We start from the raw sequence: 57,671 nt of genomic DNA, 5'->3' as shown, positions 1-57,671 counted from the left end.
GCATACAGGTCGGGATGCCGGCATTGTGGAAGGGCGCGGGCGAACGGCTGGCTGACGAGGACTTTGATCCGTTCGCGAAGCTGTCGTGGTATTGCGTGGCCATCAGCACCTGTTGCAAGTCGGTATTGTTGGCCTCGATGTCTAAAAAGGCTTTGTCCAGAGCCACATCGACGATCTGTGTGCGGGCGATCAGGCTGGGCCAGCGGGCACTAAGCGAGGACATGCGCAACTACACTTCTGCTTCCTTAGCGCCGAGCTTCTGCTCCTGTTCCAACTGCCGCAAACGCTCCTAGAACACATCGCTGACGCGCTTAAGGACTCGCGGGCCGGACATAGTTCTTGAGGTTTGACAAGTCGATGAGACCGCGCATCGTATTGGCGAATTTCCAGCGCCAGGATTCGAGGGTGAAGCTCACAAGAAGCGGGGCCGAAGTCTCAGAGCTGCAAACTGGTGAGGTGACCCAGGGTGCGGTGCCCGTCCCTGAGCAGCACAGGTTGTTGGCGACACGCGGCATAACGCAACGCCTTTCTTAGCGCGCGGAAGTTTCGCACGGTGGCAAGGTTGATTTCTGCCGGTGGCAAAACTAGGCGGTAGGCCTGCAAAGTAGCCGGCTGCAGCAGGTTCAGACATCGCAGGTGTAACTCGCACCTGGTGTGCTGATTCGCCAGGTCGGGCGACAGCCAGGCCAGCAGTTCGACCACGCGGCCGTACAACAGGCGAAGTCGCGCAAGTGCCTCGTCGGAGTTAGTGGGTGCGGGGGCATCTACCGCGAGGGGCTTGCCTGGGCGAGCACGCCTTTCGGTCATCAGCTCGCCCAGCTTCCAGATGGGTTCGTGGTGAGCGATGCGATTGCGCAAGCTGTTGCACAAATGCAAGCGAGCGAAGAGGCCGTCCTGGTGTTTTTGCTTGGCCCAGTGAGAGGTTTGACGCTGCCGATGGCCGGGAATCACGTCTAGCAGGATTTGACCCCAATCGATATCTTGATTCAGCGCGTCCTTTTTTAGATCAAGCAGGTGCGGCCAAAAGCCGAAAGTCAGGCGCGACACCACGTCGTCCGGTGACGGAGCAGGCAAGCGCGGCAATTTGTGAAAACCGTGCGTGGAATGAGTGATGCACTCAATTTTGTTCCTGGCATAGGGCGGTAGCGCGACATATTCGTACCAGTCTTTGGACCCATATCCGCCCACGACGCCGTAGCGCAGGCTAAAAGCCTTGTGGAACTGATTGCGTAGCACCACCTCGACCAGCGAAATGGTGCGGAAGAGGCAGGCGCTAAGCTCCTCGTTCCACTGATAGAGCCCCAAGGCTTGCGCATCATCCTTCGCACCGAAGAAACTGCGGTAGTTGCTCAAGCGTGCATGTGAGAGAGCTTGGATGCGTCCCAGATTACCCGCTGTATGGTTTTTGATCTGTTTAAGCATGCGTGTTATAATTTTCTTGTAAGCGCTTGGGCTAAATGGTTTGATAGATCCCTCTTCGGACGGACGTCAAGCTCCAAGACGCAAATGAGGGGGCGGCCGCGAAAGCGGCCGTTTTCCTTTTAGTCATGCATGGCTGACCTCTTGGAAGAGGTCGGCAAACCGGCTCTCCAGACATGCCAGCTCGGCGTGCAACTGCGCGCGCTCCGAGCGGAGTGCCTCTAAGTCCACCGGGCGGACCTGCTCCAAGGCATCCACATAGCGGGCCACATTGAGGTTGCAGTCGTTCTGCAAGATGTCTTCCAACGACACCATGCGCGCATAGCCCTCCACATCGGCCCTGCCTGCATACGTTGCTTCGATTTCCGCGAGATCCTCATCGCGGAGCTGATTCTGGGTTTTACCGTGCTCGAACTGGCGGCTGGCGTCGATGAAGAGCACATGCCCATCGCCCTTATCCTTACGCAAAACCAGCAGTGCAATCGGCAGTGACGTGTTTGGAAGCAGCTTAGCAGGCAGCGCGATCACGGCGTCCACGAGGTTTTCCTCCAGCAAATGCCTGCGTATTTGGAGCTCCGCACCGCCGCGGAAGAGGACACCATGGGTAACTACCACCGCCATTCGGCCATGACCAGGCTTCAGCGTCTCCACCATGTGACTGATGAACGCGTAGTCAGCCGTGGCCCGCGGCGGAATGCCGCGTCGGTAGCGACCGAAGTGATCGTTTTCGGCGGCCTGATGTCCCCAATCCTTTACGTTGAGCGGCAGGCTTGAAACCGCCACGTCGTATCTCTGCAGTTGGCCTCCCGATAACAGGCGCGGGTCTGTAAGAGTGTCTCCCCATGCCAGTTGAGCGGCGAGCTCCTCGTGCACAAACATGTTGATTTTTGCGAGGGCCCAGGTGCTGCCATTTTTCTCCTGACCGAACAGCTGACAGCCCTCACCGCCAGAGCGGGCACGCGCGAACTCACTGCAGGCTAACAATAACGAGCCAGAACCGCAGCACGGATCACCGACGCTCTCTCCAGCTGTGGGCAGGACGAGCGCGGCGATTAGCCGAGAAACCTCGGGCGGGGTAAAAAACTCGGCACCACGCTTCCCAGCGGCGACGGCGGCCTCGCTGATAAGCGTTTCGCAGGCAAAGCCCGCCGTCTCGGCGCTTGCTCCGCTTCGAAAGTCGAACTCGGGCAAATCGAAGCAGCTCAGCAGATCGGCGATGATGTATTGCCGTCGCTTGGGGTCGCCCAGCAGAGAGGAGTCGAAACGGACGTTGTGAAAGGCATCTTGCAGCAGCGGATGCTGCCTCTCCAACTCGGCCAATGCCCGGTCAATACGGCGTCCGACATCGGGCATGTGCTTATCGCTGAGCAGCCGCCCAAACGGCGGCAATGAGTCGGGATCCGCATCGAGGGCAACTGCATAGCTAGCGTTTCCAGGAGTGCGGTCAGAAGCGTACTTCAGTACCAGCAATGCCATGAGGTGGTCACGAACCTCGGTGACATCAGCCACGGCACGGACTGAAGCGAAGACGCGCAAGATTGCGTGACGGATGGCACGCTTTGCTTCAGGGTCAAGCATAGTCGCCTCCACGGTGTGAAAAGAGGTCGGCCATCTGAGCTACCTCTATAGCATCCAGTTCTGTCAACCGATGTCGAATAACAGCGATCCGCGTCGCCAGTTGGACAACTTCGGCGATGAGGCGTTGGCGCCCCATATCGGGGAGGTCCACCCCTAGCGTCTGGAGAGTCGTCTTGGTCAACGCTTTTATGCTGGTGCCGGTCAGCATTTGCCTCAGCTTGGCATTAGTGGTCGGCAGGTTGAGAAACCACACCAAGTATCCGGCATCCAATCCAGCAGTCGGACGGATTACGTTTAACTGACCCACCGGCAAAACCGGTATGTCCGCACCCGTGAAAAGCCATGCCCTGTAATAGTCTCCCCGCGAGGGGATGACCACATCACCCTCCTGCAGGCAATTTCCAAGGTACCTGTCTGCTACAACTACGCGCGGCAGTTTGTCCCAGCTCACGGGAGTCGAAGACACAACATCTCGGATGGCCAACGCACGGACGTTGCCTTCAGGATGCACTTGCGGTGCTTGATCACGAAAGACCACTGCCGTGTGGACTTCGGCCAAGTCTTTGAGGGGGAGAACGGTTTTCATCAAATAACTCTACTGTTGCGGCAGTGTAGTGCGTACCCCACCAAAACGCAAGCAGTAGAATTATTTGTACAAAAGGGCGCGGCGTTGTCGTTGCCCGTTGGGAGAGCCCAAGTTACAGCCCTTTAACCGGTACCAATGTAAAGCGAAGGGCACACAACTTTCGCGGCCACTAGGCTCCATTTCCAATGCTACGGGCATTTCTACGTCAATCAAGCGTCGATGTTGCCCGCCGACAGCGCGTGCGTTTCGATGAAGTTGCGGCGCGGTTCGACGTCGTCACCCATCAGCGTCGTGAAGACCTCGTCGGCCGCGATAGCGTCCTCGATCTGCACGCGCAACAGGCGGCGCACCTTCGGGTCCATCGTGGTTTCCCACAGCTGTTCGGGGTTCATTTCGCCCAGACCCTTGTAGCGCTGCTTGGAGATGCTGCGATCGGCTTCGCTGCGCAGCCACTGCATGGCTTCGCGGAAGTCGGACACGGGTTGCTCCTTGCGCTTGTCGCCTTCACCGCGCGCGGCCATCGAACGCGCGCCGACCTTGCCCAGGAAGCTCTTGGCAGCCTTGGACAGAATGGCGTAATCCGAGCCATTGATGAAGTCGGCGTCGATGATGCTGACGCGCACGTTGCCGTGGTGCATGCGCTGCACGGACAGGCGATGGCGTTCGGTGGCTTCGTCGAATTGCGGAACGACCTCAACGCCATTGCCATTGATGGGATCGCGCATGGCATCGGCCAGCCGCTTGGCGGAGTCGGCGGTGGATTCGGCCGTGTCCAGGTTGATCTCCACGCCTTCGGCCATGGCCGACAGCGCGCCAACGTCGAAGACGCGCGACAGGCGGGCGATGACGCCGTCGGCTGCCACGTACTGGCGGGCCAGGTCGTTCAGCTCTTCGCCGCGGATGATGTTGCCGCCCGAGATGATCTCGGCGTCCTTCAGGGCGAGCGTCAGCATGAACTGCGCTTCTTCCTGGTCATCCTTCAGATAGCGCTCTTCGCGGCCAACCTTGACCTTGTAGAGCGGCGGCTGCGCGATGTACACGTAACCGCGCTGCACCAGCTCGGGCATCTGACGGTACAGCAGCGTGAGCAGCAGGGTGCGGATGTGTGCGCCGTCGACGTCCGCGTCAGTCATGATGATGAGGCGGTGGTAGCGCAGCTTGTCCACGTTGAAATCGGGACCGATGCTGGTGCCCAGCGCCGTGATCAACGTGGCGATCTGTTCGCTGGCGATCAGGCGGTCAAAGCGCGCCTTCTCGACGTTCAGCACCTTGCCGCGCAGCGGCAGGATGGCCTGGAACTTGCGGTCGCGGCCTTGCTTGGCCGAGCCGCCTGCGGAGTCACCCTCGACGATGTACAGCTCGCACAGCGCGGGGTCTTTTTCCTGGCAGTCAGCCAGCTTGCCGGGCAGGCCGGCGCCTTCCAGCACGCTCTTGCGGCGCGTCATTTCGCGCGCCTTGCGCGCGGCTTCGCGTGCACGGGCGGCTTCGACGATCTTGTTGCACAGGGCCTTGGCGTCGTTCGGGTGCTCGAGCAGCCAGGTTTCCAGCGTACGGGCCACGGCTTCTTCGACGGCCGGACGCACTTCGCTGGACACCAGCTTGTCCTTGGTCTGGCTGCTGAACTTGGGCTCGGGCACCTTCACGGACAGCACGCAGGCCAGGCCTTCGCGCATGTCGTCACCGGACGTCTCGACCTTGGCCTTCTTGGCCAGCTCGTTGTCCGTGATGTACTTGTTGATGATGCGCGTCATCGCGGCGCGCAGGCCGGTCAGGTGCGAACCGCCGTCGCGCTGCGGAATGTTGTTGGTGAAGCACAGCACGCTTTCGCTGTAGCTGTCGTTCCACTGCATCGCCACTTCGACGCCCACGGACACGCCGCCGGCGGAGGATTCGGTGCTGACCGAAAACACGTTCGGGTGCAGCACGGTCTTGGCGCGGTTGATGTATTCAACAAAGCCCTTCACGCCGCCCGAGAACGCGAAGTTCTCTTCCTTGCCCTGACGCTGGTCGATCAGGCGGATCTTGACGCCGTTGTTCAGGAACGAGAGCTCGCGCAGACGCTTGGAGAGGATCTCGTAGTGGTATTCGATGTTGTTGAAGATGATCGGGTCGGCCAGGAAGCGCACTTCGGTGCCGCGCTTGTCGGTCGTGCCGGTCACGGCCAGGGGCGCAACGCGCTCGCCCTGGCGGAATTCCATCTGGTGCACCTGGCCGTTGCGGCGGATGGTGAGACGCAGCCATTCGGACAGCGCGTTCACGCAAGACACGCCCACGCCGTGCAGGCCGCCGGACACCTTGTACGAGTTCTGGTCGAACTTGCCGCCGGCGTGCAGTTCGGTCATGACGATTTCGGCCGCGCTGCGGTGGAATTCGTCGTCCTTGTGGATGTCGGTCGGGATGCCGCGGCCGTTGTCCGTGACGGAGATGGAGTTGTCGGTGTGGATCGTGACGACGATGTCGTCGCAATAGCCGGCCAGGGCTTCGTCGATGGCGTTATCGACGACCTCAAACACCATGTGGTGCAGGCCGGTGCCGTCGGACGTGTCGCCGATGTACATGCCGGGGCGCTTGCGCACGGCCTCCAGCCCCTTGAGCATCTTGATCGAGTCAGCGCCGTAGCCGCTGGTCTCGGGAGTGGTGTTCTGCTGATCTGACATGTCTGTATCGATAACGCTTTAAAGAACGGCCTGGCGGCCGGACCGCCCGCGGACCATCGGTCCGCAAGCGGCACAAACCCACGGGGGAATGCGGATCAGATCCGCATGGGCATGACGACGTATTTGAACTGGTCGTCTTCGGGCAGGGTGATGAGCGCCGACGCATTGGCATCGGGCATGACCGACCACTGGATGTTGTCGACCTTCACGTTGGACAGCACGTCGAGCAGATAGCCCACGTTAAAGCCCACGTCCAGCGCTTCATGGCTGTAGTCGATGTCGATTTCTTCCTGGGCCTCTTCCTGCTCGGCGTTCGAGGACGAGATCTTCATCTGGTTCTGCGCCAGTTGCAGGCGCACGCCCTTGAACTTGTCCGTGGTCAGGATGGCGGCGCGCTGCAGGCTGCCCTGAAGCGCTTCGCGGCCGACCAGGAAGTGGCGCGAGTAGTTCGTGGGAATCACGCGCGTGAAATCGGGGAACTTGCCTTCGACCAGCTTGGAGACCAGCTCGACGTCGCCAAAGCGGAAACGGATCTGGCCCGGCGCGACGTCGATGGAGACGGTCTCGTCGGAGTCTTCCAGCAGGCGCTGCATTTCCAGCACGGTCTTGCGCGGCACGATGACTTCGTGGCGCTCGGCGATGCCATCGGCTTCGGTGGAGCAATGCGCCAGACGGTGGCCGTCGGTGGCAACCGCGCGCACACGGCCCGGTTCAAACACCAGCAGCATGCCGTTCAGGTAGTAGCGGATGTCCTGCTGGGCCATGGCGAAGTGCACCATGTTGAACAGGTGGCGCAGGGTGCGCTGCGGCATGGTCAGCGATACGTCCCACTGCTCGGGCTGGGCCACGGTGGGGAATTCGCTGGCGGCCAGCGTCTGCAGCGCAAAGCGGCTCTTGGCGGATTGCACCGACAGCTTGTTGCTGGCCAGGGCCAGACGCACGTCGCCGGTATCGGGCAGGGCTTTCAGGATGTCCAGCAGCTTGCGCGCGGCCACCGTGGTGGACTCGTTGTCCTGGCCGACACCAAAGTCGGCGTGCGTCGTGATCTGCACTTCCAGGTCGGTCGCAATGAAGGCAACCTTGTTGCCTTCCTTGCGCATCAGGATGTTCGCAAGAATGGGCAGGGTATGGCGTCTTTCGACGATGCCCGCCACAGTCGACAGCGGTTTCAGCAATGCATCGCGTGTGGTTTGTACGAGTTGCATGTTCATCCTTTTAGAGTTTGTTCCAACACGTGCAGGGTATGGTTGAGCTCCGCTTGCTTGGCGCGGGCATCGGAAATCTTGCGAACGGCGTGCAGCACCGTGGTGTGATCACGGCCGCCGAATAAATCGCCGATTTCCGGCAGGCTTTTCTGGGTCAGCTCCTTGGCCAGGTACATCGCAACCTGGCGCGGCAACGCGATATTGGCCGGCCGGCGTTTCGAGTACATGTCGGCGACCTTGATCTTGTAGAAGTCCGCCACCGTTTTCTGGATGTTTTCCACGGTGATCTGGCCGTTGGACACCGACAGCAGGTCCTTCAGGGCTTCTTTGCAGACATCCACCGTCAGCACGTCGCGGCCGTGGAAGCGCGCATAGGCCAGGACCTTGCGCAGCGCGCCTTCCAGTTCGCGCACGTTGCTGCGCAGGTGCTTGGCGATGAAGAAGGCCACTTCCTCGGGCATGGGCACGCCTTCGGACTCGGCCTTGCGCAGCAGAATCGCCACGCGCATTTCAAGTTCGGGCGGCTCGATGGCGACCGTGAGGCCCGAGTCAAAACGCGAGATCAGGCGGCTGTCGATGCCCGACAGTTCCTTGGGGTACGTATCGCTGGTGATGATGATCTGCTTGCGCTGCGCGACCATCGCCTCGAACGCGTAGAAGAATTCTTCCTGCGTACGGTTCTTGCCGGAGAAGAACTGGATGTCGTCGATCAGCAGAAGATCGAGCGAATGGTAGTACCGCTTGAAATCGTCGAATGCCTTGCGCTGGTACGCCTTGACCACGTCGGACACGTATTGGTCGGCATGCACATAGCGCACGCGCACCCCGGTGCCCGCCGCAACCATGGCGTTGCCGATGGCGTGGATCAGGTGGGTCTTGCCCAGGCCGACGCCGCCATACAGGAACAACGGGTTGTACGAGGTGCCGGGATTTTCCGCGACCTGCAACGCCGCCGCGCGCGCGAGCTGGTTGGCCTTACCGGTCACGAAGTTCTCGAACGTGAGGTCGGTGTTCAGGCGCGATCGCTCGTACACGATATTGGCCGCGTCCGCGTTCACGGCCTGCGCAGCGGCGGTCGTGGCGGGCGGGGGCGGGGCGGTGGTCACGGTGACCGTCACGGGCGGCGCGGCGCCGGAAGGGGGCGCAGCGGACGGGTGCGGTTGCTGCGCTGGCTGCTGCGCACGCACGGGCGCGACCGGCATACGCGGCGCGGTCCCTTGCGAAGGCAGCTCGAACAGCACCTGCACCGGTCGCTTGAACCACTCCGCGGCCAACGCTTCGATCTGGTGGGAAAAGTTTTTGCGCACCCAATCCAGCTTGAAGCGGTTGGGCGCGGCAACGCGCAGCACCGCCTGCGTTTCGTCGTACGCAAGCGGAACCAGCGGTCGTATCCACGCGCTGATTTGTTGGGGGGGGAGTTCCTGCTCAAGACGACTGACGCAGGTCTGCCAGAATTCTTTCATGTCGCTCTTATTCAAACCTCGATTCTACCTTGCCCGGGCGGGGGTTATCCACAGGGAGGGGCATAAGCGTCTATATGGCACCCCCTTAACTGTTTGACAAGACAGGGAAAACTTGCTGAAATGGTGGGCTTTTCCGAATTCTGTCTGTCAGAAGGTTTCGCAGAAAGCTTGGCCGGACACGCTCTTACCAGAGCAATTTGTCCGGTTTTTAGCTTTGCTGAATAGGTCGCCCGAGATGAAATTCTCGGTACAGAGCCCCGTCTAAGAGTTGTTTTTTGCACTGGATGCAAAACCCATGCAAAAACGCTCTCTGGATACCCGCTTCTGCTTAGCGCGACGTGGAACCCTCCGGGCAGGTCCCTTCTGACTTTGTTCTTTTTGTGGATCGTCCATGAAACGCACCTACCAACCTTCCGTTACCCGTCGCAAGCGCACCCATGGCTTTCGCGTGCGCATGAAAACCCGCGCTGGCCGCGCCATCCTGAGCGCCCGCCGCGCCAAGGGCCGCAAGCGTCTGGCCGTCTAAGTCCAGTTTTCCGGTTTTCCGGAAACTGACTTTCGCACGGACCGACCATATTGCAAGATCTCTCGCAATCCTGTTCCGGTTCCGCGCAACCGCCTGATCCGCAGTCCATGCCGCGCTCCACGCTTCCCCCGGAGGCGCGGCTGCATCGCCCCTCCGAGTTTGCCGCCGCCCTTAAAGGCCGGCGTCTTGCCCGAGGGGCATTCTTCATTGTGAGCGCCGCTCCCAATGATCTGCCTCCCGGCCAGGACGCCTGTGCTCGTTTGGGGCTCATCATCGCCAAGCGGTTTGCCGCCCACGCCTCCACGCGCAACGCCTTGAAGCGGGTCATCCGCGAAGCGTTCCGCCATCGGCGCCTGGCGCTGCCGGCAAAAGATTATGTCGTGCGCCTGCATAGCAAGGTTGCGCCCGCCACGCTCACTGCGTTGAAACGCGCAGCACGAGCCGAAGTGGACGCTCACTTTGAGCGGATCGCGCGATGATCAAGGCACTACTCATTGCCCCGATCCGGTTCTACAGGTTCTTCCTGAGTCCCTGGATCGGCCGGCAGTGCCGTTTTACTCCGACCTGCTCGGCGTACGCGATCGAAGCGATCGAGCGCCACGGTGCATGGCGCGGCTTCTGGCTGGGCGTCCGGCGCATCGGCCGTTGCCATCCCTGGTCGCCCGGGGGCCTGGATCCGGTTCCGCCGGCCAAGGGAACCAACGACGCCCGTTGCTGCTCCCACAGCCACCGCATCGAGCACGATTGACGCTAAACTGGCGGGCTTTGCTGGCCCGTATTCACTTCAGTAGGCACCATGGATATCCGACGAACCGTCCTCTGGATGATTTTTTCCTTTTCGCTGTTGCTCCTTTGGAACAACTGGCAAATCCATAACGGCAAGCCGTCGCTGTTCGGGGCCCCGCCCGCGGCCAGCACGAGCGAAACGCCGGCTGCAGCCAACAACGCCACGCCGTCGGTGCCCAGCGCGCCGGCAGCCACCGCTGCCCCGGCTTCCACGGTGCCTGGCGCCGCCACGCCCGTTCCCACGCGCTCCGAAGAAGTCGTCATCACCACCGACGTGCTGCGCCTGACCTTCGACACGATGGGCGCCCAACTGGTGCGCGCCGAACTGCTGAAGTACCCGGCCACCGGCCAGGCCGACAAGCCCACGGTTCTGCTGGACCGCTCGGCGGGCCTGAACTACGTGGTGCAGACCGGCGTGGTCGGCGCCCCCAGCGGCCAGAGCTTTCCCACGCATCAGACGCCTTTCCGCCTGGTCTCCCAGGAACGCGAACTGACCGGCGACAACCTTGTCGTCACGTTCGAAGGCGAATCCGGCGGCGTGAAGGTCACCAAGACGTTCACCCTGCACCGTGGCCGCTACGACATCGACGTGCGCCATGACCTGGCCAACGTCGGCACCGCCCCCGTCACGCCCTCGCTGTACCTGCAGATCGAGCGCGACGGCAACGACCCGGCCGACACGTCCAGCTTCTATCACACGTTCACGGGCTTTGCCGTCTACTCGGATCAGGACAAGTTCCAGAAGAGCACGTTCAGCGACATCCAGAAGAAGAAGGCCAGCTACATCAAGCAGGCGGACAACGGCTGGATCGCCGTCGTCCAGCACTACTTCGCCACGGCCTGGGTGCCCCCGCAAGGCAAGCCGCGCACCAACGAACTGCTTGAAGTCCAGCCGAACCTGTACGCCGGCCGCAGCATCGAAGCCGTCGGCGACATCGCGCCGGGCGCCGCCGCCCGCGTCGATTCCCACCTGTGGGTCGGTCCGCAAGACCAGAAGGCCATGGCCGCGCTGGCGCCTGGCCTGGAACTGGTGGTCGACTACGGCTGGCTGACCATCATCGCCAAGCCGCTGTTCACCCTGATGACCTGGCTGCACTCCATCCTGGGCAACTGGGGCTGGACGATCGTCGCGCTGACCGTGCTGATCAAGGCCGTGTTCTACCCCCTGGCCGCCGCCAGCTACCGCTCCATGGCCCGCATGAAGCAGGTCGCTCCGCGCCTGCAGGCCCTGAAGGAAAAGTACGGCGACGACAAGCAGAAGCTCAATGCGGCCATGATGGAGATGTACCGCACCGAGAAGATCAACCCGCTGGGCGGCTGCCTGCCGATGCTGGTTCAGATTCCGGTGTTCATCTCGCTGTACTGGGTGCTGCTGGCCAGCGTGGAAATGCGCGGCGCGCCGTGGATCCTGTGGGTGCACGACCTGTCGGTCCGCGATCCGTTCTTCATTCTGCCTGCCATCATGATGGCCACCATGTTCCTGCAGATCAAACTGAACCCGACGCCTCCGGATCCCATCCAGGCCAAGGTCATGATGATCATGCCGCTGGTGTTCGGCGGGATGATGTTCTTCTTCCCGGCCGGCCTGGTGCTGTACTGGTGCGTCAACAACATCCTGTCGATTGCGCAGCAGTGGTCCATCACCCGCGCCATCCAGAAGAAGTCGGAAGTGGCGGCTAATCGCTGATCGCCCTCCCGGAACAGAGAACCGGCCTTTCGAGGCCGGTTTTTTTTCGCCCGTTGCCAATGAAACGCGAAAGGCACGCTCAGCATTTTCTATGCCCATGAGGCATATACATAGGTATTACTTATCGGCAAAGCAGGATCAATCAACTTCACACAGTCAACCATGCCCCCTATGATGGCTCTGAATTTGCCCTCCGGCGTCCCGCCCGCCGGAGTTTTTGCTGCAACGCGCGCGGCCCGCCAGACGGATCCGCGTCATCCAGAAATGATCTAGGGAGTGTGCCATGACCGACAAGAAGCCTCTGACTACCGCCTCGGGCGCCCCAGTACCGGACAACAACAACACCCTGACCGCCGGCCCCCGCGGCCCGGCCCTGCTGGAAGATTTCTGGCTGATTGAAAAACTTGCCCACTTCGACCGCGAACGCATTCCCGAGCGCGTCGTCCACGCCAAAGGCTCCGGCGCCTACGGCACGTTCACCGTCACCCACGACATCACCCGCTACACCCGCGCCAACATCTTTTCCAAAGTCGGCAAAGAGACGCCGCTGTTCCTGCGCTTTTCGACCGTCGCCGGCGAACGCGGCGCGGCCGATGCCGAACGCGACGTGCGCGGCTTTGCCATCAAGTTCTACACCGACGAAGGCAACTGGGATCTGGTCGGCAACAACACGCCCGTCTTCTTCATCCGCGACCCCCTGAAGTTCCCCGACTTTATCCACACCCAGAAGCGCGATCCCAAGACCAACTTGCGCAACGCCACTGCGGCGTGGGATTTCTGGTCGCTCAACCCCGAATCGCTGCATCAGGTCACCACGCTGATGAGCGATCGCGGCATCCCCGCCAACCTGCGCCAGCAGCACGGCTTTGGCTCGCACACGTTCAGCTTCATCAACGCCAACAACGAACGCTTCTATGTGAAATTCCACTTCAAGTCGCAGCAGGGCATCGCCTGTCTGACCGACGAAGAGGCCGCGCAGGTCGTCGCCCACGACCGCGAAAGCTCGCAGCGCGACCTGTTTCAGAACATCGAAGAGCGCAATTTCCCGAAGTGGACGCTGAAGGTGCAGATCATGCCCGAGGCCGAAGCGGCGACTTATCACATCAACCCGTTCGACCTGACCAAGGTCTGGCCGCATGGCGACTACCCGCTGATTGAGGTCGGCGTGCTGGAGCTGAACCGCAACCCTGAGAACTACTTCGCCGAGGTCGAGCAGGCCGCCTTCACGCCGGCAAACGTGGTGCCGGGCATCGGGTTCTCGCCGGACAAGATGCTGCAGGGCCGCCTGTTCTCGTACGGCGACACGCACCGCTATCGCCTGGGCATCAACCATCACCAGATCCCGGTGAATGCGCCCAAGTGCCCGTTCCACAGCTTCCATCGCGACGGGGCCGGCCGGGTGGACGGCAATGCCGGCGCCACGATCAACTACGAGCCCAACAGCGCGGGCGAGTGGAAGGAAACGCCCTCTGCGGCCGAACCGCCGCTGGCGCTGGACGGCCAGGCCGCGGCCCGCTGGAACCATCGCGTCGACGACGACTACTACTCGCAGCCGGGTGCCTTGTTCCGCCTGATGACGCCGGCGCAGCAGGAACTGCTGTTCGGCAACATCGGCCGTCACATGGCGAGCGTGCCGGAAGTCATCCAGCGCCGCCAGCTGGATCACTTCCGCAAGGCCGATCCGGCCTATGCCGAAGGGGTGGCCAAGGCGCTGGGGCTGAAGCTGTAAACGTTACGCATCGTCCATGAAAAGGGGGCGGCCTTGATGCCGCCCCCTTTTTCATTCCGATCGCACGATCGCCGCAACAATCGCCGGCATCATCCCGCAGCATCCGTCTCAAACCCAAACCGCACGCCAATCACCGCTGCATCCCCCAACGCCGCACCGTCAGCCGCTCCAGCGTATCGAACGCCAGGTTTTCCACAAGCAGACCGATGATGACCACCGCGGCCAGGCCCGCGAACACCCGGTCTGTGTATAACTCGTTGCGGTTCTGAAAGATGTACCAGCCCAGCCCGCCTTTGCCGCTGGACGCTCCGAACACGAGTTCGGCGGCAATCAACGTGCGCCACGCAAACGCCCACCCGATCTTCAATCCCGCCAGAATGGCGGGCAGGGCGGCCGGCACCAGGATCTGCAGGACGTAGCGCAACCCGGTCAGACCGTAATTGCGCCCCGCCATCCGCAGGGTGTCAGACACCCCCAGAAAGCCCGCATACATGTTCAGCGCCAGCGCCCACAGCACGGAGTGGATCAGCACGAACACCAGGCTGCCTTCGCCCAGCCCGAACCACAGCAGGGCCAGGGGCAGCAGGGCAATCGCCGGCAGCGGGTTGAACATCGCCGTCAAAGTGGACAGCAGATCACGGCCGAACCGCGTGGACACCGCCAGCGTCGTCAGTACAAAGGCGAGCACGACACCGGCCAGATAGCCCTGCACCAGCACGCGCATCGACTGTCCGGCGCGTCCCAGCAGCTCGCCGCTGGTCACGCCCTCGACAAAGGCCTGGGCGGTCTGCCACGCGCCGGGCAACAGCAGATCATTGTCGGTATAGCGCGCCGCCAGCTCCCACACCGCCGCCAACAGGACAAGGATCACGCCCTTGCGCAGGGCGGCGTGCTGCCACAGCCGCTCGTGCCACGGCAGCGGCGCCTCGGCGGCCTGCGGGGGCAGGGGCGGCAGGTCGTATTCCACCTCGGGGCGAATGAACGCCGATCCGGCGTGGCTGATGCTCATGCTCGCTCCTTTCAGGCCGCCGCGCGCTCGGCCTGAGCCAGCGGGGCGGTGTCGAACAACAGGTCGTGAATGCGGCGCGACGCCGCTTGGAATGCCGCCGATCCCTGACTGTGCAGGTCAAAGCCGTGCGCATTCAGTTCGGCGCGCACGCGGCCCGGATGCGGGGACAGCAGCAGAATGCGGCTACCCAGCACCAGCGCCTCTTCAATTGAGTGTGTGACGAACAGCAGCGTGAACCGCACGTCGTCCCACAGCGCCATCAGCTCTTCCTGCATGCGCCGCCGCGTCAGCGCATCCAGCGCCGCGAACGGCTCGTCCATCAGCAGCACGCGCGGCTGCATGGCCAGCGCCCGCGCAATGGCCACGCGCTGCTTCATGCCGCCCGACAGCGTATGCGGATAGGCATCGGCAAAGCCCGCCAGTCCGACCTTGTCCAGGTAGTGCATCGCCCGTTCATCGGCCTCGCGCCGATTGAGCTTGCGCGAGGCCAGCAGCGGAAACGCCACGTTCTGGCGCAGCGTCTTCCAGGGCGGCAGCTGGTCGAATTCCTGGAACACCACGATGCGGTCCGGGCCCGGCCCTTGCACGGTCTTGCCGTCGATTGCGATCCGTCCCTCAGTGGGTTCGATGAAGCCCGCAACCGCCTTGAGCAGCGTCGATTTCCCGCAGCCGGAGGGCCCGAGCAGGATGAAACGCTCGGCGCCGTGCACGTCAAAACTGACCTGATGCGTCGCGCGAACGCGCCGTTCGCGCGTCTTATATTCGATCGACACCTTATCCACAGCCAGCAAAGGCGTGGGCCGTTGAACGTTATCCACAGGGGCGGAACTCACAGCCATGTCAGCTGCCCTGCGCCGTGACGGGATCGTCGAAGAAGTAGTCGCGCCAGCTTGCAGGCGCATTCTTGATCGCGCCGACCTTGTGCATGAACTGCGCCAGCGCAAACGTGTTCTGCGGCTGCAGCTTGAACTGCACGTCGGGATTCTTGATGACCTTGATGAGGAAATCGCGGTCCTGCTTGGCGCCGGTGACGCGCAGGTAGATGTCCGCGGCCTTTTCCGGATTGGCGGCTGCAAAGGTGGCGGCTTCCTTCAACGCTTCCTGGAAGGCCTTGTAGGTCTTGGGATTGTCGCGGCGGAATTTCTCGGTGGCGAACAGCACCGTCGACGAACTGGGACCGCCCAGCACGTCATACGAATTGAGCACGATGCGCGCCTTGGGGTTCTCGGCCAGCTCCTGCTCCTGGAAGGGCGGGTTGCCGAAGTGGCCGGTGATTTCCGTGCCGCCGGCAATGATGGCCGCCGCGGCGTCCGGGTGCGGCAGCGCCACCGAGATCTTGTCCAGCTTGTTGTACTGCGCATCGCCCCAAAGCTTGGACGACGCCAGCTGCAGCACGCGCGATTGCACCGACACGCCCACGGCCGGCACGGCGATGCGGTCCTTGTCCGTGAAGTCGGCAATCGTCTTCACGTTCGGGTTGTTGGTGACCAGGTAGTACGGAAAGTTGCCCAGCGACGCCACGCCCTTCACGTTCTGCTTGCCATGCGTGCGATCCCAGATCGTCAAGAGCGGTCCCACGCCCGCCCCCGCGATATCCACAGCCCCCGACAGCAACGCGTCGTTCACCGCCGAGCCCCCGGACAGCTTGGCCCACTCGACCGAGATATCCACACCTTCGGCCTTGCCGTGCTTTTCGATGAGCTGCTGGTCTCGCGCCACGTTCAGCAGCAGATAGACGATGCCGTACTGCTCGGCGATGCGGATGCGTCCTTCGGCCATGGCCGGCGTGGGCGAAGCCAGCGCCAGCACGGCAAGTAACAGCGCGAGGCCCGCGCCCGTGGCGGTCTGGACCAGTCGATCCCGTAGCGTGGAGGTCAAACGCATGGCGTTCCTTGTGGATAAGTGGGTTAAGGCCGAAATGCGCGCGTCAGAACGGCACATCGCCTTCGATCGTCGTGCGGTAGAGCTTGCGGCGCAGGTGATCCGGCGTGCCGCCCGCCAGGTGGATCAGCGAGCGGTTGTCCCAGAACACCAGGTCATGCGGCTGCCATTTGTGGCGGTAGATGTGTTCCGGCCGCACGCTGTGGGCGAACAGCTCGGCCAGCAGCGCGCGGCTCTCGTCTTCGGGCAGTCCTTCGATGCGCGTCGTAAAGCCTTCGCTCACGAACAGCGCGCGACGGCCGTTCTCCGGATGCGTGCGCACCACCGGATGCACCACCTCCTGCACCTGCGCAATCTGTTGCGCGCTCAGATTCGGGCGCCAGTTGCCTTCCTTCTGCAGTTGCCCGTATTGGGCCAGGTAGGAATGCACGCCGCGCTTGCGGTCGATCGCGTCCTTCAGCGCCTGCGGCAAGGTGTCGTAGGCCAGGTGCATGTTCGCGAACAAGGTGTCGCCGCCTTCGGCCGGCAGCTCCTGCGCGTGCAACAGCGACCCCAGGCTGGGCAGTTCCTTGTACGAGATGTCCGAGTGCCAGTATTTGCCCGCGTCGCCCAATCCGATGGGCTTGCCGTCTTCCAGAATGTTGGAGACGGTCAGGATCTCGGGATGGCCCAGCAGGTGGAATTGGTGCAGCACGTGGATCATCAGGCGGCCGAAGCGGCGGCTGAAATCGATGTGCTGCTGGGGCGTGATGCGCTGGTCGCGGAAGACCAGCAGGTGATGGTCCAGATGCGCCTTGTGCACGCGCGCAAAGTCCGCGGGCGCCAGTTCCTGCGACAGGTCCAGGCCGATGATTTCCGCGCCCAGGGGACCGGGCAGGGGGCGCACATCAAAGGACTGCGGCTGGGGGGCGGCGTGCGCTTCGCGCCGCAAGGCATTGCTCTGGGACATCGATCGCTCCGAATTCGCCTTGCGGCATGGCTGGAACGACCGATTATGGAAACCGCGCCATGTATCTCAAACGAAGATATCGGCGTTTGATCAAAGCTTTACGTCATATAGCAAAAAGCCGCGGGGCGCCCCCGCGGCTTCATGGCCATCCACATATAAGCAAATAGCGTATCGGTCCTTACTTGGCCGGCATGAAGGCCTCGACCAGCTTCACCCAGTACGTCGCGCCCACGGGCAGCAGCGCGTCGTTGAAGTCGTAGTTGGGGTTGTGCAGCTGACACGGACCCATGCCGTGATAGGACTCCATGCGGTGATCGCCGTCGCCATTACCCAGGAACAGGTACGAGCCCGGCACGGATTCCAGGAAGAACGAGAAGTCCTCCGCGCCCATGAAGGGCGGCATGTCGCGCAGCACGTTTTCCGCGCCAAAGGTGTCTTCGGCCACCTTGGCTGCGAAGGCGGTTTCGTTTTCCCAGTTCACCAGCGGCGGATACGCGCGCACAAAATCCAGCTCGCCCGTGCCGCCATAGACCTGCGGCAGGGTAGTGGCGATGCGGCGCATGTCGGCTTCGATCTTGTCCAGCGTCTCCACGGAATACGTGCGCACCGTGCCGCGCAGCACGGCCTCGCCGGGAATCACGTTGTAGGCATCGCCCGCGTGAATCTGCGTGATCGACAGCACCGCCTGATCCAGCGGATTCTTGCTGCGCGAGATGACCGTCTGCAGCGCGTGCACCATGTCGGAGGCCACGATGATGGGGTCAACAGACGAATGCGGCTGGGCTGCATGGCCGCCGACACCCTTGATCACGATGTCCCAGCGGTTGCTCGAGGCCATCGTCGGCCCCGACCGGAAGCCGAACTGATTGACCGGCATGCCGGGCATGTTGTGGATGCCGAACACCGCATCGCAGGGAAACTTGTCGAACAGCCCGTCCTGCATCATCGCGCGCGCGCCGGCATTGCCGCCTTCCTCGGCCGGCTGGAAGATGAACACGACCGTGCCGTCGAAATTGCGATGCGTGGACAAGTATTGCGCGGCGCCCAGCAGCATCGTCGTGTGCCCGTCATGGCCGCAGCCGTGCATGCGACCGCTGATCGTGGACTTGTGGGCAAACCGGTTATGTTCCGGCATCGGCAGCGCGTCCATGTCGGCGCGCAGGCCGATGGTCTTGCCGCCGCTGCCGGCGCGCAAAATTCCGACTACACCGGTTTTCCCCAGCCCCGTGTGAACTTCCAGTCCCCAGCTGCGCAGGCGTTCGGCCACCAGGTTGGACGTGCGCGTTTCCTGGAACGCCAGTTCCGGATGCGCATGGATGTCGCGCCGCAGGGCCGTCAGGTCCCCATGTACGCGTTCGATTTCGGCAATGGTTTTCATGGCTGTGGATAAGCTGTCTGGATTGAAGGAGGGCGCACGCGCAAAAGGCCTGCTGGTCGGGGAATTCTCGCGCCGCCCCGCGTGCCGCGTCCAGCCCTTTTTCGGCGCAGGTCAGGCGGCATCGTTCAAATGGCAGGCGCTGAACTGGCCTGGCGCGATTTCGCGCAGGAGCGGGCGCTCGGCCTTGCAGCGCGGCATGGCATGGGGACACCGGGGGTGAAACGCGCACCCCGTGGGCGGATCCAGGGGCGAGGGCAGCTCGCCGCGGATGGGTTGATAACTGCGCCGTCCCGGTGTCAGCGTCGGCAGTTCCTTGAGCAGCGCCTGCGTGTACGGATGATTGGCGCGCGCGAACACCGTATCGGTATCGGCCAGCTCGACGATGCGTCCCAGATACATGATCGCCACGCGGTCCGAGATATGGCTCACCACGCTGAGGTTATGGCTGATGAACAGATACGTCAGGTCCAGCTCATCGCGCAGCCGTTCGAACAGGTTCAGCACCTGCGCCTGGATCGACACGTCCAGCGCGGCCACGGCCTCGTCGCAGACGATGACCGATGGTTTCAGCGCCAATGCCCGCGCAATGCCGATGCGCTGGCGCTGGCCGCCCGAGAACTGATGGGGATAACGCTGTGCAAAGCTCGGATCAAGCCCCACCTGGCGCATCAAGCCGGCCACGTACTCCTGTTTGTCCCGCGATCGGATCAGGCCATGCGCCGCGGGCGCCTCGCCGATGATCTCGCGCACGCGCATGCGTGGATTCAGGGACGCATACGGATCCTGGAAGATCATCTGCACGCCCAGCTCGTATGCGCGCCGCTCCGGGCCCTTCATGGCTTGCACGGGCTTGCCCTGATAGTGCACCTGCCCGGCGGACGGCGGCAGGATGCCCGACACGATGCGGCCCAGCGTGGATTTTCCACAGCCTGATTCGCCGACGATGCCGATCACTTCGCCCGGTCTGACCGCCAAGTCCACGCCGGCCACGGCATGCACCACCTGCGTCTTCAGTCCCGCGCCCAGCAGGTTGGCGATGCGGCCGGCCAGATCCACCGGTTGCACGAAGCGTAGTTCAACGTCGCGCAGGGCGAGGATCGGCGTGGGATTGTTCAGGGCGTCGTTCATATCGCGTCCGGCGCTCCAGCATGCCAGCAGCGCACCCATTGCGCCGGGCGGACTTCAACAGGCGGCGGTTCGACCAGACAGGCGTCCGTCGCGCGCGGACACCGCCCTCGGAATGCACAGCCCTGCGGCAGGTTGAGCAGCGACGGCGTCATGCCGGGAATCGGCACCAGCGGCTTGCCGCGCGACTGCGGCGTCGGGATCGACGCGATCAACCCGTGCGTGTAGGGATGCATCGGGTGGCGGATGACCGCCTCGGTGCTGCCCGTTTCCACGACGCGCCCCGCATACATCACCGACACGCGATCGGCCAGACCCGCCACCACGGCCAGGTCATGCGTGATCCAGATGAGACCGGTCCCCGTTTCGCGGCAGAGTTTCTGCACCTCGAACAGGATCTGGCCTTGGATCGTGACATCCAGCGCCGTCGTAGGCTCGTCCGCAATGATGAGGCGCGGAGAATTCAACAGCGCAATGGCGATGGCCACACGCTGGCGCATGCCGCCCGACAACTGGTGCGGATAGGTTCGAAGGCGCTCTTCCGGCGACGGAATGCCCACCATGGCAAGCGTCTGCAGCGCGCGCTGGCGCGCCGCTTCGCGAGACACTTTGGCGTGCGCTTGCACCGCTTCGATCATCTGCGTATCTACGCGCAGCACCGGGTTAAGCGTCATCATCGGGTCCTGGAAGATCATCGCGATCTCCTGTCCCCGCAACTGCCGCCACCGCGCGGGCGTGGCCGCGCGCAGGTCTTCACCGTTGAGCAGCACCTCGCCTTCGACGATGCGGCCGGGTTCATCCAACAGGCCCATCAAGGAAAAACCCGTGATGCTCTTGCCCGATCCGGACTCGCCGACGAGGCCCAGGATCTCGCCCTCGGCCAGCGTCAGGTCCACGCCGTCCACGGCCTTCACCACGCCATTGCGCGTGAAGAAATGCGTCTTCAGGCCATGCACCTCAAGGACGGGGGCAGGGCCAGGCACGGGGCGTTGCGCCGCAAGTGTCTGCATCGCTCCCGTCCTCAATTCGCATGCCGCGGGTTGAGCACATCGCGCAGGTGGTCGCCCACCAGGTTGATGGCGATGATGGCCAGCGCCAGCGCAATGCCGGGAAAGAACGAAATCCAATACTGGCCGGAAAGCAGGTATTCAAAGCCGTTGTAGATCAGCATGCCCAGCGACGGTTCCGTCACCGGCACGCCGACGCCCAGGAACGACAGCGTCGCTTCCAGTGCGATCGCGTGCGCCAGATCGATCGTGGCGATCACGATGAGCGGCGGCATGCAGTTCGGCAGCACGTGCCGGAACAGCACGCGCGACCAAGACAGCGACATGCAGCGCGCCGCTTCCACATATTCCTTGCCGCGCTCGACCAGCGCCGCCCCGCGCGCCGCCCGCGCAAAATACGCCCACTGCACGACGATGAGCGCGATGATCACCTTATCCACACCCTTGCCCAGAATCGCCAGAAGCATCAGCGCTACCAAGATAGCCGGGAACGACAACTGGATATCCACAACCCGCATCAGCAGGGCATCGATGCGTCCGCCGAAATAGGCGGCAATGAGCCCGACCGTCGCACCAATGCCGAAGGCGGCCAGCACGGACACCGTTGCCACCATCAGACTGGTGCGCATGCCGTAGAGAATGGCGGAAAAGAGATCGCGCGCCTGCCCGTCGGTGCCCAGCAGATAGCGCATCGAACCATCCCCGCTTTCGCTGCCCGGCTTGAGCTTCGAATCCATGATGTCCAGGCTGGCCAGATCGTACGGATTCTGCGGCGCGATCCAGGGCGCCAGCAACGCCGCCCCCACGATCACGATCAACATCACCAGCCCCAGCGTGGCGAGCTTGCTGGCGAAGAAATCCGACACGAAGCGGCGCCAGGGCGTCTGCTCCTTCGTCGGAGTCGGGGGCGAGGCAACGGTGGCGGGCGTGTTCATCGGCGGCTATCCAGGCGTACGCGGGGGTCCAGCACCGTGTAGATGATGTCCACCACCAGATTCAACATGACCAGGAAGAACACGATCAGCAGCAGATACGCGACCACCACCGGACGATCCAGGTTGATGATGGAATCGATCAGCAGCTTGCCCATGCCCGGCCACGAAAACACGGTCTCGGTCACGACGGCAAACGCCATCACCTGGCCGAACTCCAGGCCCGCCACCGTCACCACCGGAATCAGGATGTTCTTGAGCAGATGCACGCCCAGCACGCGCTTTTCCGACAAGCCCTTGGCGCGCGCGAACTTGATGTAGTCCATGGGCAGCGCTTCGCGTGTGGCGGCCCGCGTCACGCGAATGATCATCGCGCACTTGGCAAAGGCGATCGTCGCCGCGGGCAATGCCAAGCTGAGCCAGCCATCGAACGTCAGCACACTCAACTGCAGCGAGCCGATGCTGACCGTGTCGCCACGGCCGCCGGCCGGCACCCAGCCCAGCATTACGGCGAACACCATGATGAGCATCAGGCCCACCCAGAAATTCGGCAGCGAAAATCCCAGCACCGAGCCCGTCATGATCGCGCGCGAACCCACTGCTGCAGGCTTCAGACCCGCCAGAATGCCGAGCGGCACGCCGATCAGCACCGACAGCAGCATCGCCACACAGGCCAGCTCCACCGTTGCGGGCATGCGTTCCAGGATCAGATGCATGGCCGGCTCGCCGGTCAGGAAACTGTTCCCGAAATCGCCGCGCACGGCCTGGCTCATGAAGATCAGGTACTGCCGCCACAACGGCTGGTCCAGCCCCAGCGACGCGCTGATCGCGGCGCGTTGCGCCTCGGTCGCTTCGGGACTGGCCAGCATCGAGACGGGATCGCCGACCATGTAAATGCCGGCAAAGACCAACGCCGACATGACGAGCATGACGACGATGGTCTGCAGCAGCCTTCTGACTATGGTTGCAAGCACGAGAGATCGCCCGGCGCGCTTACTTCTTCAGCGTTGCGTTCTGCGCCAGCGTGACCTGGTCCGGACGGCCCTGGTAGCGGATGTCGTTCTTCATGGCCCAGACCGACAGTTCGAAATGCACGGGCAGCATGGCGAAGTCATCCATCGCGATATTGCTGGCCGTCGACAGCAGTTCCGCCCGCTTGGCGTCGTCCATCGTGGACGAGGCCTGCTTCACCAGCTCGTCCATCTTGGGATTGGAATAGCGGCTGCGGTTCGTCGTGCCTTGGCCCGCTTCCGGATTGCGCGTCATCAGCAGCGACGTCAGCGCGTTGGACATCTCACCGCTCGTCACCGACCATCCCGCCAGATACGCCGAGAACGAATAGCTGTCGCGGTTCTTGAAGAACACCGGGGGCGCCATCGCGTCCACGCTGGTCTTCACGCCGATGCGCGTCCACATCGATGCGATGGCCTGCGCCACCTTCGAATCGTTGACATACCGGCCGGACGGCGAGCCCAGCGTGATCGAAAAGCCGTTTGGATAGCCCGCTTCCTTGAGCAGCGCCTTGGCCTTTTCCACATCGGCCTTGGGCGCCTTCGAGTGTTCCTTGCTGGCGCCAAACATCGGATACGGCAGCAGGTTGCCCGCGGGCAGGGCCACACCGCCCATCACACGCTCGACCAGCGCATCGCGGTTGATCGACAGCGACAAGGCCTCGCGCACGCGCTTGTCCTTCATCGGATTCTTGTCGGTGCCCTGCACGCCGGGCGACGGCTCCGCGTACTGGTCCAGCGCCACGTACACCACGCGCACCGACGGCGTTTCCTCGACAAAGAGCTTCTTGTCGGATTTCAGCTTCGGCAGGTCGTCAGTGGGGGGATCTTCAATCATGTCCACGTCGCCGGCCAGCAATGCGGCCACGCGCGCTGCCGCGTTGCTGATGGGGCGGTAGACCACGCGATCCCACTCGGGTTTCTTGCCCCAGTAGTTGTCGTTGCGCGCCAGCACGAATTCAGCGCCGCGCTTCCAGGACACGAACTTGTAGGGACCGGTGCCGATCAGGCCATCGCCGCTATTCAGTTCGGTTGTCGTCTTGCCTTCCGCAGCCGGCCCTGATGCGGCCTTCTTCGACATGATCGGCAACTGCGCCAGATTGACCAGCAGGTTAGGCGCGACTTCCTTGGTGGTGATGCGGATCGTCATCGGATCCACCGCTTCGGTCTTGGCGACGGACCCCAGATACAGCGTGAACGGCGACGGGCTGTTCGGCACCTTCGGGACGCGGTCATACGTGAACACGACATCCTCGGCGGTGAACGGCGTGCCATCCGAGAATTTCACGTTCGGCCGCAGTTTGAACGTCCAGACCTTGCCATCCACGGTCCACGATTCCGCCAGCGAAGGCTGCGGCTTGAGTTGCGCGTCCGTGGCAACGAGCGTATCGAAGATGGTCTGGGAGATCTGCGTATTGGGGGTCAACGCGTGGTATTGCGGATCCATCGAAGACGGCTCGGTCTTCAGTCCTATCACCAGGTCGCGGGCCATGGCCGCACTGAACGTGCCACAGGCCATCACCACCGCGGCAGCGCCGCAGGCCAAGACACGCGAAAACCGAGATGCCATCGTGATCTCCCAGAGTTGTTTCGGGTTTTGAACCTCGGGGCCACAGTAACCAGCAAACAACGCGCCGCGCAACAGTTATATTCCCCTATTGTTTAGCCCTGCCTTCTACCCTGATATGTCCGCCTACGCCCCCATCGCCGCCATCGCCACCGCCCCCGGAAGAGGCGGCATCGGCGTCGTGCGCATTTCTGGTGCGGACCTGTCCGGATTGGTGCGGCGCCTGTTCCAGCGCGATCTCACACCGCGCCATGCGCACTATCTTCCTTTCAAGACGGTGGACGGCGAACTGCTGGATGAAGGCATCGCCATCTACTTTCGTGGGCCGCATTCCTACACCGGCGAAGACGTGCTGGAACTGCAAGGCCACGGCGGCCCGGCCGTGCTGCGACGCGTGCTGGATAGCTGTCTGGTCGCGGGCCGGGACCTCGGCGTGCGGCTGGCCGAACCTGGCGAATTCACCCGCCGCGCGTTCCTGAACGACCGCATGGATTTGGCGCAGGCCGAAGCGGTTGCCGACCTGATTGAAGCCTCGTCCGTGGCGGCCGCCCGCGGGGCCATGGCGTCGCTGTCGGGTGAATTTTCGGCACGCGTGAACGACCTGTCCGACCGCATCGTTCATCTGCGTATGCTGGTCGAGGCGACGCTGGATTTTCCTGAAGAGGAAATCGACTTCCTTGAGAAGTACCAGGCGCGTCCGACGTTGGACGCGCTGGCGGGCGATCTTTCCGCATTGATTGCCCAGGCGCGCCAGGGCGTCATCCTGCGCGAAGGCCTGCATGTGGTGCTGGCCGGTCAGCCCAACGTGGGCAAGTCCAGCCTGCTCAACGCGCTGGCCGGCGACGACATCGCCATCGTCACGCCCATCGCGGGCACCACGCGCGACAAAGTGGTGCAGGAAATCCATATTGATGGCGTGCCGCTGCACATTGTCGACACGGCCGGCCTGCGCGAAACCGAAGACACGGTGGAAAGCATCGGCATCGCCCGCACCTGGCAGGAAATCGAACGCGCCGACGTCATCCTCCATTTGCAGGATGCGACGCAGCCGGGCGACGAGCTGGACGCGCAGATCACCGCGCGGCTGCCGCCGCGCACGCCGGTGCTGAAGGTGTTCAACAAGGTGGATCTGTTGCCCGAGCCTTTCGTCGCCGGCCCCGGCGAACTGGGCATCTCGGCCAAACGCGGCGCGGGGCTGGATCTGCTTCGCGCGGAGCTGCTGCAGATCGCGGGGTGGAATCCCGGCGCGGAATCGCCGTGGCTCGCGCGTGAACGGCATTTGCATGCGTTGCAGGAGGCGGCGGAGCACCTGGAACTGGCCGCCGCGCACGCCAGCCAGGATGATCGGGTGCTTGATCTGTTTGCCGAGGAATTGCGGCTCGCCCACGATAGCCTGTCGAGCATCACGGGCAAGTTCACCAGCGATGATCTGCTTGGCGAAATATTTTCCAGTTTCTGCATCGGTAAATGATCGGAGACCCGCCGCCGTGGATGCGAAACTCGACGCCTTTCGTATTCGCCGCGCGACGCCGGCCGACATCGTAGAGATAGAGCGCATCGTCCGCGATGCGTACATCCCTTACATCGCACGCAACGGCGCCACGCCCGGCCCAATGCTGGACGACTACCCGGCACGCGTAGCGAAGGGCTTGGTTCATGTGCTGGAATCGAAAGACGGCGTCGAAGGCCTCATCGTGCTGATTCCAGAACCCGACGACGGCTGCATGCTGCTGGACAACATCGCCGTATCGCCAACTGCGCAAGGCAAGGGCCACGGCCGGACGCTGCTGCAGTGGGCCGAAGACACTGCGCGCCGCGGCGGCTTTTCACGCATTCGGCTTTACACGCAGGAAGTGATGACCGAGAACATCGCCATCTACACGCGGCGCGGCTATGTTGAAACGCACCGCGCCACGGAGATTGGGCTGAAGCGCGTTTTTATGCAGAAACCCCTTAAATAAGGGATTTCCTTGGCTCTACTAGCTCACTCAAGCGCCCGATTCAAATATATGAGCTTTTACTCATAATTTCCCGGCTTGCCTTTCCTGGCCATCAAGTGCGCGGCGATCCTGTTTTTCGCCAGCGATTTCGCATAGACGGACTCCGGCCGGATGCGCTGCGCAATGACGTATCCCGTCATGCACGCCAGCATCAACGGCAACATGACTTCATAGCTCAGCGTCATCTCGAAGATCATCAAGATCGACATCAGCGGCGCATGCGTGGTGGCCGCCAGCAGCGCGCCCATACCCACGACGGCATAACTGGATACCGCCGACAAACTGCCGACCGGAAACAGGCCCTGCAGCGCAGTCCCGTACAAGGCGCCCAGCGCCGCCCCCACGAACAAGGTCGGCGTGAAGACTCCACCCAGGGCGCCGGACCCGACGCTGGCCGCCGTGGCCAATGTCTTGAGCAAGAGCAGGGCGGCGACCGCCTGCCATGCCCAATCCGTATGCAACATGCTGTTGACCACGCTGTAACCGTTGCCCCACACCGCGGGATCGATCACGGACAGCGCGCCGACAACCAGCCCGCCTACCGCCATCCTCGCCCAGATCGGAAACGGCAACCGGCGAAACGCCGCGCGGGACAGGTCCAGGAATCGAAGGAATTGGGGCGCGGCCAGACCTGCAATCAGGCCAAGTCCCAGGTAATTGATCACTTCCCACCCCGACACGAACTCGAAATGCGGCATCTGGAAGACCGCGTCGTAGTGCAGCACCTGGCGCGTCACGATGTTGGCGACCACGGAGGCGACGGCCAGCGGCACCAGCGTCGCTGTTGAAATCACGCCGTACACAATCTCTGAAATAAACACCGCGCCGGCAATCGGCGCGTTGTATGCGGCGGTGATGCCCGCCGTCGCGCCGCAGGCCACCAGCAGCCGGAGATGGCGGGGCGGCAAGACCAGATAGCGGCCCGTCAATGATGCACACATTGCCGCCAGTTGCACCATCGGTCCCTCGCGGCCGATCGATGCGCCGGATCCGATCGAAAAAATCGAGGACAGGCTGCGCGCGACCGTCTGGCGAAAGCCGATGACGCCACGGCCGATCGAGATGGCTTCCATGTAGTCGGCGGCCCCGCGCCGGGGCAGCCATCGGGTGGCTCCCTGCAGGATCAGGCCGGCGATCGCGCCGCCCGCCGCTGGCATCAGAAAGCGCTGCCAGGGGTCCAGCCCACGCGCCAGCGACACCATGCCGTGGGGAACCTCGCCGCCCCCTGCCAACAATTGCATCCAGCCGAGCAGTTCGCGAAACACCACCGTTGCCAGCGCACCCATGGCGCCGATCAACGCGGCCGCACACAACGTCAAGGCTAAATTTTCCGCCAAAAGTCCGCGTTTCAACCGCCTGGCCCAGGCCGGTCGGCGCAGTTTCAAGTCGCTATCCATGGCCGGATTCTACGGCGGATTCTGCTCACTTTTTGTTCAGCCCGGCGTCAACAAGCCCTTCAGGTCTCCCCTCGAATCACCAAATCCGAACGGCGCGTAGCGGCCCGTTTTGGGGCGCTGCAAGGGCAAAAAACCGGGTAGGCGAGGGGCAGTTTTCCGGGGTAAAAGAGCCGATTCCGGAACCCAGTTGCCAGAAACGTCCTGTGGATAACTCCTAAGTAGCGCGCTTGTGCACATGTTGTGGAGGCAAGTTGAACAAGCAGGGGTTTCGGACGCGGTCCAAAATCTTGTCCAACTTCAGCTTTTTTCCCACACAGAGTTCTTGCACAAGCAAAAACGGACGCAAGGCAATGAAAAGAAAGAGGTTTTCAAGGTTAAGGTAGTTATCCACAGCCCTTATTAATCATTAGTCTTTATATAAAGAAAAAAAAAGGAAAAGCCAAACATGCTTTCCCATTCCGCCCATCCACCGCCCCCCGGACTGCGTCCATGCGTATCCTCCTGATCGAAGATGAAGCTGAACTTGCCCGCTGGCTGTCCAGGAGCCTGGCCAGACATGCCGGCTTTGTCGTGGAGTGGGCTGATGACGGACTGGTTGCCGAAAGAAGGCTGGCCGTCGAAGATTTCGATGCGGTCATCCTGGATCTCGGACTTCCCGGCATGGATGGCCATACTTTGCTGGCGAAGATTCGCGCGCGGGACGACCGTACGCCGGTGCTGGTCTTGACCGCGCGCGATTCACTGGCCGAGAGAATCGGAACACTTCACGAGGGAGCGGACGATTTCCTGCCGAAACCCTTTGTTGTGGAAGAGTTGGAAGCGCGATTGATTGCGCTGATTCGCCGCAGCCGCGGGCGCGAACATCCGCGCCTCGCGCTGGGAAACCTGGTATTTGAAACTTCCGCGCAGAAATTCACGGTCAACGGACAGCCTTTGCAGTTATCCCCACGTGAACATGCGGTACTTCGGGTGCTGATCCAGAAAAGCGGCGAACCCATCAACAAGCAGCAGATCCTGGACCGCATCCTGACGGACGATGCCGACATCAACCTGGAAGCTATCGAGGTCCTGGTTCACCGATTGCGCAAAAAATTGGCGGAAACCGGTGTGCAGATCGTGACCATGCGCGGCATGGGCTACTGCCTGGAGAACCTTGTTGACAACTAGAAGTCCGCAAAACAGCGTTGATTTTTCGGCGAAAAAACGCGCTCGGACGCTGAAAACGCAGTTGCTCTGGTGGCTGATTCCGACCCTCGTCTTCGTGATGATGGGTGCGCTCTGGCTGTCCAACCACCAGCTGCGCAACCAGGTCGACAATGCCTACGACCGGTCTCTCGCCGGCGCGCTTCGCGCGATCGACCACAACATATCCACAGCCAGCGGTGGATTAGCCATGGAGCAGCCCTACCTGATGCTTGAATTTTTCGAGCTGACGGCCAATGGCAGCGTGTTCTATCGCGTGGCCACCGAAGACGGGCTGGCCGAAATCGGTCATCCTGGCCTGCCCCTGCCGGACCAGCCCCTGGTGTCCGGCGAGCCGCGGTTTTTCTACGCGACCTACCAGGGGCTTCCCGTCCGGGTGGCGGCATTAGCCCGGCCCATGGATCCGCCGCTGTATGCGAACCAGGGCGGCCGGGTCATCGTGCAGGTCGCGGAGGGCCTGGAAAGCCGTCAGGCGTTCCTCCACAAGGTTTTGGTGCGCTCGGTGGAGCGGGACCTTGCCGTAATCCTCATCAGCGTCCTGGTGATCATCCTGGGCGTTTTCATGGCCCTGCGCCCCCTTGAGCGGCTGCGTCAGGAAGTCAAAGGCCGCTCTGCAGACGATTTAAGCCCCGTCAGCGCGTCCGACATGCCGGGGGAGGTCCTACCCCTGGTGGCGGCTGTAAACCTCCATATGGCCCGTTTTGCGGCCTTGGGGAGGGTGCAGGCGCAGTTCCTGGACGACGCGTCGCACCAATTGCGGACGCCTTTGTCCGTTTTGCGGACCCAGACCGCCTATGCCCTGCGCGAAACAGACCCCCAGGAGGTCCGTACAGCCCTTCGGGCGATGCAAGAGGGGTTGGACAGGGCCGTACGCACCACCAACCAGATGCTCGCGCTGGCGCGCGCTAAAGACGCTTCCCTGGCCGAAGGCGGTCTGGCGCCCGAATCGGTCGACCTGGTGGATCTCGCGGACGGGGTGATCCGTACCCAATTACCCAATGCCCGGGGCCGGCAGTTGGACATCGGCCTGGAGGCGGACCGCAGGCCGGTTGTCGTCGACGGGGCGGAGTGGCTGTTGCGGGAGGCGGTCAGCAACCTGGTCGACAACGCCATCCGCTATGCGTCCGCCGGTGGCGTGGTCACCGTCCGGATCGAGACCGACACTAAGCGGGCCCGGCTGGTGGTGGAAGACGACGGTCCGGGCATGTCGGACGAGGACATCGCCCGGGCGTGCGTTCGCTTCCGGCGGGGCGCGGCAGGCAAGAACACCACCGGAGCCGGCCTGGGCCTGGCGATCGTGGGTACGATCGCCGAAATCCTGGGCGCCCGGCTCGTGCTCGAGAATCGGGTGGGGCAGCCGGGCCTGCGAGCGGCGTTGGTGTTTACCCTGCAAACGGGACCGGATGCTGCGCCGCGTCACGAAATTGGCCGAAATTGAAAGCTTATGGAAAGCTTCGGTTTTGTACGGTTGCGTCCACTGGAGCCGCTGGACGCGATCATTCGCCGTAGCGCCGCTGCCAGCGATACCTAGACCTATAAATCCTGGAGACGCAAGAATGCAGACGACCCTGAAGCTGCGCATCGCAGCCATGGCGGCGCTTGGCGCCATCACCCTGTCCCTCGGCGCGGCCCATGCGGCCGATGAGCCCCGCCGCCCGGAGTGCATTGCGCCGGCGCAGCCTGGTGGCGGATTCGACCTGACGTGCCGCCTGGCCACCGAAGGCCTGAAGCAGAGTGGGGCGCTCAAGAGCGCCATGCGCATCGTCTACATGCCGGGCGGGATTGGCGCGGTGGCCTACAACAACATCGTGGCCCAGCATCCGAACGAGCCGGGCACCATCGTTGCGTTCTCCGGCGGCTCGCTGCTCAACCTGGCGCAGGGCAAGTTCGGCAAGTACAACGTCAACGACGTGCGCTGGCTGGCTGCGATCGGCACCGACTACGGCGTGGCCGTGGTGCGCAACGATTCGCCGTACACCGACCTGAAGGGCCTGATGGACGCCTTCAAGCAGGATCCGACCAAGATCGTGCTGGGCGCGGGCGGCACCGTGGGCAGCCAGGACTGGATGAAGGCGGCGCTGACGGCCAAGGCGGCGGGCGTGGACTTCAAGAAGATGCGCTTCGTCGCCTTCGAAGGCGGCGGCGAGGCCGTGACGGCGCTGCGCGGCGGCCATATCCAGGCCTACATGGGCGATGCGGCTGAAGCCTTCACGATGCTGGAAGGCGGTGCCCCGATTCGCGTGCTGGCGGTCTTCAACGACCAGCGCCTGCCGGGCAAGCTGGGTTCCGTGCCCACTGCCAAGGAACAGGGCTACGACATCGTCTGGCCGATCATCCGTGGTTTCTACGTCGGTCCCAAGGTGTCTGACGCCGACTACCAGTTCTGGGTGGACGCGTTCAACAAGACGACGGCCGCACCTGAGTTCGAGAAGCTGCGCCAGCAGCAGGGCCTGTTCCCCTTCAACAAGACCGGCCCCGAACTGGACGCCTACGTCAAGAACCAGGTCAAGCAGTACGGCGAACTTGCCGACACCTTCGGCCTGATCAAGAAGTAAGCCGGCCGCAAGGCCTGACCCCCGATCGCGCCCGCCAGGGCACACCTGCCGCCATTTCGGGCTGGCGGCAGGTCCCGCTGCGCCGCGCGTTTGGATTTGAACGGAATCTGGACCATGAATGATCGAATTCTGGGCATAGCCGCCCTGGCGTTGGCCGTCTTCATGACGGCCGCCGGCTGGAGCATCGAGGCGCCTTTCGCCTACGAACCCGTCGGGCCACGCGCCTTCCCGCTCCTGCTGGCGCTGATCATCGGCCTGTGCGGGCTGTGGCTCGTCTACAAGGGCGGCCACGCTGTCGAGCGCAACCCTGCAGGCGCCAACGGGCGCATCGCGCTGATGGTGGTGTTCGTGACCGCCTATGCGTTTCTCTTCCAGTGGCTGGGCTTCATTGTCGCCACGTCGCTCATGACGATCTTCGTGGGCCGCCTGTTTGGCGGCAGTTGGCTCAAGTGCGCGATCGGCGGCGTCGTCATGAGCATTTTCTTTTTCGTGCTGTTCGACAAGGTGCTGGACGTCGTCCTGCCCGGCGGACTGCTGGAGAACCTGATATGAGCGGCATCCTCGATCATCTGTCGATAGGCTTTGGCGTCGCGTTCTCGCTGACGAACCTGCTGGTGGCTGCCATCGGGTCCTTCATCGGAACCATGGTGGGCGTGCTGCCGGGGCTGGGGCCCGTCAATGGCGTGGCGATGTTGATCCCCATCGCCTTCGCCATGAATCTTCCGCCCGAAACGGCGCTGATCCTGCTGGCCGCGGTATATGTGGGCGCGGAGTACGGCGGGCGCATCACCGCGATCCTGCTGAACGTGCCGGGGGAAGCCAGTGCCATCATGACGACGCTGGACGGCTATCCGCTAGCGCGGCAGGGTTTGGCCAACGTGGCGTTGTCGCTGTCCGCGTGGTCGGCGTTCTTTGGCGCCATCGTATCGGTGGTGGGCATCATCCTGCTCGCGCCGCTGCTGGCGAAATGGGCGCTCGCGTTCGGCCCCGCCGAATACTTCGTGCTCATGATCTTTGCGTTCTGCTGCCTGACCAGCCTGCTCGGAAAGCAGCCGGTCAAGGGCGTGCTGGCGGCGATGATCGGCCTGTCCATTTCGGTGGTGGGCGTGGATGCGAATTCGGGCGTTTACCGCTATACCTTCGAGTCCGTGCATCTGGCCGACGGCATCGATTTCGTCGTGGTCGTCATTGCATTGTTCGCCGTCAGCGAGATGCTGGAAATGCTTGAGAAGGTGATGGCCGGCCACAGCGTCGAGGTCAAGCCCAGCGGCCGCAAGCTCTTCAACTTGAAGGAGATGGCGTACACGTGGTGGAGCGTGGTGCGCAGCGCGCTCGTGGGCTTCGGCGTGGGCGTGCTGCCCGGTGCAGGCGCCAGCGTGGCCGCGGCAGTCGCTTACTCGCAGGAAAAGCGCATCATCGAAGCCAAGGATCCGGAAGCCAAGTTCGGCAAGGGCGATATGCGCGGCCTCGTCGCGCCAGAAGCCGCCGCCACCGCGTCGGCGATCGGTTCCTTCGTTCCGATGCTGACGCTGGGTGTGCCCGGTTCCGGCACCACCGCGGTGATGATGGGCGCGCTGACGCTCTACAACATCACGCCGGGGCCGGTCCTGTTCGACACCAAGCCGGAACTGGTGTGGGGCCTGATCGCATCGCTGTTCGTGGCAAACGTGCTGCTCTTCGTGATGAACGTGCCGCTGGTGCGTTTCTTCTCCAAAGTGCTGTCCGTGCCGGGCTGGCTGATGGTGCCGGGCATCCTGTGCATCAGCTACATCGGCGTCTATGCGATCAACGCGGGCACGTTCGATCTGCTGCTGGTTGCGGCTATCGGCACGCTGGGCTACTTCCTGCGCAAGTTCGGTGTGCCGATGGCGCCGCTGGTGCTGGGTGTCGTGCTGGGCAACATGATGGAACAGAACCTGCGCCGCGCGCTGTCGATGACGGATGGCGACGTGGGCGTGCTGTTCGCCAGTCCCGTTTCGATTACGTTGTGGGCGGGCGCGGCGGCGGTCGTCATCGTGCCGCAGCTCCTGCGCCGGTTGCGCGCCGCAAGAAAGGTTGCCGCTGGGCCGGTCTGATGAGGCGGGCCCGCGCACCTGCCGGTGCGCGGGGTGACGCAAAGCGAGGCCGGCAAATGTTCAGGGGCGCCTTTCGGCGCCCCTTTTTTTCAGGATCGTGGCGGGTGATGCTCTCGCGGTTTCATATATGAGCTTTTACTCAGATATTGAACGATCAAATCTGTTTCAGACGCTCCAGCGCCGCGTCCAGCGTCGCGTCCTTCTTGGCAAAGCAGAAGCGCACGATCCGATGATTGGATTCGGGCGCGTCGGGCTGGCGATAGAACGCGGACACCGGAATCACGGTCACGCCATGGTTGACGGTCAGGTCGCGCGCAAAGTCGGCTTCGTTCTGTTTGGAGATCTGGCTGTAGTCAGCCAGCAGGAAGAACGTGCCGGGACTGGGCAGGGGCCGGAATCGCGTCTGCGCCAGGCCTTGCGACAAAAGGTCCCGCTTGGCCTGATAGAACGCCGGCAGATCCAGGTACGGTTTGGGATCACGCATGAATTCCGCCAGCGCAAACTGCATCGGCGACGGCACTGTGAACACCATGAACTGGTGCACCTTGCGCAGCTCGGCGCTCAGTTGGCGCGGTGCGCAGCAATAGCCGATCTTCCATCCGGTGGTGTGATAGGTCTTGCCGAACGACGAGATCACGAACGCGTGTTCGGCAAGCAGCGGGCGGCGCGCCACGCTGGCATGCGGTTTACCGTCGAACACGATGTGTTCGTAGACCTCGTCCGAGACCAGCAGCACGCCCGTGTCGCGGACGATGGCTTCAAGCGCGTCCAGGTCGCTCTCGTCAAGCACCGCGCCCGTGGGGTTGTGCGGGAAGTTCAGCATCAACAGGCGGGTCTTGGACGTGATGGCGTCGCGCACACGCTGCCAGTCGATGCGGTAATACGGATCGGCTTCGGTGGGCGCGCGCAGCGGCACGGGGACCGCGGTGCCGCCGGCCAGGCGAATCGCCGGCAGGTACGAGTCATAGCAGGGTTCGATCACCACCACTTCGTCGCCGCTGCCCACCGCGGCCAATACCGTGGCCATCAACGCCTCGGTGGCGCCGCTGGTCACCGTGATCTCGGTTTCGGGATCGTAGGCATGGCCGTAGAGTTCGTGCGTCTTGGCCGCGATGGCTTCGCGGAGCGGCGCGACGCCCGGCATGTAGGGGTATTGGTTGTGGCCGTCGGCCATCGCCTTGGTGACCAGCGCACACAGCGCGGGGTCCGGATCGAAGTCAGGAAAGCCCTGGCCCAGGTTGATGGCCTTGTGCTCGATGGCCAGGCGGCTCATCACGGTGAATATGGTGGTGCCGACGTCGGGGAGTTTGGAGCGGATCATGTTGGACGCGAAGTGAACACGGGTAGCCGAGGAAAGTTTTCGTAAGTATCCCACTAACTCATAATTCATTTTTCATGAGCTTCTAACGCGGATCGGATTGTGGTTCAGAACATGCGGGTGCGAGTGCTGGGCGGATTTGGTATCGCGCTGACCGGCGCGTTGCTTGCGGTGTGGGCTCACCTGCCGCTGCCGTGGATGCTGGGCGCGCTGCTGTTGACTGCGGCCACGCGGATTGCCGGCGTGCGCACTGCGTGTCCGCGGCCTGCGCGTAATGCGGGCCAATGGGTCATCGGCGCATCGCTGGGGCTGTATTTCACGCCACAGGTCATCGGACACATTGGCAGCAACGCTGGCCCCATTGTCGCGGGAATGCTGTTCGCGCTGGCGCTCGCATTTCTGGGCACGGCCATTCTGCGGCGGTTTACGGATGTGGACTTCAAGACGGCGTGGTTCTCATCGGCCATCGGCGGCGCAAGTGAAATGGCCAATCTGGCCGAACGCCATGGCGCGCGGATCGATCGCGTGGCCACCGCGCACAGCGTGCGCGTGTTGCTGGTGGTGGTGACGGTGCCCTTCATATTTCAGTGGTGGGGCGTGGCTGGGCTGGATCCCACCGTGCCGGGGCCGCGCGACGTGCATGTGCTTGGCCTGGCTGCCTTGGTGGCACTGACCATTGTGGGCGGCGCCACGTTTACGAAGCTGCGGTTTCCCAATCCCTGGGTGCTTGGCCCCATGCTTGTCGCAATGATGCTGACTGCGTCCAGCATCGAGCTTTCCGCATTGCCGGACTATGTGCCGAAAGCAGGGCAACTGCTTATCGGCTGGTCGCTCGGTGATCGGTACCGGCCAGACTTTTTCCGCGCAGCGCCGCGTTTCATGGCGGCAGTGGCGGGCTTTACTGTGCTGGCATTGGCGCTGGCCTTCGGCGTGGGCGCGATGCTGTCGTTGTGGTCTGCTGCGCCCATTCCCACCTTGATTCTGGGCACGACGCCGGGCGGTATTGCCGAAATGGCGATCACCGCCAAGGTGCTGCAGCTGGGCGTTCCGGTGGTGACGGCATTTCACGTCACGCGCATGGTTTTTGTGGTGATCGTGACGGGTCCGATTTATACGGTTTTGGCGCGTCGGCATGGCTAATTCCGCCTGGCGGTACTGCCGTTCCAGTGAAAAAAAAGCGACATTGGGGTAAACAACTATATGACTCGGTAATGCCGGATGAGTATGCTGATTCCGCAGTTGATTCAAGCGCGAGCAGACTCGTTTCTGCCGCTCTGGCGACAAGCGGGAACACTGGTTTTGCACCGATCGTTCAGTTCGCACGGCGTCCTTGATTCATTGCATTTCGATTTAATTACAGGACGCTAGAGAAAATGGCTCAGAAGGGCAAAGTCAAGTGGTTCAACGCTGACAAGGGTTTCGGTTTCATCACGCCGGACGTGGGCGGCACCGATGTGTTCGCACACTTTTCCGCCATCCAGGGTCGCGGCTATCGCAGCCTGAACGAAGGCCAGGAAGTCGAATACGAAGTTAAGGATGGTCCGAAAGGACCTCAAGCGGCCGAAATTCGCCCGCTCTAAATCGGGAAATCCCAATTTCCCGTCAGCCAGGCTAGGCCTGGCTACAACGCCCCAAGACCTTCCGGTCTGGGGCGTTGTTTCATTTGGGCGGCCATTTCGGTTCGCGAGGTTAGTTCGGTGCGGCCATGCAGCGCTGCGTTGCTACAGCGAAGTGGCACTGAATGGGCCACGTTTTGGTGTGCGCTGAGTCATCAACTTTGACGCGCATCTTCCCGTTTGTTAGTGTCCACTAACATATCCTCGAGCACTGGATAACTCTGTGGATAATTATTTCCGGACATGAGCACGCGGGTGCTCAGTTATGAAGCAATCGCGCTTCGGTGAACCGGGTTTTGCACAGAATTCTGCATTAATGCAGGCGATGTCTTCGTGTTCCCCGTGAATACGTTCCCGAGTTGCGTCAGGCGTGCATAAAAGCCGTTTAATCCCCTATTTCATAGGGAAACTTGTCTTTTGTCGGGTTGTTCGAGAGGTTTGGTTAGCCGAATTCGAGCGTCTGTGATGCGGGTTTTTCGTCGGTCGTGGCGCGAAAATTTGCGGTTTGGCGCTTGTTGTTCACAAAGATATCCCCATGCCGGTTATGCACAGAATTACGCCACTCGCTATCCAAATTGACGGTCCGCGCCTGTGGATAGAAATGGGGATATCGCCGAAAGGGTGAGGTCTCGGGAACGGGAATTGCGGACGGTGTGACGGCGCAATTTGACTGGGGCGGGCGGGTCGAGCGCTGCGGCGGGCAGTCAGTCGTCGCGTCGGATTTCTCCTTGCGACTTGTCCACAGGTTTCACATGAAGCCGTAAGCGCCTCGCCCATATGGATGATGGCGGCGCAGCGGGAGTGCGAGCAAGATTATCTTCGGGTCAATGACCATGCGCGATGGACGTGAACCGATCATTGAATATAGGGGTGGGGATAATTTTGTGAATAAATCGCCCCGATGTTCAGCCCGCGCGGTTTGACCGTGCAGCGGGGGAAGAGTTCAGCGGGTTATTGAACGCCGCGTCCGCAGTGGCCTCAAATTTCGATTTTTCGGCTTTGTCTTTGATTTCTAACGCGGAGTTGGTTTGCTGATTATGGCTCCGCCGGCAACGAGGCGGCTGTGGTGCGTCGGTGTGCACCGCATTGCCGTCTTGATCTCGTCGCCTTCGACGCTGTGGATAAGACATCTCTCCGCGAATAGAGGAATGGGCGAGTTAAGGAAGATACCCGGGCGGTCGGATTCCCGGAGCTGTCTGGCTCGCCTGGTGTTTTCCTGTGCTGATTCGGTCGCTGCGTCCTGGTCGTTTCGCGGGCCTGCCTGTTGATAAGAATGTGCGTAACCCTGCCTTTGCGATGCGCCATTCGGTTCTTTTCATAGTGTCTTGTCGTTGATGGGCGTCTGTGGATAAACCTAACGTGTGATTGGGGTGCATCACAGCGGGAGCTGGCCGACCTTCCGAATTTTGCTCGCGTCGCCGAACTCGCTTGCGACGAAGGACTGCTGGCGGCTTGAATCTAGTTTGTGGACAACGCTGTGGTTAACACTTCGTCGAAGCAAACGCCGGCATGCGAATTCAGAAGCGACCTATCGCCGGTAGTTCTGGCGACTATTGCTCATTCTGCTGCGGGCCATGAACTGAAAAAAATACGATTTTTCAGGTAAGGGGTAGGTAAGGGGGGAATAAATCGATATTTTTCATCTTTCTTACCTTTTCGCCCCGGCTACGTCAGTTATCGAAGATCGTTCACCACTCAGGGCGGCGGGCCCGCGAAAGCAGATATCTATGTGCGGGCTGTGGCATCTGCGGGACCTGAAATGCGGACGCCGCCTTTAAAGCTTGGACCTGTCTGTTGATGTTTCACGTGAAACACTGCCGCTACTTTCCTGTGGGCCCGTCCATGTGTTTCACGTGGAACATGTTCGATGAAGAGAAGGCGTTCGGAGCCATCGGCCTCGGAATTTGTGTTGAAGAACAGCGAGGCCTTCAAGGATCGCGAGGTCGTCGTTTATCTCCGAAAAAGGTCGGTTCTTTAATTCGGTCATGGCGCTAATGAAGGTGCGAGGGCTCGGCGCTTTGCGCCTAACTCTATCAATCAGGGTAGTGATATGCCTTCTCAGTATTGGGCGCCAGGAATGTTCCACGTGAAACAGACTTTCTCCCGTTGACTTGGCATACGTGATCGCATAATCCAGCGGGGGTATGCGGGGGTACTTATTGTCGCCAGACGCTGTCTTCACAGCTTTGCGGACGGCCCGCCCCGGAGATTACCGAGACATTCGACGTTCGGCGGATTGGTGGGATGACTTCGCAAACGATCTGAATCGTTGTTTCACGTGAAACATCAAGCGGTTGTTGGATGTGAAAGCGGTCCGCGGTGCCGTTGGTCGAAGGGAGGGGCTAACAACATCACGCTGCAAACGCCGAGGCGCCTCTCTCAAGACTCGCCAGGTGGGGTGTCGCTGGCCTAGGTTCCGTGCATGAAATGGCCTCATGCCCGCGATGAAGTTGGATGCGGAGTAGGGCCGCAATGGACTGGGATATCCAGAAAACCCACTCGCGAGATTCGGCTAGTGATCTCTTTGATCAGTCCAGAGCCCGACGCACATGGCGGCGCGCTCTCTCCAATACGCCCGGCGTCAGCGACCTGCTTGCCGTAGTGTGGGGCGACGGTCTGTCGCGGATCCGGCCAGGCGTGCGATGTTCCACGTGAAACGTCGCAACGCCCTCCGCTTGGGTAGATGCAAAGGTTAAGACGTTTGGTCGAATGCACTGGCTTGATAGTCGAACGTGGATGATCTCGGGGTTACGCGGAGCCACGTGGTACTGGGGATCGGGCTATCGCTGGCTCCATCGTTGGTCGAGTGTTCAGCACGTTCTCGAAGGGAAGGCCGCGCCGAGCCCATTCCTCCGAATGCGGAGCCACGTTTCACGTGAAACACCGGATAGGTCACTCCTTTGGCCTTCGAAGCTCGCCTACCAGCGACACCTACGCCAGTCGAACTCTCTTGGGGCCGTTCCCCTCTCAGCCGATCTCATAGGAGGGAGACGGCACACGATTCGCCTCCCATTCGGAGCGTGTCGGTCCAACCATTCTCAATAGCGGTCCCTGTTCCACGTGAAACATCAGTGCCCACTGAAGACTCGTACGCAGTCGACAAACGACCTAAGTGTTTCACGTGGAACACTTCCATAAACACCGGCAGATGCCGATATCCCGGACGACCCGGCGCGACGGATGTCGGCGTCACCGACCCACGCTGCTGCAAACAGCACTTAAAACAACCTGCCCGCATGTTTCACGTGAAACATACAACCCCTGCCTCTATAATGAGCGCCGATCGCTCTCTTCTTTACCTCCCCCCATCATGGACTATCCCCGCGAATTCGATGTCATCGTCGTCGGTGGCGGCCACGCCGGCACTGAGGCGGCACTGGCTGCTGCCCGTACCGGTGCGCAGACGCTGCTGCTCACGCACAACATCGAGACCCTTGGCCAAATGTCTTGCAATCCGTCCATCGGCGGAATCGGCAAGGGGCACCTCGTCAAAGAGGTGGACGCGCTGGGCGGGGCCATGGCTCTGGCAACCGACGAGGCCGGCATCCAGTTCCGCATCTTGAACGGATCGAAAGGTCCGGCCGTTCGCGCAACGCGGGCGCAGGCCGATCGTGTCCTGTACCGCAAAGCCATCCGCGGACGCCTCGAGAATCAACCGAACCTCTGGTTGTTCCAGCAGGCTGTCGAAGACCTGATGGTGGAGGGTGATCGTGTCGTCGGCGCCGTCACGCAAGTTGGGCTGAAGTTCCGTGCCAAGACGGTAGTGCTGACCGCCGGCACATTTCTAAACGGCCTGATCCACGTGGGCCTGCAGAACTACTCGGGTGGCCGCGCCGGTGATCCGCCCGCCATTTCGTTGGGCCAGCGCTTGAAGGAACTGCAGCTTCCCCAAGGCCGCCTCAAAACCGGCACGCCGCCGCGCATCGATGGACGCACGATCAACTACGCCATCCTGGAAGAACAGCCCGGCGACCTGGACCCGATCCCCGTGTTCTCTTACATGGGCAATGTGGCCATGCACCCGCGCCAGCTGCCGTGCTGGATCACCCATACCAACGCGCGCACCCACGACATCATCCGTGGCGGCCTTGATCGGTCGCCGATGTACAGCGGCGTCATCGAGGGCGTGGGTCCTCGCTATTGCCCGTCCATCGAAGACAAGATCCATCGGTTTGCCGACAAGCAGTCGCACCAGGTCTTTCTGGAACCCGAAGGGCTGGATACGCACGAGGTCTATCCCAACGGCGTGTCGACCAGCCTTCCGTTTGATGTGCAGCTGGATCTGATCCATTCGCTGCCCGGACTGGAAAACGCCCACATCATGCGGCCCGGCTACGCCATCGAATATGACTACTTTGATCCACGTGGACTCAAGAGCACACTGGAAACCAAGGCAATTGAAGGGCTCTACTTCGCGGGACAGATCAACGGCACCACCGGGTACGAAGAAGCCGCTGCCCAAGGCCTGCTGGCTGGCGTCAATGCTGCACTGAAGTCGCAGGATCGCGAGCAGTGGACGCCGCGCCGCGATGAAGCCTACCTCGGTGTACTGGTCGACGATCTGGTCACGCGCGGCGTGACCGAACCGTACCGCATGTTCACGTCCCGCGCTGAATACCGACTGAGCCTGCGTGAAGACAATGCCGATCTGCGCCTTACCGAAATAGGTCGCCAGCTCGGAATTGTCGACAATGCTCGCTGGGATGCGTTCAACCGCAAGCGCGACGCGGTCGCCGCCGAAGTCGAGCGCCTGAAGTCTTCGTGGGTCAATCCGCGTCTGCTGCCGGCCGAGGTGGCCGAACCGCTGCTAGGCAAGGCCATCGAACGTGAGTACTCACTAGCGGATCTGTTGAAACGGCCGAACGTGACCTACGAAGCCTTGATGGCCGCCCAGAATGCGGACGGCACGCTGCTCGCCGGCCCTGGCGTCGTCGAAGACGACGTGCTTTCGGAGCAGGTCGAGATCCAGGTCAAGTACGCCGGCTACATCGCGCGCCAGCAGGACGAAGTGCAAAAGCACATCGCCCATGAACAGCAGCCGATCCCGGCGGACGTCGATTACGACGCCGTGACCAGCCTGTCCTTCGAAGTGCGCCAGAAACTTAAGACGCATCGTCCGGAAACGATCGGCCAGGCCGCGCGCATTTCCGGCGTCACGCCGGCCGCCATTTCGCTCTTGCTCATTCACCTGAAGCGCCTGCATTACGGCTCGCGCAAGCAAGCGGCATGAGCGCGCCCGCCAATCAGGCCGGCATCGACATGGCCGGCCGACTCACTCGCGCATGCGAGCAGCTGGGCGTGAACGCCGATGACGGCGCCATCGCCAAACTGCTCAATTACCTGGCGCAGATGCAGCGCTGGAATCGCACGTACAACCTGACCGCCATCCGCGATCCCCAGCAGATGCTTGTGCAGCATCTGTTCGATAGCCTTGCGGCCGTAAAGCCCTTCAGCGAGGCGCTGGCTGCGCCCGATGCGCCGGCCAAGGTCTACGACGTCGGCTCGGGTGGCGGGCTGCCTGGCGTCGTTCTAGCCATCATGCGGCCCAACTGGTCCGTGACCTGCGTTGACGCCGTCGAAAAGAAGACCGCGTTCGTGCGTCAGATGAGCGGCGCGCTGGCTTTGCCCAACCTGCAATCGCAGCATGCGCGCATCGAAACGATCGATCCTGCCGAGTGCAACATCGTGACGTCGCGAGCGTTTGCATCATTGGATGATTTTGCGCAACTCGCGGGTCGCCACGTAGCCAAGAATGGTACCCTCGTCGCCATGAAGGGCAAGCTCCCCGAAGAAGAAATCCAGGCGCTGCACGCGCGCGGGGAATGGCAAGTCGACCATATTCAGCCGCTCCACGTCCCGGAGCTGCAAGCAGAACGCTGCCTGATCTGGATGCGCCGCAGTCAAGGAACCCTATGAAGAACATACCCCCCAGCACATCCGCCCGCGTATTCTGCATTGCCAATCAGAAGGGCGGTGTGGGCAAGACGACGACCGCCATCAACCTGGCGGCGGGCCTTGCCACGCACAACCAACGCGTGCTGCTGGTGGACCTGGACCCGCAGGGCAATGCCACGATGGGTAGCGGCATCGACAAGAATTCGCTGGAGTCCAATCTGTACCAGGTGCTGATCGGCGAATCCTCCATCGAACAGTCGCGCGTGAAGTCGGAGTCCGGCGGTTACGACGTGCTGCCGGCCAACCGTGAACTGTCCGGCGCCGAGATCGATCTTGTGCAGATGGAACAGCGAGAGCGCCAACTGAAGGCCGCCATCGATACCGTCGCGACCCAGTACGACTTCGTGCTCATCGACTGCCCGCCCACGCTGTCCCTGCTTACCCTCAACGGCCTGGCCGCCGCGCACGGCGTCATCATTCCGATGCAGTGCGAATACTTCGCGCTCGAAGGCCTGTCCGACCTCGTCAACACCATCAAGCGCGTGCATCGCAACATCAACGACGACCTGCGCGTCATCGGCTTGCTGCGCGTCATGTTCGACCCGCGCATGACGCTGCAACAGCAGGTGTCCGCGCAACTCGAATCGCACTTTGGCGACAAGGTCTTCAAGACCGTCGTGCCGCGCAACGTGCGCCTGGCCGAAGCACCCAGTTACGGGATGCCGGGCGTTGTGTATGACCGTGCGTCACGCGGCGCGCAGGCCTACATTTCGTTCGGCGCCGAAATGATAGAGCGGGTCAGGAAGGACCTGAACTAGCCGTCCCCCATGTCCGACGCCGCGCTCTTTTTTCCGCCCCAGACAGCCCTCTCCACGCCGCCCGCCGACGTGCGCGATGCGCTGCGCGTGCGGCTGGAAGACGCGGCGCTCAACGCCACCGCCGTCGGCGCGCAGGTGATCTATGATGGCTGGCTGGTGCGTTTCGCCCAATCGCCGGCCAAGCGGGTCCGCAGCGTCAATGTGCTGGGGTTATCCACACGTCCTTTGGATGAGCGGCTGGCGTATTGTTCATCGTTGTATGCGCGCCAGGGTTTGCCCATGGTGCTGCGCATCACCTCCATCGGCCCCGATTTTTCGCTCGACGCCGACCTGGAGGCCCGCGGATATCTCTACACCGGTGAGACTCGCGTCATGAGCACGCCGCTCGCTCCGCTCGCAAGCGTCAGGAGCGATCTGCATTTCAGCATGGTCGATGCCGAGCGCTTCGCGGCGGCGGCCGGGGCGCTGCGCGGCTCGTCAGCCGCGCACATCCATGAACATCAGACGCGCCTGCAAGGCCTGGCTGTGGATAAGCAGCCGGTGCTCGCCACCGACGCGGCAGGGCAGGTGGTCGTCGCGGGCTTGGCCGTGCGCGAAGGCGACCTGCTCGGCCTGTTCGACATCGTTACCCATCCAGGACATCGGCGCAAAGGCTACGCCGCCGTTCTGATGGAGCATTTGCTGGCCGAAGGGGCCGCCGGCGGCGCCAGGACGGCCTACCTGCAGGTCGAGCCGGAAAACACAGCGGCGCGGACGCTGTACGCCCGCTACGGATTCAAAGACTGTTACGCGTATTGGTACCGCCTGCCCGCCGAGCAGGCGGACACCTGAGCCCGGCGCTCAGGATACAAAGACAGAAGGAAAGAGGATTTAATTATGGCCACCAAGAAACCCAAGGGATTGGGTCGCGGACTGGACGCCTTGCTGGGCGCCGATGCGCCCGCAATCGACAACATCGGCAAGGCTGTCGCCAAGCCCGAGGGTCCGCCGTCCACCCTGCCCATCTCGAAGATGCGCGCCGGCAAGTATCAGCCGCGCACGCGCATGGACGAGGGGGCCCTGGGCGAGCTGGCCGAATCGATTCGCACGCAAGGCATCATGCAGCCGATTCTCGTGCGTGCGCTGGGCGACACGCCCGGGCATTACGAGATCATCGCGGGCGAACGGCGCTTTCGCGCGGCGCAGCTTGCCGGCCTGAAGGAAGTGCCGGTGCTGGTGCGCGAGGTCGCCGACGAAAATGCCGCCGTCATGGCGCTGATCGAAAACATTCAGCGCGAAGACCTGAATCCGCTGGAAGAAGCACACGGCGTGCGCCGTCTGCTCGACGAGTTCGGCCTTACACACGAACAGGCCGCGCAGGCCATTGGCCGTTCGCGCTCCGCCACCAGCAATCTGCTGCGCCTGCTGAATCTGGCCGCGCCCGTGCAGACCATGCTGCTCGCCGGTGACGTCGACATGGGCCATGCCCGCGCGCTGCTCGCCGTGGACGCGGCCACGCAGATCCAGCTGGCCAACCTCATCATCGCGCGCCGCCTGTCGGTGCGCGAAGCTGAAAAGCTCGTCGCCAAGACCGCCAAGGAAGCCGAAGCGTCGGCCTCGCCCAAGAAAAAAACCAACGGCGTGTCGCGCGACCTGACGCGTCTGGAAGAAGCACTGTCCGACCACCTGGGCACGCGCGTCGCGCTGAAAGTGGGCGCCAAGGAAAAGGGCCAGATCGTCATCGATTTCCACGGCTGGGAGCACCTGAACTCGCTTCTCGAGCGCCAAGGCCTTTCCGGAGCAGTGGATGCCTGAACGCGCATTGCCCGTCATTGCGGTGCTCGCAACGGGCGGCACGATCGCAGGGGCCCAGGCCGACGCCACGTCCGCGGGCTACAAGGCCGGCACGTTTTCCGTGAACGACCTGCTTGGCGCGGTGCCGCAGCTTGCCGGCCTTGCCGAAATCCGCGCCGAACAGGTGGCCAACGTCGGCAGCCAGAACATGACGCACGATGTCTGGCGCGCGCTGGCGCAGCGCGTGGACACGCTTTGCCAGGACGCTTCGGTGGCCGGCATCGTCATCACTCACGGCACGGATACGCTCGAGGAAACTGCGTATTTCCTCAGCCTGGTCAATCGCCATGACAAGACCGTCGTGCTGGTCGGCGCGATGCGTCCTGCTACGGCGCTCGGCGCCGAAGGTCCGGCCAATCTGTACAACGCGGTGGCGCTGGCGCGTCATCCCGATGCGCGCGGCCGCGGGCCGCTCGTTGTCATGAACGAAGACATCCACTACGCCCGCGAAATCCACAAGATCGCCAGCGCAGGCCTGTGCGCCTTCGCGTCGCCCAACCGCGGCCGCGCCGGCGTCATGCATGGCGGCGTGCCCAACTTTTATTCACGCAACGCCACCACGTGCGGTGAACAAAGCGAGTTTTCACTCGCATTACTGGAAAAGACCGGCTGGCCGCGTGTCGACATCGTCTACGCGTACGCCAACCTGCAGGCAGACCTGATCGATTTTCTAGCCAGCGCGGCTGACGGCATCGTGCTGGCGGGCGTGGGCGATGGCAACGCCACCGACCTGGCCATTGAAGGCCTGCGCCGCGCGGCGGACGATGGCGTGGCGGTCGTGCGGTCCAGCCGCACCGGCAGCGGGTTCGTGGCGCGCGATGTCGAAGTCGACGACGCCGCCTTGGGTTTTGTCGCGGCGCGCGACCTGAACCCCCAGAAGGCGCGCATCCTGCTGATGCTCGCCCTGACGGTCACGCGCGATCCGGCTGCCCTGCAGCAGATCTTCGACCGTTACTGAACCGCGGACCGCGAGGGCTACGCGGTCGCGGCGCCTTGCTGCGCAAGCCCCAGGTTGGTCCGCAGCATGTCGTACACCTGCCGCGTCAGCGGATTGATGAGATCACGCCTTATCCACAGGAAGTACGTCACATCCGGCAGCGGCGGCAGTCCTTCCTTTTCTCCCAGTACCCGCATCTCCGGCCCCAGCAGTTCAACGCTGCGCGCTGTCACGCCCAGGCCCGCGCGTAGCGCTGCCTTGATCCCCACCAGATTCGGCGCCACGTAGTTCGTGTGCCAGCGCACTTGCGCCTGCTCCAGTGCATTGAGCGCCAGCCGGCGGAAGATGCTGGGCTCGTCCGCCAGCACCAGGGGTACGGGCGAATGGGCATCGTGCACGTAATCTGCGGACGCCAACCATACCGTCGGCGACGTGCGCAACGCCACGCCCTCGAAGTCCTGGTCAAAGCGCGTCGAGATGGTCAGATCGATTTCGCCGGCGCGCAGCGCGTCCATCAGGAAAGGACTGCGGTCCACCCGGATTTCCAACTTCACGCGTGGGGCGACACGCGCGATGTGCGTCAGCAGCGTCGGCAGGATCGTGTCCGCCACGTCCAGCGGTGCACCCAATCGCAGATCGCCTTCCAACGGCCCGGCCTGCAGCGCGCGCAGCGCTTCGTCATTGATGGCCAGCATGTGCCGCGCGTATTCGACCAGCCGCCGGCCGTGGGAAGACAGCACCTTGTTGCGGCCCTGCTTTTCAAAGAGGGGCAGACCGATCATGGCTTCAAGGCGCTGCATCTGCTGCGTGATGGCCGACTGCGTTTTGTGCAGCCGGTGGGCGGCTTCCGAGAATGTTTCATGCTGGGCGATTGCCGTCAGCGTGCGCAGCAGGTCAAGGTCAAGGTTCCGCATCAGGGCGATGAAAACGGGTTCAGGGATAACCCGACACATTAGCAGCCCTAATGGAATGTTCAAGCAATTTAAATTGTTGGCCCGTGATCCGGGCGATACAGTGAGTGCAATAACTCATGAAACAAGAGGGAACGTCAACGTGAGCACTGCACATCCTCAACAGGCCGGCATCGATAGCGCGGTCGAAAATATTAAAAAAACTGTAGGAAATAAGGGCCTGAACCGCGACAGCCTGCAATCCGTCCTGGACGAGCTGGTTGCCCTGGCCGGCAACACCGCCTGGTGGGGCGCCGACCGCTACCCGCCGCCTGAAGGCGACGAACGCCAGGCCCGCTACCTCATCGCCGAGGACGCCGACAAAAGCTACGCGCTCTATCTGAACGTTATGCGCCCCGGCAAGAAGATCGTGCCGCACAACCACACCACCTGGGCGTGTATCGCCGCGGTTGAAGGTGTGGAATACAACTACGTGTACGACCGCATTGACGACGGCTCGCAACCCGGCGTCGGCAAGCTGGAAAAGGTCGACACCGTCGTCGTCGGCCCGGGCAGCGGCATCGCCCTGATGCCCGACGACATCCACGCGGTGGAGATCCAGGGCGACAGCGTCATCCGTCACCTGCACATGTACGGGCGCGCCTTGGAAACGCTGGACCAACGCCTGGGCTTCGATCTGGAGACCGGCACCTGCAAGATCATGCCCATCGGCGTGCAGACGCGGCGCTGATCATGAGCAAACCCTTCCGGTCCGCAACGCGCCTGCTGCGCGCGGGACGTCCTCATCAAGGCTGGGTCAACACCCCGGTCACGCGCGCCAGCACGTATGTGTTCGACAGCGTGCAAGCGTGGCGCGATACGCGGGCGCGCCGCGAACAGGAGCGCCTGCCCTCCTACGGCGCGCGCGGCACCGACAGCACGCACGCATTGGAAGACGCGCTGGTCGAACTGGAAGAGGGCTTTCGCGCCAAGCTGTACCCCACGGGGCAGGCCGCGATCGCCACGGTGCTGCTCGCCTATCTTCGCGCGGGCGATCACGTGCTGCTGACCGATGCCGTGTACGAGCCGGTGCGCCGGTTCTGTGCCGAACACCTGACGCGTCTGGGGATCGAGTTCACGTACTACCGCCCCGACGGCCAGGGCATCGAGCCGCTGATCCGGCCCAATACCCGCATGATCTACGCCGAATCGCCAGGGTCCCTGACGTACGAGATGCCGGACCTCACCGAGTTATCCACAACTGCTAAAAAACACGGCTGCTGGCTGGCTGTGGATAACACGTGGGCGTCCGGTTTGCTGCAAAAACCGCTCGCATTGGGCGCCGATATTTCCATCCTGGCCGCCACCAAATACCTCGGCGGCCATGCCGACGTGATGATGGGCGCGGTCATCACCAACGATCGTGCCTGGCGTGCGCTGGAACGCGCAACGATCGACTTCGGCCAGACGGTTGGGGCCGACGACGCTTTCCTGGTGCTGCGCGGCATGCGCACGCTGCCGTTGCGCATGGCGCAGCACGCGCGCAGCGCGCTGCAGATCTCGCAGTGGTTGCAGGCGCGGCCCGAAGTCTCGCGCGTCTTGAATCCCGCCTTGCCGGGCGATCCCTCCCACGCCCTCTGGCGGCGCGATTGCAATGGCGCCAATGGCCTTCTGACGATCGAACTGTCCGACGCCTACACCGAGGCCGATGCCGAAAGGCTTATCGACAGCCTGCAGCTCTTTGGCGTCGGCGCATCGTGGGGCGGCTTCGAAAGCCTGGTGATCCCGGTCTTTCTGCAGAACGCCCGATCGCTTCCCGGCTATCAGGCTAGCGGTCCCATGCTGCGCCTGCATATCGGCCTGGAAGATCCTGACGACCTCATCGCCGACCTGGAACGCGGTCTTGCCGCGCTGACCCAACCCCTTCGCTCCCTCCGAATCTCATGATGCAGTCCTATCAAGACCAACAATCCGCCAGCGTCGATTCGCATACGCTCAAGCAGTGGCTGCACGATGGCGGCGAGATCGCGCTGCTGGACGTGCGCGAACATGGCCAGTATGGCGAGTCCCATCTCTTCTACGCCGCGCCGGTGCCGTACAGCAGGCTCGAAATCGACATCGTGCGACTTGCGCCGCGCCGTGGCGTGCGCGTCGTTGTTTACGACAACGGCGGCGATGACGACACCGCGGCGCGCGCCGCCCGCGCACTGGCCGCGCTGGGCTATACAAACGTGCATCAATTGGCGGGCGGGCTGGCGCAATGGCAGCGCGATGGCTACGCGGCGTTCGCGGGCGTCAACGTGCCCAGCAAGACGTTCGGAGAACTGGCCGAAGAGGTTTTCCACACCCCCCGCATCGGCGCCCGCGAACTGGCTGAACGCCAGCGCCGCGGCGACGACCTGATCGTGCTGGACGGCCGTCCGTTTGCGGAATACCAGAAGATGAGCATCCCGGGCGGCATCTGCTGCCCCAACGGCGAGCTGGCGCTGCGCGCTCATACGCTCGCGACGCGCCCGGACACCACCATCGTGATCAATTGCGCCGGCCGCACCCGCAGCATCATCGGCGCGCAGACGCTGATCAATCTTGGCGTTCCCAATCCCGTCTACGCGCTCGAAAACGGCACGCAGGGCTGGTATCTGGAGGACTTGCAGCTCGAGCACGGCGCGCGCCGCCGTTATGCCGACGACATTTCGCAAGACGACGTTCCGGCGCTGGCGCAGCGATCCGCGCAGCTTGCCCGGCGTCATGGCGTGCCGTCGGCAAACGCGGCGCAGGTACAGACCTGGCTAGGCGATTCGGCGCGCACGACGTTTCTGTGCGATGTGCGCAGCGCCGAGGAATTCGCCCAAGGTTCGCTGCCGGGTGCGCAGCACGCGCCGGGCGGCCAGCTTATCCAGGCGACGGACCAGTACATCGCCGTGCGCGGCGCACGGATCGTCGTGTTCGATGCGGAAGGCGTGCGCGCCCCTGTCGTCGCGAGCTGGTTGCGGCAGATGGGCTGGGACGCTTGCACGCTCGACGAAGGAAGCGGCGCGACGCTGCCGAACGACGTGGCCGCGGCGCCGATGCCGGCGATCACCGTGTTGTCCGATGCGCAACTTGCGGATGCGCTGGCGCAGGGCGCGCAGGCGATCGATATCCGCCCCAGCATGCGGTATCGAGCGCGCCACGTCGCCGGCGCGCGCTGGTCGATCCGGCCGCGTCTGGATCGGCTGACGCTGGATCCCCCGCGTCCCGTCATCCTGCTGGCCGAGGACGCCGCGCTGGCGGCCTGGGCGGCAAACGATCTGCACGCATTGGGCTTTTCAGACGTCAAGGCGAACACGGGCACGCCCGAAAGCTGGACCGCGCAACGGATTGCGCTGGAATCCACGCCCGCCGATCCACCCGACAGCGACTGCATCGACTACCTATTTTTCGTGCATGACCGCCACGACGGCAACAAGGCCGCGGCGCGCCAGTACCTGGCCTGGGAAACCAACCTCGTCAAGCAGATCGACGAGCGGGAACGCGCCACCTACCGGTTCCCCGGGGCTCCGGCCGGCTGACACCCGCCGCCGCGCCGACGCGCGCGGCGCCACCCACGCTTCAACCTGATCAGTACGCCCCGGCGGCCTTTGCCGGCGGGGTGCGGACGGTTCATGGCGAACCGGAATGCAAAGGACGGCCGAGTATCCGGCCGCCAACTCAAGGGGAAATCCAGATGAAGCAACACGCATTGCACGCTTGCAAGACCGCCGCCGCCGCGATGGCCGGCCTGATGTGGGGCGTCACGGCGCACGCGCAGGCACCAGCGCCTTTGGCGGACTATCCGAAGCAGGCCATCACCGTGGTCTCGCCGTTTCCTCCCGGCGGCGGCAACGACGGCGTCGCGCGTCTGATCGCGCAGGAGCTGGGCGCCATCACGGGTCAGAGCGTGGTGGTCGAGAACCGTTCGGGGGCGGGCGGCAACGTCGGCACCGCGCAGGTCTCGCGCGCCAAGCCCGACGGCTACACCCTCGTGATGTCGCAGACCAGCGTCATGGCCGTGAATCCCCGCCTGTACAAGAATGTGGGCTTTGATCCGCTCAAGGACTTCGTGCCGATCTCGCAGATCACCTCGGCGCCGCTCGTGCTCGTGTCGCGCGCGGACGGACCGTACAAGACGCTGGACGCCTATCTCGCAGCGGCACGCAAGCAGCCGGGCGTCATTACGTATGCCACGCCCGGCAACGGCACGATGAGCCACCTGATGGGCGCGCTGGTGTCGAAGAAGGCCGGCGTCCAGCTGGTGCATGTGCCATACCGCGGCGCCGCGCCCGCCGTGACGGATCTCCTGGGCGGTACCGTCGACATGCTGATCACGTCGCCTGCGTCGGCCGAACCCATGGTGGCCGCCGGAAAACTGCAGATCCTCGCCATGAGCCATGGCGACGGCGTTGGCGTGTTCAAGCGCGCTCCCACGTTGAAGCAGGCCGGACTTGAAGGCATCACCGCGGACGACTGGTACGGCCTCTTTGCGCCCGCCGGCACGCCGCCTGAGCGCATCGCCTACCTGTCGCAGGCCGTGGACCGCGCCATGAAGTCACCCGCCGTGATCGCCAAGATCAATAGCGGCGGAAGCCAACCCGTCGGCAGCGCGCCGGACGCCTTCAAGAGCCGGCTGCAGCAGGACACTGCGTACTGGGCCGAAATGGTGAAGACGGCGGGCGTGTCGCTGGACTGATTGCGTTTGTTGACCCTAGGGAAACCACGGGGACCGGCGTGTGTGTGCAGCGGAAGCCAGCGGGGAGGCCGTTCAAGTACAGGGCAGGGCACGTTTGCCAACATGTGGCATCGTGACTAGACTGGAAAAACGTGCAGTCCCGCGCAACGCTTCAGCCACAAGGTGAACAAGCATGCACGCACTAGGGGTAGCAACGCTGGAAGACGCAGAGCGGCTGGTCCAATCCAGCCCGCTGTCGCATATCAAGGTGGGCCTGTCAGACGTCGACGGCGTCATGCTGGGCAAGTACCTGCGGCGCGACAAGTTTCTGGGCGCCTTGCGATCGGGCCTCGCGTTTTGCGACGTGGTCCTGGGATGGGACCTCGACGACCAGCTCTACGACAACACCCGCTACACCGGCTGGCACACGGCATACCCCGATGCAAAAATGCGGATCGTGCCGCAGAGCGCGCGCCGGCTTCCCTTGGAGCAAGGCCCCGGCGGGGAAGACATGCTGCTGTTCCTGGCCGAATTTGAAGGCGATGCCGCCGCCATCTGCCCACGCCGTCTGCTGCACCGCGTGATCGATCGCGCGGCAGACATGGGATTCGACGTCTACGCCGCACTGGAGTACGAGTTCTTCATGTTCCGCGAGACGCCGCACTCGGTCCGCGCCAAGCACTATCGCAACATGGAGAACTGGACGCCGGGCAATTTCGGATACTCGGTGCTGCGCAGCACGGTCGAGGGCGACTTCTACCGCAAGCTGCTCGACCTGTGCGAACGCATGGACATGCCCATCGAAGGCCTGCACACCGAAACCGGCCCGGGCGTTTTGGAAGCGGCGCTTGCCGTGGACCGGGCGGCGGCCGCGGCCGACAAGGCGTTTCTGTTCAAGACCTTCACCAAGGCGCTCGCGCAGCAGAACGGCCTGATGGCCACGTTCATGGCGAAGTGGTCGCACGAGCATCCCGGCCAGAGCGGCCACATCCATCTGTCGCTGCGCCATCACGACACGGGTCGCTCGGCCTTCTTCGACGAATCGCAGCCGCATGGCGTCGGCGGCACGCAGGCGGCCTTCATGGCAGGCGTGCAGCACTATCTGCCCGAGTTCACCGCGTTGTACGCGCAGACCATCAACAGCTATTCGCGCCTGGTGCCCGGTTACTGGGCCCCGCTGGACGCCACCTGGGGCATGGAAAACAGGACGACGGCGCTGCGGCTCATTCCGGGCAGCGACAAATCGCAGCGCGTCGAAGTGCGCATCGGCTCGGCCGACGCCAATCCGTATCTCGCCCTTGCTGCGGCGCTGGCGTCCGGGTTGCACGGCATCGAACAGGGACTGACGCCCGAGCCCAGGGTGCAAGGCAACGCCTACACACAGGAGTTTCCGGCGCATCTGCATCTGCCCACCACCTTGTGGGAGGCCGCGCAGCGCCTCCGCGCATCTGAAGCGGCGCGTCTGCTGTTTGGCGACGCGTTCGTCGAGCACTATGCCGCGACGCGCGAGTGGGAAGAGCGGCAGTTCCGGCGCCATGTGACCGATTGGGAGTTGGCGCGCTACTTCGAAATCATCTGAACTGTTCATCGCAACCAGGGCCGCCATGACCGACGAACTGATCACCATCAGCCCGATAGACGGACGCGAGGTCGTCCGCCGCGCGTACGCCAGCGATGCGCAGATCGCGCAGGCGCTGGCCAACGCCCAGGGCGCGCAGCCGGAATGGCAAGCGCTCGGCATCGCCGCGCGGGGGCGCATCGTCGAGGCGGCCGTCGCCCATTTCGTGGCGGCCAAGGATGAGGTCGCGCGCGCCATCACCATCCAGATGGGCCGCCCGTTGCGCGACGCGCCCGGCGAGGTGGACGGCTTCGCGGCCCGGGCGCGTCACATGATCGAGATCGCGGAAGCAGCACTCGCACCCATCGCCGCGCCGGCGCAAGCCGGCTTCACTCGCTTCATCAGCCGCGAGCCCGTCGGGGTGGCGCTCACCATCGCGCCGTGGAACTATCCCTTGCTGACTGCGGTGAACAGCATCGTGCCCGCGTTGATGGCGGGCAACACCGTCATCCTCAAGCATTCGGACCAGACGCCGCTGTGCGCGGAACTCCTCGACCGCGCGTTTCGGGACGCGGGGGCGCCGAGAGGCGTCTTTCAATACCTGCACGCCAGCCACGACATCACACAGCGGCTGATCCGCGCTCCCGAGATCGGCCATGTGTCCTTCACCGGCTCGGTGCGGGGAGGGCGAGTCGTCGAGGAAAGCGCCGCGGGCCGCTTCATCGGCGTCGGGCTGGAGCTGGGCGGGAACGATCCGGCCTATGTGCGAGAAGACGCCGACCTTGACGCGGCGGCAGAGTCGCTGGTCGACGGCGCTTTCTTCAACGCCGGCCAGTCCTGTTGCGGCATCCAGCGCATTTACGTGGCGCGCGGCGTGCACGACGCGTTTGTCGAGCGCGCCGTTGCTCTGACGCACCGCTATGTCCTGGGTAATCCTTTGCAGCCGGATACGACGCTTGGCCCCGTTGTCCGTGCCCGCGCGGCGGCAGAGATTCTCGAGGTCATCGAACAGGCGGTCAGTTCAGGCGCGATAAATCTGATTGATCACTCGCATTTCAAGAATGCGAGTGAAGGCTCATTTGTGAGTAAAAGCTCGTGTTACGTGGCGCCTGCTTTACTGACCCAGGTTGACCACCGAATGCGCATCATGAGCGACGAATGCTTTGGTCCGGTGGTTGGCATCATGCCAGTCGACAGCGACGATCAAGCCATCGCGCTGATGAACGACAGTCCGTACGGATTGACCGCCGCGGCCTACACGCAGGACGAAGCCGCCGCGTTGCGTATCGGCAGGCAACTGCGCACCGGCACATTTTTCATGAACCGCTGCGACTACCTCGATCCGGCGCTCGCGTGGACGGGCGTCAAGCAATCGGGACGCGGCGTGTCCTTGTCGTCAGTCGGATACGAACAGCTCACGCAGCCCAAGTCTTTTCATCTGCGCAGCCTTTGACGCCGCGCCATCAGGATTCGCATCATGACCGTCCCCGCCGTCAACTGGAACTATCCCACCAACATCAAGGCGGGACCCGGACGCATCAACGAGCTGCCGGGCTATTGCCGCGAGCTGGGCATGACCAGCCCCTTGCTCGTGACGGATCCGGGGCTCGCTGCATTGCCCATGGTTCGTGATGCGGTAAGCGCCTGCCGCGATGCGGGACTGGATTGCGCGGTGTTCCACGACATCAAGGGCAATCCGACAGGTCGCAACGTCGATGACGGCGTGGCTGCGTTCAGGCGAGGGCAACATGATGGTGTGATCGCATTTGGCGGCGGCTCCGCGCTTGATGCGGCAAAAGCCATTGCATTGATGGCCGGGCAGGACCGGCCGTTGTGGGACTTCGAAGACATCGGCGACAACTACCTGCGCGTCAATGCCGCCGCCATGGCGCCCGTCGTGGCGGTGCCGACCACTGCGGGCACGGGCTCTGAAGTCGGGCGCGCCTCCGTCATCACCGATGAGGCCGCGCAGGTAAAGCGCATCATCTTCCACGCCCGCATGTTGCCGTCCATCGTGATCCTGGACGCCGAACTCACGGTCGGCCTGCCGCCGAAGATCACGGCAGCGACGGGCATGGATGCGCTATCGCACAATCTCGAGGCCTATTGTTCGCCGGTCTTTCATCCCATGGCGGCCGGCATCGCACTCGAAGGCATGCGCCTCATCAAGGAGTATCTGCCGCAGGCTGTCGCCGATGGCGCCGATCTGCAGGCGCGTCAGCAGATGCTCACCGCCTCATGCATGGGCGCCACCGCGTTTCAGCGCGGCCTGGGCGCAATGCACGCGCTCGCACATCCGCTTGGCGCGCTGTATGACGCACACCACGGGATGCTCAACGCCATCCTCATGCCTTACGTCTTGAAAGCCAACGAGCATGCGGTCGCGCCGCGTCTCGAAGCGCTCGCTCGCTACCTCGGCCTGCCGCAGCAGGGACCCGGGGCGGTGCTGGAGTGGGTGCTGGCGCTGCGCCAGGCAGTCGGCATCCCCCACACGCTGGCGGAAATCGGCTTGGACGATGCCCAGGCCGAGCGGGTAGGGCACATGGCGAGCCAGGATCCGTCCGCCGGAACCAACCCGGTAAATTTCTCCGCAGAAAAATATTCTCAGCTTTTCCGTGCAGCAATTCGCGGAAACCTGTAAGCTTCGCCCCCTCTGCACGGAAACGCGGCGGAGGTGGAACTGAAATTTTGAATTTTTCATCCGAATGGTTTGACAGCGGATTTGAAAGTGTTCATAATCTCAAGTTCTCCGCTGGAGGGGTGCCCGAGTGGTTAAAGGGGGCAGACTGTAAATCTGTTGGCCTTGCGCCTACGTTGGTTCGAATCCAACCTCCTCCACCAGAGACCCATACCTAAATCCAGGCGCGGTTTGCCTGGATTTGCAATGTAAGGCCCGGTGGCCTTGTGCGCCCTTCGCAAAGAAGGCGGCAAAGAATCTCCGGCCTTCATTTCGAAGGGTTGGGAAGTGAGAAGGTGAAAGGGTTTGCCGCGGGTGTAGCTCAATGGTAGAGCAGAAGCCTTCCAAGCTTACGACGAGGGTTCGATTCCCTTCACCCGCTCCAAGATTTTTAAATGCCCATGTGGCTCAGTGGTAGAGCACTCCCTTGGTAAGGGAGAGGTCGCGCGTTCGATCCGCGCCATGGGCACCACAAATTCCAAATTCTTTTCTTCAGTCAGAAGCGCAATCCAGGTCAGGAGTCAGCCATGGCAAAAGGCAAGTTTGAACGTACCAAGCCGCACGTGAACGTGGGTACGATTGGTCACGTTGACCACGGCAAAACGACGTTGACGGCGGCGATCACGACCGTTCTGTCGACCAAGTTCGGCGGCGAAGCCAAGGGCTACGACCAGATCGATGCAGCTCCTGAAGAAAAGGCCCGCGGCATCACGATCAACACGGCCCACGTCGAGTACGAAACGGAATCGCGTCACTACGCGCACGTTGACTGCCCGGGCCACGCTGACTACGTCAAGAACATGATCACGGGCGCTGCCCAGATGGACGGCGCGATTCTGGTCGTGTCGGCCGCTGACGGCCCCATGCCGCAAACGCGTGAGCACATCCTGCTGAGCCGCCAGGTTGGCGTGCCGTACATCATCGTCTTCCTGAACAAGGCTGACATGGTTGACGACGCCGAGCTGCTCGAGCTGGTGGAAATGGAAGTTCGCGAACTGCTGTCCAAGTACGACTTCCCGGGCGACGACACCCCGATCGTCAAGGGTTCGGCCAAGCTGGCGCTGGAAGGCGACAAGGGCGAACTGGGCGAACAGGCCATCCTGTCGCTGGCTGCTGCGCTGGATTCGTACATCCCGACGCCTGAGCGTGCCATCGACGGCGCGTTCCTGATGCCCGTTGAAGACGTGTTCTCGATCTCGGGTCGCGGCACCGTGGTGACCGGCCGTATCGAACGCGGCATCATCAAGGTCGGCGAAGAAATCGAAATCGTCGGTATCGTTCCGACGGTCAAGACGACCTGCACCGGCGTGGAAATGTTCCGCAAGCTGCTGGACCAAGGTCAAGCCGGCGACAACGTGGGCATCCTGCTGCGCGGCACCAAGCGTGAAGACGTCCAGCGCGGCCAAGTTCTGGCCAAGCCGGGCTCGATCACCCCGCACACGGACTTCACGTCCGAGGTGTACATCCTGTCCAAGGAAGAAGGCGGCCGCCACACCCCGTTCTTCAACGGCTATCGTCCCCAGTTCTACTTCCGCACGACGGACGTGACCGGCACGATCGACCTGCCGGCCGACAAGGAAATGGTTCTGCCGGGCGACAACGTGACGATGACCGTCAAGCTGCTGGCCCCGATCGCCATGGAAGAAGGTCTGCGTTTCGCCATCCGTGAAGGCGGTCGTACCGTCGGCGCCGGCGTCGTCGCCAAGATCCTGAAGTAA

The 57,671-nt window shown here is 62.9% G+C and carries 48 protein-coding genes and 3 tRNA genes (1 of these 51 running past the window's edge); 31 read left to right on the top strand and 20 right to left on the bottom strand.

The annotated features are described in order from the left end of the window. From B3446_RS20545 to dnaA, 7 genes are all read right to left on the bottom strand, one after another. Positions 1-223, bottom strand: partial view of a hypothetical protein gene (locus tag B3446_RS20545; RefSeq protein ID WP_291384551.1) — the 5' portion only. 164 nt of this gene lie to the left of the window's left edge; 223 of the gene's 387 nt are visible here — the first part of the coding sequence; it begins with the start codon at positions 221-223; the stop codon falls past the left edge of the window. 212 nt (positions 224-435) lie between these two features. Continuing rightward, complete coding sequence (locus B3446_RS20540) at positions 436-1,422, bottom strand: Abi family protein (protein WP_291384549.1); 987 nt, start codon at positions 1,420-1,422, stop codon at positions 436-438. Positions 1,423-1,545: 123 nt separating this feature from the next. Further along, a complete protein-coding gene (locus B3446_RS20535) occupies positions 1,546-2,997 on the bottom strand; it encodes an N-6 DNA methylase (RefSeq protein WP_291384547.1) in 1,452 nt (483 codons plus the stop codon). Beyond that, a complete protein-coding gene (locus tag B3446_RS20530) occupies positions 2,990-3,583 on the bottom strand; it encodes a restriction endonuclease subunit S (RefSeq protein WP_291384545.1) in 594 nt (197 codons plus the stop codon). Before B3446_RS20530 ends, B3446_RS20535 begins: the two co-directional genes overlap by 8 nt. A gap of 209 nt (positions 3,584-3,792) precedes the next feature. Continuing rightward, on the bottom strand, positions 3,793-6,240 hold the full coding sequence (gyrB, locus tag B3446_RS20525) for a DNA topoisomerase (ATP-hydrolyzing) subunit B (protein WP_175124836.1): 2,448 nt from the start codon (positions 6,238-6,240) through the stop codon (positions 3,793-3,795). Positions 6,241-6,335: 95 nt separating this feature from the next. Then, entirely contained in the window at positions 6,336-7,445 is a 1,110-nt protein-coding gene (dnaN, locus tag B3446_RS20520) for a DNA polymerase III subunit beta (RefSeq protein WP_175124835.1), read from the bottom strand. Between the two features lie 2 nt (positions 7,446-7,447). Then, positions 7,448-8,908 carry a chromosomal replication initiator protein DnaA gene (gene dnaA, locus B3446_RS20515; RefSeq protein ID WP_175124834.1) on the bottom strand — a complete coding sequence of 487 codons (1,461 nt, stop codon included), beginning with the start codon at positions 8,906-8,908 and terminating at the stop codon, positions 7,448-7,450. Positions 8,909-9,299: 391 nt separating this feature from the next. Here dnaA and rpmH point away from each other — a divergent pair, with 391 nt between their 5' ends. The 5 genes from rpmH to B3446_RS20490 all read left to right on the top strand — a co-directional run bounded on the left by rpmH (position 9,300) and on the right by B3446_RS20490 (position 13,636). Beyond that, the gene (gene rpmH, locus B3446_RS20510) at positions 9,300-9,434 is read left to right on the top strand and encodes a 50S ribosomal protein L34 (RefSeq protein ID WP_006228069.1); all 135 of its coding nucleotides are present in this window, start codon (positions 9,300-9,302) and stop codon (positions 9,432-9,434) included. Positions 9,435-9,541: 107 nt separating this feature from the next. Next, positions 9,542-9,913: a ribonuclease P protein component gene (locus B3446_RS20505; RefSeq protein ID WP_175124833.1), complete on the top strand. Its 372-nt coding sequence runs from the start codon at positions 9,542-9,544 to the stop codon at positions 9,911-9,913. Beyond that, positions 9,910-10,182 (top strand): membrane protein insertion efficiency factor YidD, encoded by a 273-nt coding sequence (yidD, locus tag B3446_RS20500; RefSeq protein ID WP_175124832.1) that lies wholly within the window; start codon positions 9,910-9,912, stop codon positions 10,180-10,182. Before B3446_RS20505 ends, yidD begins: the two co-directional genes overlap by 4 nt. Positions 10,183-10,230: 48 nt before the next feature. Beyond that, complete coding sequence (gene yidC, locus B3446_RS20495) at positions 10,231-11,907, top strand: membrane protein insertase YidC (protein ID WP_191578394.1); 1,677 nt, start codon at positions 10,231-10,233, stop codon at positions 11,905-11,907. Positions 11,908-12,190: 283 nt separating this feature from the next. Continuing rightward, positions 12,191-13,636, top strand: a complete 1,446-nt coding sequence (locus tag B3446_RS20490) for a catalase (RefSeq protein WP_191578395.1) — start codon at positions 12,191-12,193, stop codon at positions 13,634-13,636. A gap of 130 nt (positions 13,637-13,766) precedes the next feature. Here the strand turns inward: B3446_RS20490 and B3446_RS20485 are convergent, their stop codons facing one another. From B3446_RS20485 to B3446_RS20440, 10 genes are all read right to left on the bottom strand, one after another. After that, positions 13,767-14,645, bottom strand: a complete 879-nt coding sequence (locus B3446_RS20485) for an ABC transporter permease (protein ID WP_291384536.1) — start codon at positions 14,643-14,645, stop codon at positions 13,767-13,769. Between the two features lie 11 nt (positions 14,646-14,656). Further along, positions 14,657-15,484, bottom strand: coding sequence for an ABC transporter ATP-binding protein (locus B3446_RS20480; RefSeq protein ID WP_291384534.1), 828 nt, complete (start codon positions 15,482-15,484; stop codon positions 14,657-14,659). Position 15,485: 1 nt separating this feature from the next. After that, a complete protein-coding gene (locus B3446_RS20475) occupies positions 15,486-16,529 on the bottom strand; it encodes an ABC transporter substrate-binding protein (protein WP_191578398.1) in 1,044 nt (347 codons plus the stop codon). Positions 16,530-16,572: 43 nt separating this feature from the next. Next, positions 16,573-17,475, bottom strand: coding sequence for a TauD/TfdA dioxygenase family protein (locus B3446_RS20470; protein WP_291384531.1), 903 nt, complete (start codon positions 17,473-17,475; stop codon positions 16,573-16,575). 178 nt (positions 17,476-17,653) lie between these two features. Continuing rightward, complete coding sequence (locus B3446_RS20465) at positions 17,654-18,853, bottom strand: M20 aminoacylase family protein (RefSeq protein WP_291384529.1); 1,200 nt, start codon at positions 18,851-18,853, stop codon at positions 17,654-17,656. A gap of 111 nt (positions 18,854-18,964) precedes the next feature. Continuing rightward, positions 18,965-19,981, bottom strand: a complete 1,017-nt coding sequence (locus B3446_RS20460; protein WP_291384527.1) for an ABC transporter ATP-binding protein — start codon at positions 19,979-19,981, stop codon at positions 18,965-18,967. Continuing rightward, complete coding sequence (locus B3446_RS20455) at positions 19,978-20,988, bottom strand: ABC transporter ATP-binding protein (protein WP_291384525.1); 1,011 nt, start codon at positions 20,986-20,988, stop codon at positions 19,978-19,980. The genes B3446_RS20460 and B3446_RS20455 overlap by 4 nt, the downstream gene beginning before the upstream one ends. Positions 20,989-20,999: 11 nt before the next feature. Next, complete coding sequence (locus B3446_RS20450; RefSeq protein WP_191578403.1) at positions 21,000-21,920, bottom strand: ABC transporter permease; 921 nt, start codon at positions 21,918-21,920, stop codon at positions 21,000-21,002. Next, positions 21,917-22,891, bottom strand: a complete 975-nt coding sequence (locus B3446_RS20445; RefSeq protein ID WP_076518271.1) for an ABC transporter permease — start codon at positions 22,889-22,891, stop codon at positions 21,917-21,919. Before B3446_RS20445 ends, B3446_RS20450 begins: the two co-directional genes overlap by 4 nt. Positions 22,892-22,910: 19 nt before the next feature. Next, the gene (locus tag B3446_RS20440; protein WP_291384520.1) at positions 22,911-24,497 is read right to left on the bottom strand and encodes an ABC transporter substrate-binding protein; all 1,587 of its coding nucleotides are present in this window, start codon (positions 24,495-24,497) and stop codon (positions 22,911-22,913) included. 115 nt (positions 24,498-24,612) lie between these two features. Here B3446_RS20440 and mnmE point away from each other — a divergent pair, with 115 nt between their 5' ends. Further along, positions 24,613-25,965 carry a tRNA uridine-5-carboxymethylaminomethyl(34) synthesis GTPase MnmE gene (mnmE, locus tag B3446_RS20435; protein WP_291384518.1) on the top strand — a complete coding sequence of 451 codons (1,353 nt, stop codon included), beginning with the start codon at positions 24,613-24,615 and terminating at the stop codon, positions 25,963-25,965. A 16-nt stretch (positions 25,966-25,981) separates the two neighbouring features. After that, complete coding sequence (locus B3446_RS20430; RefSeq protein ID WP_291384516.1) at positions 25,982-26,455, top strand: GNAT family N-acetyltransferase; 474 nt, start codon at positions 25,982-25,984, stop codon at positions 26,453-26,455. A 56-nt stretch (positions 26,456-26,511) separates the two neighbouring features. Here the strand turns inward: B3446_RS20430 and B3446_RS20425 are convergent, their stop codons facing one another. Beyond that, positions 26,512-27,891 carry a ClcB-like voltage-gated chloride channel protein gene (locus B3446_RS20425; RefSeq protein ID WP_291384514.1) on the bottom strand — a complete coding sequence of 460 codons (1,380 nt, stop codon included), beginning with the start codon at positions 27,889-27,891 and terminating at the stop codon, positions 26,512-26,514. A gap of 489 nt (positions 27,892-28,380) precedes the next feature. Between B3446_RS20425 and B3446_RS20420 the strand changes: the two genes are divergently transcribed. The 5 genes from B3446_RS20420 to B3446_RS20400 all read left to right on the top strand — a co-directional run bounded on the left by B3446_RS20420 (position 28,381) and on the right by B3446_RS20400 (position 33,724). Then, entirely contained in the window at positions 28,381-29,058 is a 678-nt protein-coding gene (locus B3446_RS20420; protein ID WP_056566075.1) for a response regulator, read from the top strand. After that, the gene (locus tag B3446_RS20415; RefSeq protein WP_409558262.1) at positions 29,048-30,532 is read left to right on the top strand and encodes a sensor histidine kinase; all 1,485 of its coding nucleotides are present in this window, start codon (positions 29,048-29,050) and stop codon (positions 30,530-30,532) included. The genes B3446_RS20420 and B3446_RS20415 overlap by 11 nt, the downstream gene beginning before the upstream one ends. A gap of 151 nt (positions 30,533-30,683) precedes the next feature. Beyond that, entirely contained in the window at positions 30,684-31,649 is a 966-nt protein-coding gene (locus B3446_RS20410) for a Bug family tripartite tricarboxylate transporter substrate binding protein (RefSeq protein ID WP_224776859.1), read from the top strand. A gap of 114 nt (positions 31,650-31,763) precedes the next feature. Then, a complete protein-coding gene (locus B3446_RS20405; RefSeq protein ID WP_175124811.1) occupies positions 31,764-32,201 on the top strand; it encodes a tripartite tricarboxylate transporter TctB family protein in 438 nt (145 codons plus the stop codon). Continuing rightward, positions 32,198-33,724, top strand: a complete 1,527-nt coding sequence (locus B3446_RS20400; protein WP_291384510.1) for a tripartite tricarboxylate transporter permease — start codon at positions 32,198-32,200, stop codon at positions 33,722-33,724. Before B3446_RS20405 ends, B3446_RS20400 begins: the two co-directional genes overlap by 4 nt. A 154-nt stretch (positions 33,725-33,878) precedes the next feature. Here B3446_RS20400 and B3446_RS20395 read toward each other — a convergent pair whose 3' ends face one another. After that, the gene (locus tag B3446_RS20395) at positions 33,879-35,045 is read right to left on the bottom strand and encodes a pyridoxal phosphate-dependent aminotransferase (RefSeq protein WP_291384508.1); all 1,167 of its coding nucleotides are present in this window, start codon (positions 35,043-35,045) and stop codon (positions 33,879-33,881) included. 111 nt (positions 35,046-35,156) lie between these two features. Here B3446_RS20395 and B3446_RS20390 point away from each other — a divergent pair, with 111 nt between their 5' ends. The 8 genes from B3446_RS20390 to B3446_RS20355 all read left to right on the top strand — a co-directional run bounded on the left by B3446_RS20390 (position 35,157) and on the right by B3446_RS20355 (position 46,162). After that, positions 35,157-36,182: an AbrB family transcriptional regulator gene (locus tag B3446_RS20390; protein ID WP_291384590.1), complete on the top strand. Its 1,026-nt coding sequence runs from the start codon at positions 35,157-35,159 to the stop codon at positions 36,180-36,182. Between the two features lie 233 nt (positions 36,183-36,415). Next, complete coding sequence (locus B3446_RS20385) at positions 36,416-36,622, top strand: cold-shock protein (RefSeq protein WP_056566091.1); 207 nt, start codon at positions 36,416-36,418, stop codon at positions 36,620-36,622. A gap of 3,346 nt (positions 36,623-39,968) precedes the next feature. Beyond that, positions 39,969-41,888: a tRNA uridine-5-carboxymethylaminomethyl(34) synthesis enzyme MnmG gene (gene mnmG / locus B3446_RS20380; protein WP_291384588.1), complete on the top strand. Its 1,920-nt coding sequence runs from the start codon at positions 39,969-39,971 to the stop codon at positions 41,886-41,888. Beyond that, a complete protein-coding gene (gene rsmG, locus B3446_RS20375) occupies positions 41,885-42,574 on the top strand; it encodes a 16S rRNA (guanine(527)-N(7))-methyltransferase RsmG (RefSeq protein WP_291384504.1) in 690 nt (229 codons plus the stop codon). The genes mnmG and rsmG overlap by 4 nt, the downstream gene beginning before the upstream one ends. Continuing rightward, positions 42,571-43,371: a ParA family protein gene (locus tag B3446_RS20370; protein ID WP_105241282.1), complete on the top strand. Its 801-nt coding sequence runs from the start codon at positions 42,571-42,573 to the stop codon at positions 43,369-43,371. The genes rsmG and B3446_RS20370 overlap by 4 nt, the downstream gene beginning before the upstream one ends. Positions 43,372-43,380: 9 nt before the next feature. Next, the gene (locus B3446_RS20365) at positions 43,381-44,202 is read left to right on the top strand and encodes a GNAT family N-acetyltransferase (protein WP_291384502.1); all 822 of its coding nucleotides are present in this window, start codon (positions 43,381-43,383) and stop codon (positions 44,200-44,202) included. A 45-nt stretch (positions 44,203-44,247) separates the two neighbouring features. Continuing rightward, on the top strand, positions 44,248-45,165 hold the full coding sequence (locus B3446_RS20360; RefSeq protein ID WP_291384500.1) for a ParB/RepB/Spo0J family partition protein: 918 nt from the start codon (positions 44,248-44,250) through the stop codon (positions 45,163-45,165). Then, entirely contained in the window at positions 45,158-46,162 is a 1,005-nt protein-coding gene (locus tag B3446_RS20355; protein ID WP_291384498.1) for an asparaginase, read from the top strand. The genes B3446_RS20360 and B3446_RS20355 overlap by 8 nt, the downstream gene beginning before the upstream one ends. A 17-nt stretch (positions 46,163-46,179) precedes the next feature. Here the strand turns inward: B3446_RS20355 and B3446_RS20350 are convergent, their stop codons facing one another. Continuing rightward, the gene (locus B3446_RS20350; protein WP_291384497.1) at positions 46,180-47,055 is read right to left on the bottom strand and encodes a LysR substrate-binding domain-containing protein; all 876 of its coding nucleotides are present in this window, start codon (positions 47,053-47,055) and stop codon (positions 46,180-46,182) included. Positions 47,056-47,194: 139 nt separating this feature from the next. Between B3446_RS20350 and B3446_RS20345 the strand changes: the two genes are divergently transcribed. The 11 genes from B3446_RS20345 to tuf all read left to right on the top strand — a co-directional run bounded on the left by B3446_RS20345 (position 47,195) and on the right by tuf (position 57,671). Further along, positions 47,195-47,782 carry a cysteine dioxygenase family protein gene (locus tag B3446_RS20345; protein WP_239215833.1) on the top strand — a complete coding sequence of 196 codons (588 nt, stop codon included), beginning with the start codon at positions 47,195-47,197 and terminating at the stop codon, positions 47,780-47,782. A 2-nt stretch (positions 47,783-47,784) separates the two neighbouring features. Beyond that, positions 47,785-48,978 carry a cystathionine beta-lyase gene (gene metC, locus B3446_RS20340; RefSeq protein WP_291384493.1) on the top strand — a complete coding sequence of 398 codons (1,194 nt, stop codon included), beginning with the start codon at positions 47,785-47,787 and terminating at the stop codon, positions 48,976-48,978. Then, positions 48,978-50,582 (top strand): rhodanese-like domain-containing protein, encoded by a 1,605-nt coding sequence (locus B3446_RS20335; RefSeq protein ID WP_291384586.1) that lies wholly within the window; start codon positions 48,978-48,980, stop codon positions 50,580-50,582. Before metC ends, B3446_RS20335 begins: the two co-directional genes overlap by 1 nt. A gap of 155 nt (positions 50,583-50,737) precedes the next feature. Then, on the top strand, positions 50,738-51,739 hold the full coding sequence (locus B3446_RS20330) for a Bug family tripartite tricarboxylate transporter substrate binding protein (RefSeq protein ID WP_291384491.1): 1,002 nt from the start codon (positions 50,738-50,740) through the stop codon (positions 51,737-51,739). A gap of 172 nt (positions 51,740-51,911) precedes the next feature. Beyond that, positions 51,912-53,297, top strand: coding sequence for a glutamine synthetase family protein (locus tag B3446_RS20325; RefSeq protein ID WP_291384489.1), 1,386 nt, complete (start codon positions 51,912-51,914; stop codon positions 53,295-53,297). A 25-nt stretch (positions 53,298-53,322) separates the two neighbouring features. Further along, positions 53,323-54,729 (top strand): aldehyde dehydrogenase family protein, encoded by a 1,407-nt coding sequence (locus B3446_RS20320; protein WP_291384488.1) that lies wholly within the window; start codon positions 53,323-53,325, stop codon positions 54,727-54,729. Positions 54,730-54,753: 24 nt separating this feature from the next. Then, positions 54,754-55,917 carry an iron-containing alcohol dehydrogenase gene (locus B3446_RS20315; protein ID WP_291384486.1) on the top strand — a complete coding sequence of 388 codons (1,164 nt, stop codon included), beginning with the start codon at positions 54,754-54,756 and terminating at the stop codon, positions 55,915-55,917. 113 nt (positions 55,918-56,030) lie between these two features. Next, positions 56,031-56,117 (top strand) — tRNA-Tyr (locus B3446_RS20310). Positions 56,118-56,264: 147 nt separating this feature from the next. Beyond that, a tRNA-Gly gene (locus B3446_RS20305) sits at positions 56,265-56,338 on the top strand. Positions 56,339-56,350: 12 nt separating this feature from the next. After that, positions 56,351-56,425 (top strand) — tRNA-Thr (locus B3446_RS20300). 55 nt (positions 56,426-56,480) lie between these two features. After that, entirely contained in the window at positions 56,481-57,671 is a 1,191-nt protein-coding gene (gene tuf / locus B3446_RS20295) for an elongation factor Tu (RefSeq protein ID WP_175185857.1), read from the top strand.

This window comes from Achromobacter sp. UBA5777 (assembly GCF_002418565.1).
In the GTDB taxonomy this organism is placed as follows: Bacteria; Pseudomonadota; Gammaproteobacteria; order Burkholderiales; family Burkholderiaceae_B; genus Achromobacter; species Achromobacter animicus.
Note: the sequence above shows the minus strand (reverse complement) of the source record. Positions and strands in the feature narration are given on the sequence as shown.

Excerpts from the sequence above, each read along its gene's own strand:
- B3446_RS20470 (WP_291384531.1), bottom strand. The coding sequence starts at position 17,475 with ATGTCCCAGAGCAATGCCTTGCGGCGCGAAGCGCACGCCGCCCCCCAG.
- B3446_RS20455 (WP_291384525.1), bottom strand. The coding sequence starts at position 20,988 with ATGCAGACACTTGCGGCGCAACGCCCCGTGCCTGGCCCTGCCCCCGTC.
- B3446_RS20420 (WP_056566075.1), top strand. The coding sequence starts at position 28,381 with ATGCGTATCCTCCTGATCGAAGATGAAGCTGAACTTGCCCGCTGGCTG.
- B3446_RS20400 (WP_291384510.1), top strand. The coding sequence starts at position 32,198 with ATGAGCGGCATCCTCGATCATCTGTCGATAGGCTTTGGCGTCGCGTTC.
- B3446_RS20405 (WP_175124811.1), top strand. The coding sequence starts at position 31,764 with ATGAATGATCGAATTCTGGGCATAGCCGCCCTGGCGTTGGCCGTCTTC.
- B3446_RS20365 (WP_291384502.1), top strand. The coding sequence starts at position 43,381 with ATGTCCGACGCCGCGCTCTTTTTTCCGCCCCAGACAGCCCTCTCCACG.
- B3446_RS20475 (WP_191578398.1), bottom strand. The coding sequence starts at position 16,529 with ATGCGTTTGACCTCCACGCTACGGGATCGACTGGTCCAGACCGCCACG.
- B3446_RS20425 (WP_291384514.1), bottom strand. The coding sequence starts at position 27,891 with ATGGATAGCGACTTGAAACTGCGCCGACCGGCCTGGGCCAGGCGGTTG.
- B3446_RS20325 (WP_291384489.1), top strand. The coding sequence starts at position 51,912 with ATGCACGCACTAGGGGTAGCAACGCTGGAAGACGCAGAGCGGCTGGTC.
- B3446_RS20540 (WP_291384549.1), bottom strand. The coding sequence starts at position 1,422 with ATGCTTAAACAGATCAAAAACCATACAGCGGGTAATCTGGGACGCATC.
- rpmH (WP_006228069.1), top strand. The coding sequence starts at position 9,300 with ATGAAACGCACCTACCAACCTTCCGTTACCCGTCGCAAGCGCACCCAT.
- gyrB (WP_175124836.1), bottom strand. The coding sequence starts at position 6,240 with ATGTCAGATCAGCAGAACACCACTCCCGAGACCAGCGGCTACGGCGCT.
- B3446_RS20535 (WP_291384547.1), bottom strand. The coding sequence starts at position 2,997 with ATGCTTGACCCTGAAGCAAAGCGTGCCATCCGTCACGCAATCTTGCGC.
- B3446_RS20490 (WP_191578395.1), top strand. The coding sequence starts at position 12,191 with ATGACCGACAAGAAGCCTCTGACTACCGCCTCGGGCGCCCCAGTACCG.
- B3446_RS20385 (WP_056566091.1), top strand. The coding sequence starts at position 36,416 with ATGGCTCAGAAGGGCAAAGTCAAGTGGTTCAACGCTGACAAGGGTTTC.
- B3446_RS20350 (WP_291384497.1), bottom strand. The coding sequence starts at position 47,055 with ATGCGGAACCTTGACCTTGACCTGCTGCGCACGCTGACGGCAATCGCC.
- B3446_RS20440 (WP_291384520.1), bottom strand. The coding sequence starts at position 24,497 with ATGGCATCTCGGTTTTCGCGTGTCTTGGCCTGCGGCGCTGCCGCGGTG.
- B3446_RS20505 (WP_175124833.1), top strand. The coding sequence starts at position 9,542 with ATGCCGCGCTCCACGCTTCCCCCGGAGGCGCGGCTGCATCGCCCCTCC.
- dnaN (WP_175124835.1), bottom strand. The coding sequence starts at position 7,445 with ATGCAACTCGTACAAACCACACGCGATGCATTGCTGAAACCGCTGTCG.
- yidC (WP_191578394.1), top strand. The coding sequence starts at position 10,231 with ATGGATATCCGACGAACCGTCCTCTGGATGATTTTTTCCTTTTCGCTG.
- yidD (WP_175124832.1), top strand. The coding sequence starts at position 9,910 with ATGATCAAGGCACTACTCATTGCCCCGATCCGGTTCTACAGGTTCTTC.
- B3446_RS20460 (WP_291384527.1), bottom strand. The coding sequence starts at position 19,981 with ATGAACGACGCCCTGAACAATCCCACGCCGATCCTCGCCCTGCGCGAC.
- mnmG (WP_291384588.1), top strand. The coding sequence starts at position 39,969 with ATGGACTATCCCCGCGAATTCGATGTCATCGTCGTCGGTGGCGGCCAC.
- rsmG (WP_291384504.1), top strand. The coding sequence starts at position 41,885 with ATGAGCGCGCCCGCCAATCAGGCCGGCATCGACATGGCCGGCCGACTC.
- B3446_RS20465 (WP_291384529.1), bottom strand. The coding sequence starts at position 18,853 with ATGAAAACCATTGCCGAAATCGAACGCGTACATGGGGACCTGACGGCC.
- B3446_RS20335 (WP_291384586.1), top strand. The coding sequence starts at position 48,978 with ATGCAGTCCTATCAAGACCAACAATCCGCCAGCGTCGATTCGCATACG.
- metC (WP_291384493.1), top strand. The coding sequence starts at position 47,785 with ATGAGCAAACCCTTCCGGTCCGCAACGCGCCTGCTGCGCGCGGGACGT.
- B3446_RS20370 (WP_105241282.1), top strand. The coding sequence starts at position 42,571 with ATGAAGAACATACCCCCCAGCACATCCGCCCGCGTATTCTGCATTGCC.
- B3446_RS20395 (WP_291384508.1), bottom strand. The coding sequence starts at position 35,045 with ATGATCCGCTCCAAACTCCCCGACGTCGGCACCACCATATTCACCGTG.
- B3446_RS20355 (WP_291384498.1), top strand. The coding sequence starts at position 45,158 with ATGCCTGAACGCGCATTGCCCGTCATTGCGGTGCTCGCAACGGGCGGC.
- tuf (WP_175185857.1), top strand. The coding sequence starts at position 56,481 with ATGGCAAAAGGCAAGTTTGAACGTACCAAGCCGCACGTGAACGTGGGT.
- B3446_RS20530 (WP_291384545.1), bottom strand. The coding sequence starts at position 3,583 with ATGAAAACCGTTCTCCCCCTCAAAGACTTGGCCGAAGTCCACACGGCA.
- B3446_RS20330 (WP_291384491.1), top strand. The coding sequence starts at position 50,738 with ATGAAGCAACACGCATTGCACGCTTGCAAGACCGCCGCCGCCGCGATG.
- B3446_RS20485 (WP_291384536.1), bottom strand. The coding sequence starts at position 14,645 with ATGAGCATCAGCCACGCCGGATCGGCGTTCATTCGCCCCGAGGTGGAA.
- B3446_RS20450 (WP_191578403.1), bottom strand. The coding sequence starts at position 21,920 with ATGAACACGCCCGCCACCGTTGCCTCGCCCCCGACTCCGACGAAGGAG.
- B3446_RS20410 (WP_224776859.1), top strand. The coding sequence starts at position 30,684 with ATGGCGGCGCTTGGCGCCATCACCCTGTCCCTCGGCGCGGCCCATGCG.
- B3446_RS20360 (WP_291384500.1), top strand. The coding sequence starts at position 44,248 with ATGGCCACCAAGAAACCCAAGGGATTGGGTCGCGGACTGGACGCCTTG.
- mnmE (WP_291384518.1), top strand. The coding sequence starts at position 24,613 with ATGTCCGCCTACGCCCCCATCGCCGCCATCGCCACCGCCCCCGGAAGA.
- dnaA (WP_175124834.1), bottom strand. The coding sequence starts at position 8,908 with ATGAAAGAATTCTGGCAGACCTGCGTCAGTCGTCTTGAGCAGGAACTC.
- B3446_RS20480 (WP_291384534.1), bottom strand. The coding sequence starts at position 15,484 with ATGGCTGTGAGTTCCGCCCCTGTGGATAACGTTCAACGGCCCACGCCT.
- B3446_RS20390 (WP_291384590.1), top strand. The coding sequence starts at position 35,157 with ATGCGGGTGCGAGTGCTGGGCGGATTTGGTATCGCGCTGACCGGCGCG.
- B3446_RS20315 (WP_291384486.1), top strand. The coding sequence starts at position 54,754 with ATGACCGTCCCCGCCGTCAACTGGAACTATCCCACCAACATCAAGGCG.
- B3446_RS20320 (WP_291384488.1), top strand. The coding sequence starts at position 53,323 with ATGACCGACGAACTGATCACCATCAGCCCGATAGACGGACGCGAGGTC.